At 44.6% G+C, this 57,671-nt stretch carries 55 protein-coding genes and 2 tRNA genes (1 of these 57 cut by a window edge); 37 read left to right on the top strand and 20 right to left on the bottom strand.

Going from position 1 to position 57,671, the window contains the following annotated elements:
- A protein-coding gene (locus B3S86_RS07555) for a reverse transcriptase-like protein (RefSeq protein ID WP_035407314.1) crosses the window boundary here: on the top strand, nt 1-31 show its final stretch. Its footprint begins 371 nt before the window's first position; the window shows 31 of its 402 coding nt (coding positions 372-402); the start codon falls outside the window, past its left edge; its stop codon occupies nt 29-31.
- A gap of 22 nt (nt 32-53) precedes the next feature.
- On the opposite strand, the gene B3S86_RS07550 is transcribed toward B3S86_RS07555, so the two are convergent.
- Complete coding sequence (locus B3S86_RS07550) at nt 54-1,358, bottom strand: hemolysin family protein (RefSeq protein WP_056062124.1); 1,305 nt, start codon at nt 1,356-1,358, stop codon at nt 54-56.
- A 115-nt stretch (nt 1,359-1,473) separates the two neighbouring features.
- Here B3S86_RS07550 and fumC point away from each other — a divergent pair, with 115 nt between their 5' ends.
- Both fumC and B3S86_RS07540 read left to right on the top strand, forming a co-directional pair.
- Nucleotides 1,474-2,868 (top strand): class II fumarate hydratase, encoded by a 1,395-nt coding sequence (gene fumC / locus B3S86_RS07545; protein WP_035407319.1) that lies wholly within the window; start codon nt 1,474-1,476, stop codon nt 2,866-2,868.
- An 81-nt stretch (nt 2,869-2,949) separates the two neighbouring features.
- On the top strand, nt 2,950-4,467 hold the full coding sequence (locus B3S86_RS07540) for a diguanylate cyclase (RefSeq protein WP_290751109.1): 1,518 nt from the start codon (nt 2,950-2,952) through the stop codon (nt 4,465-4,467).
- Nucleotides 4,468-4,513: 46 nt separating this feature from the next.
- Here B3S86_RS07540 and B3S86_RS07535 read toward each other — a convergent pair whose 3' ends face one another.
- The 3 genes from B3S86_RS07535 to B3S86_RS07525 are packed head-to-tail and all read right to left on the bottom strand — an operon-like array spanning nt 4,514 to nt 6,456.
- Nucleotides 4,514-4,996 carry a dihydrofolate reductase gene (locus B3S86_RS07535; RefSeq protein ID WP_035407327.1) on the bottom strand — a complete coding sequence of 161 codons (483 nt, stop codon included), beginning with the start codon at nt 4,994-4,996 and terminating at the stop codon, nt 4,514-4,516.
- Nucleotides 4,993-5,787, bottom strand: a complete 795-nt coding sequence (locus B3S86_RS07530) for a thymidylate synthase (protein WP_029341960.1) — start codon at nt 5,785-5,787, stop codon at nt 4,993-4,995. The genes B3S86_RS07535 and B3S86_RS07530 overlap by 4 nt, the downstream gene beginning before the upstream one ends.
- A gap of 51 nt (nt 5,788-5,838) precedes the next feature.
- Nucleotides 5,839-6,456, bottom strand: a complete 618-nt coding sequence (locus B3S86_RS07525; RefSeq protein ID WP_035407330.1) for a hypothetical protein — start codon at nt 6,454-6,456, stop codon at nt 5,839-5,841.
- Between the two features lie 225 nt (nt 6,457-6,681).
- On the opposite strand from B3S86_RS07525, the gene B3S86_RS07520 reads away from it, so the two are divergent.
- A complete protein-coding gene (locus tag B3S86_RS07520) occupies nt 6,682-8,352 on the top strand; it encodes a glycoside hydrolase family 13 protein (RefSeq protein WP_290751097.1) in 1,671 nt (556 codons plus the stop codon).
- Between the two features lie 52 nt (nt 8,353-8,404).
- Here the strand turns inward: B3S86_RS07520 and B3S86_RS07515 are convergent, their stop codons facing one another.
- The 3 genes from B3S86_RS07515 to B3S86_RS07505 all read right to left on the bottom strand — a co-directional run bounded on the left by B3S86_RS07515 (nt 8,405) and on the right by B3S86_RS07505 (nt 10,141).
- Nucleotides 8,405-8,776, bottom strand: a complete 372-nt coding sequence (locus tag B3S86_RS07515) for a PilZ domain-containing protein (RefSeq protein ID WP_035407335.1) — start codon at nt 8,774-8,776, stop codon at nt 8,405-8,407.
- A 57-nt stretch (nt 8,777-8,833) separates the two neighbouring features.
- On the bottom strand, nt 8,834-9,532 hold the full coding sequence (locus B3S86_RS07510; protein ID WP_035407338.1) for a queuosine precursor transporter: 699 nt from the start codon (nt 9,530-9,532) through the stop codon (nt 8,834-8,836).
- A 126-nt stretch (nt 9,533-9,658) separates the two neighbouring features.
- The gene (locus tag B3S86_RS07505) at nt 9,659-10,141 is read right to left on the bottom strand and encodes a GNAT family N-acetyltransferase (protein ID WP_035407341.1); all 483 of its coding nucleotides are present in this window, start codon (nt 10,139-10,141) and stop codon (nt 9,659-9,661) included.
- 202 nt (nt 10,142-10,343) lie between these two features.
- On the opposite strand from B3S86_RS07505, the gene B3S86_RS07500 reads away from it, so the two are divergent.
- Together B3S86_RS07500 and B3S86_RS07495 are read left to right on the top strand one after the other, a co-directional pair.
- Nucleotides 10,344-10,658, top strand: a complete 315-nt coding sequence (locus tag B3S86_RS07500; protein WP_023468579.1) for a hypothetical protein — start codon at nt 10,344-10,346, stop codon at nt 10,656-10,658.
- A 40-nt stretch (nt 10,659-10,698) separates the two neighbouring features.
- Nucleotides 10,699-11,490: a class I SAM-dependent methyltransferase gene (locus tag B3S86_RS07495; RefSeq protein ID WP_052018997.1), complete on the top strand. Its 792-nt coding sequence runs from the start codon at nt 10,699-10,701 to the stop codon at nt 11,488-11,490.
- Nucleotides 11,491-11,543: 53 nt separating this feature from the next.
- On the opposite strand, the gene putP is transcribed toward B3S86_RS07495, so the two are convergent.
- Together putP and B3S86_RS07485 are read right to left on the bottom strand one after the other, a co-directional pair.
- On the bottom strand, nt 11,544-13,016 hold the full coding sequence (gene putP / locus B3S86_RS07490; protein WP_290751086.1) for a sodium/proline symporter PutP: 1,473 nt from the start codon (nt 13,014-13,016) through the stop codon (nt 11,544-11,546).
- Between the two features lie 260 nt (nt 13,017-13,276).
- Nucleotides 13,277-14,452, bottom strand: a complete 1,176-nt coding sequence (locus B3S86_RS07485) for a MalY/PatB family protein (protein ID WP_290751083.1) — start codon at nt 14,450-14,452, stop codon at nt 13,277-13,279.
- Between the two features lie 156 nt (nt 14,453-14,608).
- On the opposite strand from B3S86_RS07485, the gene B3S86_RS07480 reads away from it, so the two are divergent.
- The 7 genes from B3S86_RS07480 (at nt 14,609) to B3S86_RS07450 (ending at nt 19,608) form a co-directional block, all read left to right on the top strand.
- On the top strand, nt 14,609-14,806 hold the full coding sequence (locus tag B3S86_RS07480) for a hypothetical protein (protein ID WP_035407347.1): 198 nt from the start codon (nt 14,609-14,611) through the stop codon (nt 14,804-14,806).
- Nucleotides 14,807-14,891: 85 nt separating this feature from the next.
- A tRNA-Thr gene (locus B3S86_RS07475) sits at nt 14,892-14,962 on the top strand.
- An 88-nt stretch (nt 14,963-15,050) separates the two neighbouring features.
- Nucleotides 15,051-15,938 carry a helix-turn-helix domain-containing protein gene (locus tag B3S86_RS07470; protein ID WP_290751079.1) on the top strand — a complete coding sequence of 296 codons (888 nt, stop codon included), beginning with the start codon at nt 15,051-15,053 and terminating at the stop codon, nt 15,936-15,938.
- Between the two features lie 7 nt (nt 15,939-15,945).
- Nucleotides 15,946-16,836, top strand: a complete 891-nt coding sequence (locus B3S86_RS07465; RefSeq protein ID WP_290751075.1) for a helix-turn-helix domain-containing protein — start codon at nt 15,946-15,948, stop codon at nt 16,834-16,836.
- Nucleotides 16,837-16,919: 83 nt separating this feature from the next.
- Entirely contained in the window at nt 16,920-17,801 is an 882-nt protein-coding gene (locus tag B3S86_RS07460) for a helix-turn-helix domain-containing protein (RefSeq protein ID WP_290751072.1), read from the top strand.
- Between the two features lie 36 nt (nt 17,802-17,837).
- Nucleotides 17,838-18,704 carry a helix-turn-helix domain-containing protein gene (locus tag B3S86_RS07455; protein ID WP_290751069.1) on the top strand — a complete coding sequence of 289 codons (867 nt, stop codon included), beginning with the start codon at nt 17,838-17,840 and terminating at the stop codon, nt 18,702-18,704.
- Nucleotides 18,705-18,732: 28 nt separating this feature from the next.
- A complete protein-coding gene (locus B3S86_RS07450) occupies nt 18,733-19,608 on the top strand; it encodes a helix-turn-helix domain-containing protein (RefSeq protein ID WP_290751066.1) in 876 nt (291 codons plus the stop codon).
- Here the strand turns inward: B3S86_RS07450 and B3S86_RS07445 are convergent.
- Nucleotides 19,605-20,234, bottom strand: a complete 630-nt coding sequence (locus tag B3S86_RS07445; protein WP_056062089.1) for an FMN-dependent NADH-azoreductase — start codon at nt 20,232-20,234, stop codon at nt 19,605-19,607. The genes B3S86_RS07450 and B3S86_RS07445 overlap by 4 nt on opposite strands.
- Nucleotides 20,235-20,379: 145 nt before the next feature.
- Here B3S86_RS07445 and B3S86_RS07440 point away from each other — a divergent pair, with 145 nt between their 5' ends.
- Complete coding sequence (locus B3S86_RS07440) at nt 20,380-22,221, top strand: putative bifunctional diguanylate cyclase/phosphodiesterase (protein WP_290751060.1); 1,842 nt, start codon at nt 20,380-20,382, stop codon at nt 22,219-22,221.
- Between the two features lie 83 nt (nt 22,222-22,304).
- Here the strand turns inward: B3S86_RS07440 and B3S86_RS07435 are convergent, their stop codons facing one another.
- Complete coding sequence (locus tag B3S86_RS07435) at nt 22,305-22,985, bottom strand: amino acid ABC transporter permease (protein WP_035407367.1); 681 nt, start codon at nt 22,983-22,985, stop codon at nt 22,305-22,307.
- The gene (locus B3S86_RS07430; RefSeq protein ID WP_035407369.1) at nt 22,985-23,827 is read right to left on the bottom strand and encodes a transporter substrate-binding domain-containing protein; all 843 of its coding nucleotides are present in this window, start codon (nt 23,825-23,827) and stop codon (nt 22,985-22,987) included. Before B3S86_RS07430 ends, B3S86_RS07435 begins: the two co-directional genes overlap by 1 nt.
- Nucleotides 23,828-24,121: 294 nt before the next feature.
- On the opposite strand from B3S86_RS07430, the gene gltB reads away from it, so the two are divergent.
- From gltB to B3S86_RS07320, 22 genes are all read left to right on the top strand, one after another.
- Nucleotides 24,122-28,594: a glutamate synthase large subunit gene (gltB, locus tag B3S86_RS07425; RefSeq protein ID WP_290751055.1), complete on the top strand. Its 4,473-nt coding sequence runs from the start codon at nt 24,122-24,124 to the stop codon at nt 28,592-28,594.
- Nucleotides 28,591-30,057, top strand: a complete 1,467-nt coding sequence (locus B3S86_RS07420) for a glutamate synthase subunit beta (RefSeq protein WP_290751051.1) — start codon at nt 28,591-28,593, stop codon at nt 30,055-30,057. The genes gltB and B3S86_RS07420 overlap by 4 nt, the downstream gene beginning before the upstream one ends.
- 158 nt (nt 30,058-30,215) lie before the next feature.
- Entirely contained in the window at nt 30,216-30,509 is a 294-nt protein-coding gene (locus B3S86_RS07415) for a hypothetical protein (RefSeq protein ID WP_290751047.1), read from the top strand.
- Entirely contained in the window at nt 30,502-32,514 is a 2,013-nt protein-coding gene (locus B3S86_RS07410; RefSeq protein ID WP_290751044.1) for a BglG family transcription antiterminator, read from the top strand. Before B3S86_RS07415 ends, B3S86_RS07410 begins: the two co-directional genes overlap by 8 nt.
- A 193-nt stretch (nt 32,515-32,707) precedes the next feature.
- Nucleotides 32,708-34,138, top strand: coding sequence for a PTS mannitol transporter subunit IICB (locus tag B3S86_RS07405; protein WP_035407382.1), 1,431 nt, complete (start codon nt 32,708-32,710; stop codon nt 34,136-34,138).
- 34 nt (nt 34,139-34,172) lie between these two features.
- The gene (locus tag B3S86_RS07400; protein WP_200934376.1) at nt 34,173-34,610 is read left to right on the top strand and encodes a PTS sugar transporter subunit IIA; all 438 of its coding nucleotides are present in this window, start codon (nt 34,173-34,175) and stop codon (nt 34,608-34,610) included.
- A 2-nt stretch (nt 34,611-34,612) separates the two neighbouring features.
- Nucleotides 34,613-35,755: a mannitol-1-phosphate 5-dehydrogenase gene (locus B3S86_RS07395; RefSeq protein WP_056062077.1), complete on the top strand. Its 1,143-nt coding sequence runs from the start codon at nt 34,613-34,615 to the stop codon at nt 35,753-35,755.
- Nucleotides 35,756-36,001: 246 nt separating this feature from the next.
- On the top strand, nt 36,002-36,799 hold the full coding sequence (locus B3S86_RS07390; protein ID WP_035407387.1) for a hypothetical protein: 798 nt from the start codon (nt 36,002-36,004) through the stop codon (nt 36,797-36,799).
- 68 nt (nt 36,800-36,867) lie between these two features.
- On the top strand, nt 36,868-37,392 hold the full coding sequence (locus tag B3S86_RS07385) for a TraR/DksA C4-type zinc finger protein (RefSeq protein WP_035407390.1): 525 nt from the start codon (nt 36,868-36,870) through the stop codon (nt 37,390-37,392).
- A gap of 195 nt (nt 37,393-37,587) precedes the next feature.
- Complete coding sequence (gene adh, locus B3S86_RS07380) at nt 37,588-39,108, top strand: aldehyde dehydrogenase (RefSeq protein WP_056062075.1); 1,521 nt, start codon at nt 37,588-37,590, stop codon at nt 39,106-39,108.
- A gap of 22 nt (nt 39,109-39,130) precedes the next feature.
- Complete coding sequence (locus B3S86_RS07375; RefSeq protein ID WP_023468555.1) at nt 39,131-39,493, top strand: DUF779 domain-containing protein; 363 nt, start codon at nt 39,131-39,133, stop codon at nt 39,491-39,493.
- 186 nt (nt 39,494-39,679) lie between these two features.
- The gene (locus B3S86_RS07370; protein WP_035407398.1) at nt 39,680-40,690 is read left to right on the top strand and encodes a S66 family peptidase; all 1,011 of its coding nucleotides are present in this window, start codon (nt 39,680-39,682) and stop codon (nt 40,688-40,690) included.
- 15 nt (nt 40,691-40,705) lie between these two features.
- Complete coding sequence (locus B3S86_RS07365; RefSeq protein ID WP_023468553.1) at nt 40,706-41,047, top strand: hypothetical protein; 342 nt, start codon at nt 40,706-40,708, stop codon at nt 41,045-41,047.
- Nucleotides 41,048-41,068: 21 nt separating this feature from the next.
- Complete coding sequence (locus tag B3S86_RS07360; protein ID WP_290751024.1) at nt 41,069-42,001, top strand: alpha/beta hydrolase; 933 nt, start codon at nt 41,069-41,071, stop codon at nt 41,999-42,001.
- 42 nt (nt 42,002-42,043) lie between these two features.
- Nucleotides 42,044-42,127: transfer RNA gene (locus B3S86_RS07355), tRNA-Leu, on the top strand.
- A 202-nt stretch (nt 42,128-42,329) separates the two neighbouring features.
- On the top strand, nt 42,330-43,097 hold the full coding sequence (locus B3S86_RS07350; RefSeq protein ID WP_035407400.1) for a transporter substrate-binding domain-containing protein: 768 nt from the start codon (nt 42,330-42,332) through the stop codon (nt 43,095-43,097).
- A 31-nt stretch (nt 43,098-43,128) separates the two neighbouring features.
- Nucleotides 43,129-43,773 (top strand): amino acid ABC transporter permease, encoded by a 645-nt coding sequence (locus tag B3S86_RS07345; RefSeq protein WP_035407403.1) that lies wholly within the window; start codon nt 43,129-43,131, stop codon nt 43,771-43,773.
- On the top strand, nt 43,770-44,498 hold the full coding sequence (locus B3S86_RS07340) for an amino acid ABC transporter ATP-binding protein (protein WP_035407405.1): 729 nt from the start codon (nt 43,770-43,772) through the stop codon (nt 44,496-44,498). The genes B3S86_RS07345 and B3S86_RS07340 overlap by 4 nt, the downstream gene beginning before the upstream one ends.
- A 313-nt stretch (nt 44,499-44,811) precedes the next feature.
- On the top strand, nt 44,812-47,652 hold the full coding sequence (locus B3S86_RS07335) for a 2-oxoglutarate dehydrogenase E1 component (RefSeq protein WP_290751014.1): 2,841 nt from the start codon (nt 44,812-44,814) through the stop codon (nt 47,650-47,652).
- Nucleotides 47,653-47,687: 35 nt separating this feature from the next.
- A complete protein-coding gene (odhB, locus tag B3S86_RS07330; RefSeq protein WP_035407413.1) occupies nt 47,688-48,944 on the top strand; it encodes a 2-oxoglutarate dehydrogenase complex dihydrolipoyllysine-residue succinyltransferase in 1,257 nt (418 codons plus the stop codon).
- Between the two features lie 156 nt (nt 48,945-49,100).
- Complete coding sequence (locus B3S86_RS07325) at nt 49,101-50,006, top strand: glycerophosphodiester phosphodiesterase (protein ID WP_375091863.1); 906 nt, start codon at nt 49,101-49,103, stop codon at nt 50,004-50,006.
- 221 nt (nt 50,007-50,227) lie between these two features.
- The gene (locus B3S86_RS07320) at nt 50,228-50,671 is read left to right on the top strand and encodes an Rrf2 family transcriptional regulator (protein ID WP_035407421.1); all 444 of its coding nucleotides are present in this window, start codon (nt 50,228-50,230) and stop codon (nt 50,669-50,671) included.
- 54 nt (nt 50,672-50,725) lie between these two features.
- Here the strand turns inward: B3S86_RS07320 and mnhG are convergent, their stop codons facing one another.
- Genes mnhG through B3S86_RS07285 form a run of 7 tightly spaced genes read right to left on the bottom strand, consistent with a single transcriptional unit; the run spans nt 50,726 to nt 56,513 of the window.
- Nucleotides 50,726-51,100 carry a monovalent cation/H(+) antiporter subunit G gene (mnhG, locus tag B3S86_RS07315; RefSeq protein ID WP_290751007.1) on the bottom strand — a complete coding sequence of 125 codons (375 nt, stop codon included), beginning with the start codon at nt 51,098-51,100 and terminating at the stop codon, nt 50,726-50,728.
- Nucleotides 51,084-51,320, bottom strand: coding sequence for a Na(+)/H(+) antiporter subunit F1 (locus B3S86_RS07310; RefSeq protein WP_369792030.1), 237 nt, complete (start codon nt 51,318-51,320; stop codon nt 51,084-51,086). The genes mnhG and B3S86_RS07310 overlap by 17 nt, the downstream gene beginning before the upstream one ends.
- A gap of 47 nt (nt 51,321-51,367) precedes the next feature.
- A complete protein-coding gene (locus tag B3S86_RS07305; RefSeq protein WP_290751004.1) occupies nt 51,368-51,844 on the bottom strand; it encodes a Na+/H+ antiporter subunit E in 477 nt (158 codons plus the stop codon).
- A gap of 3 nt (nt 51,845-51,847) precedes the next feature.
- On the bottom strand, nt 51,848-53,335 hold the full coding sequence (locus tag B3S86_RS07300; protein ID WP_290751000.1) for a Na+/H+ antiporter subunit D: 1,488 nt from the start codon (nt 53,333-53,335) through the stop codon (nt 51,848-51,850).
- Complete coding sequence (locus B3S86_RS07295) at nt 53,328-53,669, bottom strand: Na(+)/H(+) antiporter subunit C (RefSeq protein WP_023468540.1); 342 nt, start codon at nt 53,667-53,669, stop codon at nt 53,328-53,330. Before B3S86_RS07295 ends, B3S86_RS07300 begins: the two co-directional genes overlap by 8 nt.
- Before the next feature lies 1 nt (nt 53,670).
- On the bottom strand, nt 53,671-54,111 hold the full coding sequence (locus B3S86_RS07290; RefSeq protein WP_035407436.1) for a Na(+)/H(+) antiporter subunit B: 441 nt from the start codon (nt 54,109-54,111) through the stop codon (nt 53,671-53,673).
- Entirely contained in the window at nt 54,108-56,513 is a 2,406-nt protein-coding gene (locus B3S86_RS07285; protein WP_290750997.1) for a Na+/H+ antiporter subunit A, read from the bottom strand. Before B3S86_RS07285 ends, B3S86_RS07290 begins: the two co-directional genes overlap by 4 nt.
- A gap of 357 nt (nt 56,514-56,870) precedes the next feature.
- Here B3S86_RS07285 and B3S86_RS07280 point away from each other — a divergent pair, with 357 nt between their 5' ends.
- The gene (locus tag B3S86_RS07280) at nt 56,871-57,122 is read left to right on the top strand and encodes a hypothetical protein (protein WP_290750994.1); all 252 of its coding nucleotides are present in this window, start codon (nt 56,871-56,873) and stop codon (nt 57,120-57,122) included.
- A 39-nt stretch (nt 57,123-57,161) separates the two neighbouring features.
- Here the strand turns inward: B3S86_RS07280 and B3S86_RS07275 are convergent, their stop codons facing one another.
- The gene (locus B3S86_RS07275) at nt 57,162-57,455 is read right to left on the bottom strand and encodes a hypothetical protein (RefSeq protein ID WP_035407444.1); all 294 of its coding nucleotides are present in this window, start codon (nt 57,453-57,455) and stop codon (nt 57,162-57,164) included.
- Between the last annotated feature and the right edge of the window lie 216 nt (nt 57,456-57,671).

Here is a 57,671-nt window from a genome sequence, read left to right as displayed (position 1 = left end):
ACGCGAGGCATTACGATTATACGAAGCATAATTGAAGGCAAACACCCCTATCCTTATGGAAGGGGTGTTTGTTCATGTTCGATGCGCTCAATCAGGATTTGATCGACGCGACGTCCGTCTAAGTCAACGACTTCAAATCGGTATGATCCAATCACGACAGCACTTCCACGCGTTGGTACATCACCTAACATATACAGGATTAAACCGGCAACTGTATGATAGGCGTTTAACTGTTCACCGGGTAAGTCATCTGTATAGCCGAGCGTTCGTTTTAAATCATCGATGTGCAATAATCCGTCCGCTAGGAACGAACCGTCTTTCCGCATGACGAGTTCCGGTTCTTCCTCGACGCTTGAAATCTCGCCGACGAATGCTTCGAGAATATCGAACAAGGTGATCATGCCAAGAAAACCACCGTACTCGTCTAAAACGAATGCAATCGATACAGTTTCCTTCCGCATCCGTTCAAGTAAAACGGTTGCTTTCAGTTGGCGGGGAACAATCAGTGGAGATTGAATTAATCGTTCAAGTTCTTTGACAGGATGTTCCGTTGATAGTATTTCTTTTGCATCGATGAATCCGACAAAATGATCCAAATCCCCGTGACCGACCGGTAAGTTTCGGTGTCGCGCTTGTCGGAGCTCTTGTAGGATCGTGTCGGGTTCATCAGCTAAGTCAATCCACTCCGTAACCGTTCTGGGCTCCATCAGTTCATATGCATATAAATCATGAAAATCAAAGACACGAGAAACTTGCTCAGCTTCTGAACGATTAAATGTTCCCTCTTTCGTGCCACGAATTAGTAATTGCCGGACTTCGTCTTCCGTCTCGTCTTTCGTCTGCAATCGATCGAGGCCAATCAAGCGGAAGATGGAACTCGTCGATTTACTCAAAACCCAGATGAATGGTCGAAGAACGATCGAGAAGAAGCGCATAGGTGGGGCGAGCCACATCGTAACTCGTTCTGGACTGACAAGAGCAACACGTTTAGGAACGAGTTCACCGATGACGAGCGAAATATAGGTGATGATTGTCACGACAAGAATATAACCGATTGTACTGGCATAAGGAGCGATCCATTCAAATTGAGCGAGCCAATTGATGACAGGACCAGAGAGCGCGGCACCACCGAATGCACCATTGACGATTCCAATTAACGTGATGCCGACTTGAACAGTCGATAACAGGTCAGTCGGTCGATCCAGCAACTCTAATGCGACATGGGCTGATTTTTTACCATCATCCATTGCTTTTTCTAATTTCGATCGTTTGGAAGAGAGCAAAGCAAGTTCGGTCATCGCAAATATACCGTTCGCCAGAATCAATAATAAAACAATTATTAAATTTATTAACCACATGAAATCTTCACTCCTTTTCGATAATAAACTATTCCCCAAAACTGTCTCCCTCATTCCCATTCTGCGAGCTTTCCGGTAAACTAGAAGAGAAGTAATCAAAAGGGGGAATTTGTTTATGGAATACCGTGTAGAACGTGACACGATGGGGGAAATTCGTGTACCGGAAGCGCAGGAGTGGGGCGCACAAACACAACGTAGTCTAGAAAACTTTAAGATCGGAACGGAAAAAATGCCGATTGAAGTCATTCGTGCCTTTGCAGTCCTGAAAAAAGGAGCGGCGCTTGCGAACCGCGACTTAGGTGTGCTTGAGACAGAAAAAGCTGGTGCCATTGCTGAAGTATGTGACGAAATCATCGCGGGGAAATTCGATGATGAGTTTCCGCTTGTCGTTTGGCAAACGGGTTCAGGTACTCAGTCTAATATGAACGTTAACGAAGTGATCGCTCGGGTCGCGACACGCAAATTAAAGGAACAAGGCAGTGAAACGACGATTCATCCGAATGATGATGTCAATAAATCACAAAGTTCAAATGATACATATCCAACAGCGATGCATTTAGCGGCAAAAACAGTCTTATTGGAATCACTTTTCCCAGCTATCGATGCGCTGCATGCGACCCTTGATGAAAAAGCAAAGGCTTTTGCGGATATCGTTAAAATCGGACGAACACACTTGCAAGATGCTACACCAATCACACTTGGTCAAGAAATCAGCGGCTGGGTCCGGATGCTTGCGCTTTCGAAGCAAATGATCGAACGGACGCTTGATCCATTAACGGAACTAGCAATCGGCGGTACGGCAGTTGGTACGGGGATTAATGCGCATCCTGAGTTTGGTGATTTGGCAGCGAAGAAGATGAGTGAAGAGACGGGTTATGAATTCACGAGTGCGGAAAACAAATTCCACGCTTTAACAAGCCACGATCAACTCGTCTTCACACATGGTGCTGTCAAAGCACTAGCGATGGACGCGATGAAGATTGCAAATGACGTCCGCTGGCTTGCATCTGGTCCACGAGCAGGAATTGGTGAAATCACGATTCCAGAAAATGAACCAGGGAGCTCAATCATGCCAGGAAAAGTCAATCCGACTCAAAGTGAGGCATTGACGATGGTCGCTGCGCAAGTCCTTGGAAATGACGCAACGATTGGTTTTGCTGCAAGTCAAGGTAACTTTGAACTAAACGTCTTCAAGCCGGTCATCATGTATAACTTTATTCAATCCGTTCGTTTACTTACAGACGCCTTGCATTCGTTCAATGACCATTGTGCGATCGGCATTGAACCTGAGCAGTCCGTCATCGCTGAGAACGTCGAACGGTCACTGATGCTCGTAACAGCGCTCAATCCGCATATCGGATATGAGAATGCGGCAAAAATTGCGAAAGCGGCGCATCAGTCAGGGTCGACATTAAAAGAAGCGGCACTTGCGACAGGATTACTAACAGAAGAACAATATGATCAATGGATTGTACCAGCAGACATGGTTCGTCCGAACTTAAAAGCATGAGTTGAAAAAGCGGGGGATATTCCCTCGCTTTCTCTTTATCCGAGAAATGTTATTCGGATCTATAGAAAGAGAGGGAATTGCATGGAGCAAAATCGAAAGCGGGCAGAAAAACAATTACAGCAAACGATCAACATGGTAGAGACATTACTTCGGATGCCGGCTGTACCACGATCAGAATTGCTTGCATTGGCGAGCTGGATGGAAGGACTCGGCAGAGAGGAACTCTTTAAGGGACTCGCCGATCAAGTAAGCCATGAAAAAATTACTTGGGAACGAGTAGACGTTGTCATTGATCAGTCAAGCGTCAAAGAATTATTGCAACCTATCGTCGATCAGTTATCAGAGCGCTCACGTGCTAACCGGGTCCGAAAGGAATTAGTCGTCACTGTGACAAAACGTTTTCTTGAGAATATCAAATGGAAAAAGTCACTGGAACAAGCGCGCTATATGTCACGTTTTTTTAGCTCGGTAGAAGATACCTTATCAATGTCACACGACATTACGATGGACGCCGTCATCATCGATTATGCATGTATCACTGATTCAGTGGAAGTGTTCAAAAAGCTCATTAAGCAGATGGAATCCGCATTCGTTCCGATTATCATCGTCGGTCCGAGTCAATCAGAAGTCCGACAAAGTAGTTATGAGATGGGGGCCGATGATTATTGGGATGAAACTGTGAGGAATGAAGAACGTCATGTCCGCCTTGCGCGACTTTTACGAAAACTGAGAGTTGTATCGTCAACAATTTTGGTCGATGAATTGACAGGGGCTTATAATCGGAAATACCTTCAGAATGCATTTGATCGTCGCACAGCACGTTTAGAACGTGAACAACGAACATTTGGATTAGCGATTTTTGATCTTGATCACTTCAAACGAATCAATGACTTACATGGACATCCGACAGGAGACTTAGTCTTATCCGAACTAGCGACCGTCGTTCAACAAGCGGCTCGTCTCGACGATGAGTTCATTCGTTTCGGTGGTGAGGAATTCATTTTACTGTTTTCAGCAGAAACATTGCCTCAAGCAATCGCTAATATGAATAAAATACGTGAACGTATCGAACGACATGTTTTTGCGAATGGATTAAAAATTACTGTTTCGATTGGTCTATCCTTTTCATTTGATATACATACGACGCTTGCTCAAGCGACGGCGGAGGCAGATGAAGCGTTATATCAAGCAAAACGTAATGGGCGTAACCAAGTCCTTTCCTATTCTACGGCAATATCGATTGAAAAATTATCTGTGTCTATCCGTGTCGAGGAAAGATTGCTTAAACAAGTCCGTCAGTTGGATCTACCCGATCATCCCAAATACCACTTCGAAGTGGTTCCATTAGACGATCAGCAGACAACACAACTACAACTGGCGATTCTTTCGCTTGATCAATTAGCGATCGAGAACTTTCTGCGACTAGAAGAATGGAGAAAACAACGAGATTCAATCATTGATGTTTTGGTCGTGACAGAACAAGAAGATGATCGTCTTGCAGAAGCCTTATCTCGAGGTGCTACCGATTATGTGATGGTAACTCATGTAGATCAAGAAGTGGAAGAATGGATCACAGAGTGGATTATGCAAATACCGTAAAAAAACCAGCCTTTTCCTTCCGCTATTCGGATGGAAGAGGCTGGTTTTATAATGATCGATCATATTGACGAATGACAAAGGAGTAATCATTTCCTTCTACTGCATCATAATGCGTTTCAGACGTGATTTGAAAAGTAGACGGGATCTCGGGGTAATAGACATCTCCCTCAAGCGTCGCATCAATTTCTGTTACATAGATGCGCCGTACGAGAGGAAGCGTTTGAGCGAATAATTCTCCTCCACCAATCAAAAAGACTTCTTCCTCTGAATCAACATATGGGTGTAAGGTAGATAAATCATGCCAAATTGTCACGCCATCTATTACATAATTTTGATCACGCGTGATGACGATGTTCTCTCGACCAGGTAACGGGCGTCCAATTGATTCGAACGTCTTTCTCCCCATGATGATCGGTTTACCAAGCGTCGTACGCTTAAAGTGTGCTAAATCAGATGGAAGGTGCCACGGCATGGCATTATCGCGTCCGATGACATGATTTTTCGTGTACGCTACGATGTGTGTAATCATACAGCCACTACACCTTTAATATGCGGATCAGGATCATATCCTTCGATGATGATATCTTCGAAGCGGAAGTCTTCAATACGATCGACTGTTCGAGCGAAGCGCAGCGTCGGTAATTTTTTAGGGGTACGCGTCAACTGAAGATTGACTTGTTCCACATGGTTCGAATAGATGTGGGCATCTCCGAGCGTATGGACGAAGTCACCGACTTCGAGTCCACACACATGAGCAATCATATGTGTCAGTAAGGCATAGGATGCAATATTGAACGGTACGCCTAAAAAGACGTCGGCAGAACGTTGATACAGCTGACAGGACAGTTTTCCGTCAGCGACATAAAATTGGAACAAGAGATGACATGGAGGTAACGCCATCTCATCGACTTGTCCAGGATTCCAAGCGCTGACGATCAAACGACGGGAATCCGGATTCGTCTTGATTTGTTCGATGACTTGTGCGAGTTGATCGACCGTTGTTCCGTCAGGACGTGGAAAAGAACGCCATTGTGCCCCATACACAGGTCCTAAATCCCCATTCTCATCTGCCCATTCGTTCCAAATGCGCACTCCGTTTTCCTGCAAGTAACGAATATTCGTATCACCCGAAATAAACCAGATCAACTCATGGATGATTGACTTCATATGTAGCTTTTTCGTCGTGATAAGCGGAAAGCCATCTTGAAGGGAGAAGCGCATTTGGTGACCAAACACGCTCAGCGTTCCCGTTCCTGTCCGGTCTTCCTTTTTTGTTCCGTGTTCTAAAATGTGTTCGCAAAGTGCATGATATTGTTCCATCGGATGACAGCTCCTTTTAAAAAAATCCAATTTCCATTGTATCATAAACCATCACGATTTTGAGGAAGCTGGCAGATGTCTTGTGAACAGATAGCGGAATAGACCAAAAAGAGGAATGCCGTCTTGCCATTGCAATGATTGTTCATTTCGAAGACGAATGCGTCGTAATAAATAAATCTGAAGAATATAAAACAGTAATAAATCGACTGTCATCGTTCGAACAAATTGATTCGTCTCGAAATAAATACGGAAAATATTCCAATCGGCACGTGCGAGGGCAAGCCAAAGCAATAATGTCGTCACGACACTCAGTAAAGCGACGACAGTTGGAATCCAACCTCGACGCTGAAACGGTAAAAAGGTTTTCCTTGGAATAGCGAGTGCGACATAGGGCATTAAAACGAATGCACCTAAGAAGAACGACCCTATGCTTGCAACGAGCGGTCCTGGTCGCATGAATCGTTTTTCATCTAAAAATAATAAAAAGAAAGCAAATGGATAAATGCCAAGTAAAGCAAACAAACTTAATGCGGAAGTATCAAATTGACTTTGATCGAAACGTAAAAATGAAATTAAGAAACCTTCCGGAAAGACACGATTATTTCCAAATAACAAGATAAAGACAATGGCAATCGCCCAGACCAAGAAGAGCAAATACCGACGATACATTCGCCCACACTCCTTTCTCATACCGTTCTTTCCCATTATATTAGATGTGGTAAACGCCCCTATTTCATATTCCATGATATCAAATAAGTAAAAGTTCTCACTTGAGCACCCTCTTATGAACATGTTAAGATGACGTTGTGAGAATTGAAAGCGCTTTTACAAATTGATGCAATCGTTTGCTCAATATGTAGCACGACAGGTACATAAAAGAGGAGAGTGTAGAAGATGGAACGTAAATGGTGGCATGATAGTGTCGTTTATCAAATTTACCCTCGTAGTTACAAGGATTCGAATGGAGATGGAATCGGTGACTTAAACGGAATCGTTGAAAAATTGGATTATCTGAAGACACTTGGCATCGACGTCATCTGGTTAAGTCCAGTCTATGATTCACCGAATGACGACAATGGATATGATATCCGAGATTATGAAGCCATCATGAAGGAATTCGGAACAATGGATGATTTTGATCGTCTTCTAGATGAAGCGCATGCACGAGATATCAAAATTGTCATGGATCTCGTCATCAATCATTCGTCGGATGAACATCGGTGGTTTGCGGAATCGCGTCAAAGCAAGGACAATCCGTATCGGGATTATTACATGTGGCGTCCAGCAAATCCAGACGGTTCATTACCGAACAATTGGGGTTCGATTTTCTCTGGTCCTGCATGGGAATATGATGAGGCAACAAATGAGTATTACTTACATCTATTCTCGAAAAAACAGCCTGACTTGAATTGGGAAAATGAACAGATGCGTCAAGAGGTTTATGGGATGATCCGTCGTTGGTTAGATCGAGGAATCGATGGTTTCCGGATGGATGTCATCAACTTGATTTCAAAGACACCTGGATTACCCGATGCGACGGTCCATCCAGGAGCATTGTATGGAGATGGTGGAGAACACTATATCAATGGACCACGTGTCCATGAATTTCTACATGAGATGAACGAAGCATCGTTTGGAAAGTACGATGTCCTGACAGTCGGTGAGATGCCGGGAGCAACAACAGATGATGCCATTCTTTACACGGATCCGGCACGTAAAGAGGTCAACATGGTCTTTACGTTCGAACATATGGATCTTGATTCAGGTCCGAACGGAAAATGGGATGTCATTCCGTTTGATTTGCTTAAACTCAAGCAAAATTTCACCAAATGGCAAACAGCGTTGCATGAAACAGGCTGGAACTCCCTCTATTGGAACAACCACGATCAACCTCGAGTCGTCAGTCGATTTGGTAATGATACGACGTATCGCGTCGAGTCAGCTAAAATGCTCGCTACGCTCTTACACCTTCTAAAAGGAACGCCATATATCTATCAAGGCGAAGAAATCGGAATGACGAATGTCGCGTTTGAAGACATTACGGACTATGAAGATATCGAAATTCGGAACATGTGGAAAGAACGTACGGCACAAGGAGCATCACCGGCGGAACTACTACGTTCCATCCATATCAAAGGACGCGACAATGCGCGGACACCGATGCAGTGGGATGCGTCGGAGAACGCTGGTTTCTCGACGGGAACACCGTGGTTGAAGGTCAATCCGAATTATGCAGACATCAATGTGGAACAGGCGCTTGCCTATGAACAGTCCATCTTCTATTACTACCAGCAATTGATTCGACTACGACATGATCATGAACTCGTCGTATACGGTCGCTATGAACTCTTACTTGAAGATCATCCGGAAGTCTACGCGTATTCGCGGACGCTTGAAGGAGAAACGTGGTATATCTATTGTTCGTTTGCAGATCATGACATTCATGTACCAATTTCTCACGCGACAACGGATCGCGTGATTGGTAACTACGCTGACACCAATACATCGGATGGCTTGACATTACGACCATATGAATCTGTCGTTTTCCGAACGTTTGACGCTTAAATTTTCTGATTAAAAAATGGCATTGCCCTTACAAATGTAGGGCGATGCCATTTTAGTCTTTATGAAGTGACCGTTCTAATTGCACGATCTGTTTCACTTGTGAAATAATTTTTTCGCGATCAGTTATTGTCGAATTAAGATGGATACCGTACAACCGCTCAGGACCAGAAGGCTTCTCATGCAATAAAAATCCATCGATGCAGAGCGGCTCGTGCCCTTCGATTAACGAGAACTCAACAACGATTTTCATTGATTTTTGAAGAGGCAGTTTTAATGCAGTAGTGATTGCGATTCCATTTGGTGAGATGTTATGAATCTTCATCAAGCCTTTTGGTGTCCGTTGCTCATTTTTTAGCAAATAAAACTCGCCCGTTACGGGTGTTTTCAATGTATAGCGAAACGGTTCATTACGTTTAATCTTCATCTAGGCACCTCCATTCCCATTATCCGACAATTCGCAAAACTCTTCTAGTCTTTTTTATCAGGCTGCAGCATCTGTGGATCGTTTCGTCGGATGGATGCGCTTTGCTAAATACATGAATGGTGTCGCGAACCAGGCGACGACGAATTTTGCGAGATATGTCGTAATGAAGATTTGCCACCAAATAGAGAATGGCATATCGTGAAAGGCGATCGCACAAAATGTCAACGTATCGAGCAATTGGCTTAATACAGTTGATCCCGTCGTCCGTAACCAAAGTTTTCGTTCGCCTGTCTTTTGACGAATCTTCGAATAAATGAAGACATCAAACAATTGCGACACGAGATAAGCGGCAAGACTACCGACAGCAATCCATGGCAGGAGTCCGAATAGTAGATGTAAAGAATCAGATGTTTCGAGTGCTGCTTTATCGGCGAGGGGGGTATACAAGAGACTGAATTGCATGAGGACGGTCGTCGTGATCAAGGAAAAGAAACCCATATAAACACCTTTTCGAGCGACCTGTTTGCCATATTTCTCATTGAGAATATCCGTCGCTAAATAACAACTGCCATAAACGACATTTCCTAACGTGAAGACGAAACCAAAAATATCGACGGTTTGTGTGACTTGAATGTTTGCAATGATTGTTGCGATGGCAATCCACATCAACAATCCGGTCTTTCCAAATAGATAATAACTGAAAATCAATAATCCCATCGTTAATAAAATGGAAGGGATCCATAACCATTCGTTCATGAGGTAGACTCCTTTCTGTTCATACAGATGAAAATTGTACGCTGAAATCGATCGCCTGTCAAAGGTGAGTTACACATGTGACCAATATAAAAAAGACCATGAATCTCATGGTCTTTCAAATAGTGTTCAACCGAGTCGTTGTAAAGAATATCGACGTCGTCTCCCTTTGACGTAATAGTTCTCAATCGACGTAAAGTCATTTGCTTCTAAAATACGTTTCGCGTAAAAAGCGTGTGGTGATTGATCGAGAACACGCGCGCGTACTTCATGACGATCTAGTACTCCCGAATGCTTTAATGCTTCGGCAACTGCTTGAGTAGCTATACCACGTCGTGTATAAGGATCAAACACCATAAAGTCGAGTTGAAAATAGTGACCCATTTTCAAAAGTAGAACCCGCCCGACGATCGTATCTGCTTCAACGATATCAAAGTAGTAATCTTCAGGATAACTGTGCTCGACGGAATCAAAAGCTCGCTCTTCTCCAAGCTCATGGTCATACCCTTTGATTTCTTGCGGAGACAGCCCATATGCTTGCTCGCCATACTTCAAGAAATGGTCGTACTCAGCTTGATCGACATGACGTAATGCTCGACGTCTTAATTCCATCACAAAATCCTCCCTCATCCCAATTGATGCTTCGTTTACATTATAGCGATACCCTCCTTGCAATTGCAAAAATTAACTGGAACCGATCCGCAGGAAGAAATTTAAAAAAATCATTTTGTAATCATCTTGTGATTGTTTTAATTACCTCGAAATATGGTAAAGTAATGATGTAGACAACTGCATACTGGAAGGGGCTGGAAACGTGTTCACAGAACGTGACGGAATCAAATTGCGTTTAGAGCAAATCGAACGATTGTATTCGGACTTGAATCGTGAAGCGAAACAATTGACGGAACGCTTACGCCAATTAGATGAACAAGGGGATGAAGTACAACATGATCTTTCTCTTAACAAAGAAGATCGTGATCATTTGAAGTCAAGCATCGATGAGACACTTCAAGCTCTCATGAAACGGACTACGGTCGATGCAAAAGTCGAACAGGAAAAGCAAGAAGACCTGATTTCGAAAAAAGCATTGATCGAAGATATTGAAGGATTATTGAAGAAAAAGAAATGAGCTAGCTGCGGCTGGCTTATTTTTTATGGGGGAAATAAGTATGAAACCAACCATTGGACTGACGACGTGTCTTCGTCCGACTGACGTCGTGCATCATCGTGTGAAGCAGTTATTAGCGGATGAGACGATACACTTCGTCTATATCGCACGGCAAAAAAAAAGCATAGAACACCTACAACAGGAGACGAGATTGCCGGTATTAGTCGTCGATAAGAAACGACTAGATTTATACCCACTAGGCGAAACGACATCGTTCTTTTTCCATCCTTCAAGTGCGGTCTTTCGCATCAAACAAATTGATGCAGGTGGAAGAGATCCTCTCGTTGCGATGGGACGCCTATCAGAAGGGATGCATGTGTTAGATTGTACACTCGGTTTAGGTGCAGATGCGATTGTCATGAGTCATGCCATTGGAGAGCAGGGGCGGATCATCGGTCTAGAAAGCAAGACTGAGACAGCCTTTGTCGTCAAGGACGGATTAAAACGCTGGGAAGAATCTTACGAACCAATCAATCAGGCGATGCGACGAATCGAAGTAAAAGTCAGACACCATCTCGCATTTTTGAAAGAATGTCCGGATAATTGCTTTGATGTCATCTACTTTGACCCCATGTTTGAACAGACTGTTGAAGAATCGACACATCTAGACGCTTTACGAAAACTTGCGAATTATGAAGCCTTATCTGTTGAAGCGATGATTGAGGCGAAGCGTGTGGCACGTCAGCGCATCGTATTAAAAGCACATTATGAGAGCCCGCTGTTTGAGCGCTTTGGATTTGAACGATCCAAGCGTAAGACGTCGAAGTTGCATTATGGCGTGATTGAACTGTAAGTCAAAAAAGACCTCTGCCGATTTTGCGGCAGAGGTCTCACTGTTGATAGTGATTATTGAATAGCGTCTTTTAATTCGTCTTCCATCTCTTCGAACGTTTCCTGAACGGCACTGACCGGTTGTTTCGTCATCAAGCTGACGACGACCGTAAAGATCAAGCTGGTGAAGAATCCAGGTACCATTTCGTAAAGCGTCGTGCTAAGCCCGAGTTGCACCCAAATGATGACAGTCAAGGCACCTGAGATGATACCTGCTAATGCGCCTTGTTTCGTCATCCGTTTCCAATAGAGGGAAAGCAAGATGATCGGACCAAAGGCAGAACCGAATCCAGCCCAAGCGTAACCGACAAGTGCAAGAATTGTCGCTGACGGATTCCAAGCGAGGATACTCGCAACGATAGCTACGACAAGAACAGCAATTCGACCTGTTAAGACGAGTTGTTTATCTGTTGCATTCTTTTTCAAGAACGTCTTGTAAAAGTCTTCTGTCAACGCACTTGATGTGACAAGTAATTGTGAGGAAATCGTCGACATGATTGCCGCGAGAATCGCAGCCATCAAGAACCCTGTGATATACGGGTGGAATAGTACATCCGAGAAACGGATAAAGACTGTTTCCGGATCACCTAGTCCATTCCCTTGTCCTTCGAAATAGGCAATTCCAACTAGACCTGTCATCATGGCACCAATGATAGAGATGAACATCCATCCAATACCGATGCGACGAGCACTTTTTAAGTCCTTGACAGAGCGAATTGCCATAAAACGAACAATAATATGTGGTTGACCAAAGTAACCAAGTCCCCAAGCAAGGAATCCGATGATTCCAAGAACTGTTGTCCCTTTAAATGGATCAAACAACGAAGGGTCTAATTTTTCAGCATAGTTGAATGCACCATCGACTCCGCCGACGTCGGTCAATGCAACGACAGGAACGAGCACGAGTGCAATGAACATGATACAGCCCTGGACGAAGTCGGTCCAACTAACTGCGAGAAAACCGCCGAATAAGGTGTAGGCGATTACGACCGCAATCGTCAAGAGCATACCATAGTGGTAATCAAATCCGAATGAGCTGACAAATAATTTTCCGCCTGAAACGATACCAGCTGATGTGTAGAACGTGAAGAAGATGATGATGACGAGTGCTGACACAGTACGAAGCACGCGTGATTTGTCTTCAAAACGATTCTCTAAGAAATCAGGAATTGTAATCGAGTCATTTGCCATTTCCGTATAGAGTCGGAAACGTGGAGCGAGTACTAAATAGTTTACGTAACATCCAATCAATAATCCGAGTGCGAGCCAGAGTGCTGAAACACCTGTCGCGTACATGGCGCCGGGAAGTCCCATGAGCATCCATCCACTCATATCCGATGCACCAGCAGAAAGTGCTGTAACACCAGGACCGAGATCGCGTCCGCCTAACATGTAATCCTCTGTGTTCGTCGTTCGTTTGTAGGCAAAATAACCGATTGCCAACATGAGAACAAGATACAGAATGATTGAAATCCATTCTTGCGTCATAAAGTTAAATCCTCCAAATACAATAGTTTTTTTACGATCAAGCATACATTGACCTGTTCGCCAAATGATATGTTCCCCACCTTACAGAGGATAAAACGACTTTGCAAGCCACTTCATTTTCAGGAAAAGTGCCACCATGCCTAGTGCCTCAAGAGATTGAAACGGTTTTAGTCCCTATTAAAGTTCTTCTAATCAAAATATTCCGAATAATTCACTGCATTAAAAAATGACCTTAATGATTTAAGGTCATTCGAGTCAAATTAATTGCTCCAAAATCGTTCGTACGCAGCGCTTAAGCGGTCTAGAGCTTGATCGAGCTGTGCGCGAGGGCAACCGATATTTAAGCGTTCAAACGTTTCTCCATGGGAACCGAATGAAGAACCGTGTGTCAAAGCGAGTTTTGCTTCCTTAACGAGCCAATCGGCGCGCGTTTTGCTATCGAGATTAAGTGCTTTGAAATCAATCCACAACAAGAATGTAGATTCTGGAATGATGACATTTAATTTCGGCATTTCTTGACGAATACGACGGACGGCATGGTCACGATTGTCTTCCAAATAAACAAGGAGTTGCGCTAACCATTGCTCACTCGCATGATCTCCGTACGCCGCCGAAATAGCAGTTGAAGCCAATGCGTTTGGATGAACAAAATGACGTTGCTGGACACGCTCGATCCGTTGACGAATCGAAGTGTCTGGTACGACCAAATAAGACGCGTAAAGTCCAGGAATATTGAATGTTTTGGATGGTGCGCTGACCAAAATGATTTTTTCATAATCTAAGGCAAGAATTGGTGTGTGCACAGAACCCTTATAGACGAGATCCGCATGAATTTCATCGGATACAAGGTAGATATCGTGTTGTTTCGCGAGTGCTACGATGCGCTGTAATTCCTCTTTAGGAAAGACTTTTCCGCTTGGATTATGAGGACTACACAGAATCATCATCTGCGCAGTCTGCATTTGTTGTTCGAGAAGCGAGAAATCCGTCCGGTACGTCTCTTCTTCTAAAAGAAGTGGATTCTCAACGATCTGCCGTTGGTTAGACTGGATGATCTGATGAAATGGTGGATAGACAGGTGTCTGGATGATGATTGAATCACCAGGTTCAGTTAGCGCTAGAACTGTATGGGCAAGTCCTGGAACAACACCGTTCGAATAAAGAATGGAATCGGTAGTGATCGTTACGTCATATCGCTTCAGAAACCAATGCTGAATCGCTTGTTTTGCTTCCTCTTCAAACATCGAGTAACCGAAATGACCTGTAGCAGCACGTCTTGTCAACCGTTCTGTGAGATGATGCGGTGGACGGACATCCATGTCGGCGACCCACATCGGAATCAGCTCATCGGATCCATAAAGTGAATGAAGTCCGTCCCATTTGACGGACCCTGTATTTCGTTTCTCAATCGTTTCATCGAAATTAATCTGTTCCATCAGACTTCACTTCCTATTCTTTTTAAGTTAAACTGCTCCATTTCACCATAGCGGATAAAGAGAGGAAGGAGCAAGTCGGAAAATAAAAGGTTTAACATTTATTCGATCAGGCAATTATTTAACTCGAACCTACCATAACAGAACGGAGTGATGATCATGTTACATTCTAAAGTAGTTGTCGGGCGAACGCCTGAAGAATTAGAAGAACGATTGAACGAATTTTTTGAGAACAATGGTGTTGGATCAAACGCCATCATCACGTTGAAGTTTTCAACATTCGTCGCGTCTAAAGCGGATGAACATTATTCGGTTTTAGTCGTCTATGATAATTCATTGACAAAAACGACACTGTAAAAAAGTAACAAGGAGTTGCGTGGAAATCACGTCGACTTCTTGTCTTGTCTTTTTTTATAAGTTATACTAGAAACAGATTTTACAAGCTTCCGTAGGTTAATGGCAGACCTCAGCAATGGTAATGCTGCAGTGCGAGTTCGATTCTCGCCGGAAGCATACACGCGTCTTTCGTCTCAAGTGATATATACTTGAAACGAAAGACTTTTTTTATGATGGATTCATCTTTGATTGAGGAGTGAACTTCATGCATCCAGTCATTCATTCTGTTGGCGATAAGATCAAGCAAGAACGAAAAAAACAAGGAATGACACAAAAAGCACTTTGTGAAGGAATTTGTAGTCAGGCTGAGATCAGCAAAATCGAAAATGGTCGAAATTCTCCGACGATTGATTTACTACAGCAAATTTGTCGAAGACTGCGCATTCCGATTTCATTGTTTTTTGAAGATGAAATCGTGTCACATAAGTTAAACGAAATTGATCAACGAATGATTCGTCATTTACGCGAAAAAACATATTCAGATATGGCAAAGGACTTAATATTATATGAAAAATCAAAAAACGCTGTCGAAACTCAAATTTTAATTCGTTATCATCAAGAATTACTTGAATATGAAAGAGGAAATGTTGATTTTCGGACCTGTATTGCGTCCTTGTTGCAAGTTGTCAGTGAGGAACGGGTGGAAGAAAAATCATTTTTACTTTATACACGAATTCAGATGGTGATAGCGGTACTTTATACGAACCATGAAGAATATAATCGTGCTCATCAAATCTACAAGGCATTATTAGAGTTACCTTATCAAACGAGAGAATATAAAAAAATTCGAATGAAGATCATGTATAATTTCATTCGTAACTTAGTAGAGTTTGAACGATTCGAAGAAGGGTTGCAGAAAGTTGAGCAGGTAATTAAAGAAACGAAACAATTGCAAGATTTAACGTATCTTGGACAGTTTTATTTTCAAAAAGGCATTTTGTTAGAGGCGTTAAAAGCATCGGAACGAGATACAACGGAAGCCTATACGACCGCCTATTCCTTTTTTGTTGCGACTCAGAATCACTCTTATTTAAAAATCCTTGAAACGTATTTTTCCGAACATCTCTTATTTCCGCTTAATGAAAGTGAGTGAGTAAACGATGGAGATCACTGCACTAACTTCATCGATTGGTACAAAAATCAAACAACTGCGAATTGAGAAGCAGATGACACAAAATGAACTATGTGAAGATATTTGTAGCCAAGCTGAAATCAGTAAAATCGAAAACGGCTTAAATTCACCGACTGTTGATTTGTTGCAACAAATTGCCAAAAGGTTAAAGGTGCCCATTTCTTTATTATTTCAAGAATTTACGGATGAAGAACAATTTTTTCAAATTGATCAATTCTTATCCGATTTGCTTCGAGAAGAGAAGTACGAAGAAGCAATGGAGCGAATTAATCAGCAAGAAAAAAATATGATCACTGAAGTCGATATTTTAAAAAATTACATTAAAACGATCATTGATCTAAAACAAAATCGGATTGACTTTCGAACAGCTGCTAGCCTACTCAGTAACTTGTTGAATGAAAAAGAAGTGTGGTCGCATTCCATTCAATTGTTCATTCGAATCAAAATGGCGATTGCGAATATGTATTCAGAACAGGATCTATTTCATTTAACAGAATCCGTATACCAGGAATTAGAAAAAGAAATTGAAGCGCTCCAGTCGACTGCTCATCTGAATGCGTTACTGAAAATTTATTTTAATCATTGTCAGATTCTTGAATACCAAGAAAAGTCTGAGGATAGTATCGTCATCGCTAAGAAAGGATACGAACTATGTTTGATGCATAACCATACATTTTTATTTGGACATTTTTATTATCAACTCGCGCACTACCACGAACAATCGGGTGAAGATGAAATGTCACTTCAAAAACAGTATTCCATCGCATATGTGTTGTTTCATGCGTTTGAGCATGATGTTCGAAAACAGATGATTCTTCGCATGAAGGAAAAGTATATGTTATTTACCTTTGAGAAGTGATAAATAGGATGCGTAACCTTCTTGCCAAACAGGAAGGTTTTTTTATTAAAAGTGCAATCAAATGAGTAGTGAGAGGTGATAAGATGAAAAACGTACATCCAATTGGGGAGACACTGAAATTTTATCGACGTTTGAACAACGTATCACAAAAAGACATTAGTACAGGGATCTGTAGTCAGGCTGAAATTAGTAAAATTGAAAACGGTAAGGTGATGCCGACCGTTGAATTATTACGGCAACTTGCTATAAAACTTTGTGTGCCTATATCCGAACTCGTTAAAGATGGTGCTGAACATCGTTTGGAACAAGCTCGTATTCTTGACCAAGCACTTCGTAAGCTAGTACGAGAAAATAAATTTGATAAATGCCTTCGTGTAATGAAACAAGTCTCATCCAGTCGATCTTCTGACGAAGTAAGGCGAATAGTGAGATACTATGAAATCGTGATCGCCTATCGGCAACAGCACGTTGATTATCGAACGACCTCTGTCTTATTTGCACGATTGATCGATCAAGAAGGTTTACAGGTGCAGGATCCGATTCTTTACTTTCGAGTCAAGATGGCACTATCCATTTTATATGCGGAGTGCGAACAGTATCAACAAGCAGAAAAAATATATACTGACGTATTACAGTTCACGACAGAAATTAGCGGTTTAAAAGAAGAACGACTTAAGATTCTTTATAATTATGCGAAATTATTATATAAAGTTAATCAGTCAGAAAAGGGACTTCGTATCATCGAGGAAGGGATACTGCTCAGTCGAAAATTGAAACAGACATCCTATTTAGCGCACTTCTATTATCAACGTGGTGAATTTCATGAGCGAATGGGTGTAGATATCTTGCAGACGAAACATGATTATACGATGGCCTACGAATTATTCTCTGCCTTTCAGATGAAACAATATGCTGACATCGTTCTAGAGGTGAAACGTTCTTTTTTGCAGTCTATGCCTGAATGAGGTCATTGCTTAACAAACGAGAAAAGAGGAGAAACGTTGCGTATTGAATCATTTGGTAAACAGATCAAACAACTACGGATCGAGAGGAAGTTGACACAAAAAGAATTAGCGAAGGATGTATGCAGTCAAGCTGAATTAAGTAAGATTGAAAACGGGAAGACTATACCAACAATTGATCTTGTTCAGCGTTTGTCTCAAAAGTTACATATTTCAATGGATCAGATTTTCATCGATTCAAATGAAGTAAAACTATTTCAGCGCTATGAGGTACAACTAGCGGACTTTTCTAGACAACGTCGTTATGATGAAATGCTTGATTTCATGAGATGTTTACCAACTAGTCTTCCTCCTTCTGTTCAGTTATTGATTCGTTATTTTGAATGGGTCGCTCGCGAAGGGAACAAAGATATCGATTATCGAACATGTATCTCACAGTTGCTTCGGTTATCGGATGAACAACAAATGGAAACAGAGTACCCTGTTCTTTATTTACGTATCCGGATGTCTGTTGCAAACTATTATTATTTAAACAGTCAGTATCCGTACGCGAGAAAAATTTATCAAGAATTACTAACCTATGATTACTCGACGGATACGCTGAAAAAGTTACAATGTAAAATTTTATATAATCATGCGCAACAGCTCTATTTTCAAAATGATTTTGTAACAGGGTTAGAGATTACTGAAAAAGGAATCGCCTTATCCGTTGAGCGAAAAGATACAGCGATGTTAGGACACTTCTTTTATCAAAAGGGATGTTTCTATGAAGAATTGAGTTACGCAGAACGTGATATTCGTGACGCGTTTACCTACGCTTATTCTCTTTTTACTGCTTTTGGTAATGAAAATCATGCCGCGCTAGTATTAAAAGGAAAAAACCAGTTTCTCTACTTTCAAATGTAATCATGGAAGTAAAAGAAAGGAGTATAATTTGAATCATTTACCCGTCTCCATTGGCTATGAAATCAAGCGACTTCGAAAAGAAAAAAAGATCACACAAGCAGAATTATGTGAAGGCATCTGTAGCCAAGCTGAAATTAGTAAAGTCGAAAACGGTAAAAATTCACCTACCATTGATTTACTCCAACAAGTGGCAAAACGGCTGAAAGTACCATTATCGATGTTGTTTCAAGATCATTTACGAAGTGATGTCTTTCAATCATATGATGAACAATTAGCGGACTTGTTACGTACTAATCAATATGTAGATGCTCTGAAATTGAGCGAACACGTACTGTCTACAACTGAATATGAACAGGTACGTAATTTAGCAAGATATTATCAAGTCATCGTGCAGGAAAGAAGTGGTCAAATTCATTACTTAAAAGCTGTTCAATCGCTCGAACGGTTACTAAATAAAGAACAACTCTGGTTTGAATCAGCTACCTTGTATCTACGGATTCAGATGGGGATGGCGAATCTGTATGTCGAACACGGTGACTTTGAATTAGCGGATGATCTTTTTCAGAATTTGATTCAAGCAAAATACGAAACGATCGAATTAAAAAAAGTTCGAATCAAGATTTTATATAACTATGGACAACAGCTTTCACTGCAAAAAAAATACCTTGCCGGTCTAAAAATCACCGAACAAGGTATTCAGGAGAGTCTTCAGTTGGAAGACGGTCATTTCTTAGGTCACTTTTACTTTCAAAGTGGATACTTTAAGCAGCAATTAAATGGTGATCTCTCAGATATCCAGCGTGATTTTACGATGGCCTATTCCTTATTTTGTGCATTTGATATGCCGATTCATGAAAAACGTCTTCTGGAAGAATATGCAGAGTATGTTCTATTCCCAATTTAAAACGAACGACCGAATTGTCGGCACTCTTGAAGCGCTTGTTCGATCAATTCAGATGCACGATCTGGGTATTGCTGATGTCCTTCTAAAATGACAGTTGATACATCATTGATCCCAAAGAATGCTAACAAGTCCAACATATAGCGAACCGCGTGTTCACTTGGGGCTTTCTCTTTTGTCGAGTAATCACCACCGCGTGAATGAATCAACAGCACTTGTTTGTCTTCAACAAGTCCGATCGAACCTTCGGCTGTATAACGAAACGTTTGACCAGCCTGGGCGAGATAATCCATGTAATTGTGAAGCGGTGCCGGAACCGTTAAGTTCCACATCGGAAATGAAAAGACAACTTTATCGGCATCTAAGAATCCGTTTAAATATTCTTGAAGCCGTTGTGCATGAGTTGCATCATCTCCAGTTAATTCTTCCCCTTTAAATAGCCGCCCTGCCGCGTTCGCAAGTTTTAGATCAAAGAAGGGAAGACGTTCCTCGAATAAATTCAAAACCGTAATTTTGTCCTCAGGATGATTTTCACGATAAGCATTCAGAAAGGCATCGTTTAATTCAGAACTAATGCCTTTTTTTTGATGCGTGCTATCGTTTGCTTCGATGAATAGTAAATGAGACATAGTGATCGCTCCTTTCTATACCTATCTATTCCCATTTTACTTAAAATCATGACTTCCCATTATTTTATTATTTTTAGAAAATTCAAGTTTTATTTTGGTTCTGATAAGGAAAATAAACGACAGGAACTTGAAAGAGGGGATGGCGATGAATGCACAGCGACGTTCTTCCAATAGTCAGCAATATCATCGAGAAATTCGGGCAAATTATCAATTGTTCGGGATGATCATTTTTATTTTGACGAGTTGTGGTGCCGTTTTATATATCGTTGCCAATACATTTAGTAGTTATGGTTTGAAAGGGGAAGATTGGATACGTGCACTTGTCATTGCGAGTGCTGGGAGTGTTCAATACTTCATCGGTAAAAGTACATTATCAGACCGACTAAAGCCACATATGATGTCTAGCGTTTTTTTATTGATTCCATATATTTATCATCCATTCATCGGTAGGGGAGTCCAGACAGTTTGGGCATGTGCCCTTCTATTCATATTAGCTTCCTTAGTCGTCATCAACCGAACGATGCTACTGTACGCAACAAGCATCACGACGGTTTCTCTTCTTTATATTTGGTATCAAACTCCATCACTTGAAAACACTTCGATGTTTGTATCCGATCACATCGCGCGTATTGGACTTATCTTGATTACGACGATAATTAGTTTACTGATCCATAATCAATATGTTACCCGTCTTGAACGAAATATTGAATACTTAGCCCGTTTACAGGAACAAGCATTTACGGATCCCGTGACAGGTTTACCAAACCGCTCTTCGTTTGTCATTGAAGTAGATAAGAAAAAACAAGATGGCGATATGATTTGTCTCGTGGATTTGGATGATTTTAAAACAGTAAATGATGCATTCGGTTACCGAACTGGTGACCGTTCATTACACATCATTGGTCGACGATTGATGAATCGTTTTTCAGATTGTACGATTGCGAAAGCGAGCGGTAGTGCTTTTTTACTTCATGCGCCTTATCATCATGATGCACGAGTCCTCTGTGACGATATTTTATCAAGTGTATCAGAACGTGTACAAATTGACTTTAAGCAAATCAATGTTACTGCGAGTATTGGTGTTTCCTATATTAATGATGAATCGACGGACCATGTCATCAATGACGCGGAGATTGCATTATTTACAGCCAAAGCAAATCGAAAGAACACGTATGCGATCACAGACTTAGCAACACAAAATGAACGGAAGCGAGCACTCCAGTTAACGCGCGATTTATATGATGCAGAATTGGATCGAGACTTCTTTATTTTATTTCAACCTCAAGTCAATGCGAGAACGCGTCAAATTACAGGTGTAGAGGCTTTAATTCGTTGGAATCATCCGGAATACGGTCTTGTTCCACCAGTTGAGTTCATTCCACTCGCGGAAAGAACACGATTTATTGAGACATTAGGGCGATGGGTCATGCGTCAAGCCTGTCTTCAAGGAAAAGCTTGGTTGGAGGAAGGGAAGGAACCTCTGACGATTTCGGTTAATGTTTCACCGTGGGAATTACGACAAGCTGATTTTACGAATCGAGTGCTCACTATATTAAAGCAAACAGGTTTTCCTCCATCCCTACTTGAAATCGAGATGACAGAACATATCTTTATCGAAGGAACCGAGCAAATTATCGAAACATTAAACGCACTCCATTTGTATGGCATTCGAATCGCTCTTGATGATTTTGGAACTGGATTCTCATCCATGCAACCACTCGTGGAACTACCGTTCGATCAATTAAAAATTCCAAAAGAAATCGTTCAAGAAGCGATTCATTCTGAAAGGAAACGAGCAATGATCGAGACGATCATTCAGTTAGGAAAACGATTAAATATGACAATCGTAGCAGAAGGAATCGAACTTGAAGAAGAGGCAACATTGCTCGAACAGATGGGGTGTCATACGTTGCAAGGATATCTATTCTATCGACCGCTACAGCCGCAACAATTAGAACATTTTTTAGCGATGTATCGAGAAGGCTAAACAGATATCAAACAATTGAAAATACAAACAGGCGAAGGATCATGTCCATCGCCTGTTTGTATTACCATATAGGAGATAATAAATCAGAGATACCGGGCAAAACGACGCTCGAGAATCTCTTGGATGACTGCGATACATGAACATATACCCCAGTAAATGAACGCAACGACAAAATAGACGGTCATATAGTCGAATTCACGCCCACCAACGATTTTTGCCTTTTGAAAAATTTCAGGGACAGTAATCATGGCAGCAAGCGACGAAGCTTTAACAAGATCTAGCAAGACGTTCGAAAGCGGTGGGATGGCAATTCGAATCGCTTGCGGCAAAATGATGCCAACAAACGTCCGATACCTAGATAAACCGAGGGACGCCGCTGCCTCTTCCTGCCCACGATCAATCGAGAGTAAGGAAGAACGAATGATTTCTGCCATGTATGCCGCACTATTTAAACTAAAACCAGTAATCGCAGCAGTCAACGCGTTCAGTTGAATATTGATGACTGGCAGCCCGAAATACAACATGAACAATAGCACAAGGATGGGTACACCACGCATAAATGAGATGTAGGCGCTCGCTCCAATACGCAATACTCGAAAATGAGAGAGACGACAAAGCGCAAGAATTAACCCAATTCCAAGACCAATCGCCATGCTGAGCAAAGAAATCCATAATGTTTGTCCAAGTCCACTTAAAATATATGGAAACGAATCAACCGCCAATTCAGGATTGAAGACGGACCGCCAATCAATCGATGACATCATTAGTTCACATCGACAATCGTCGTTTTGACGTCAGGCATTTGGGAAACATTCTTTCCGGCATAAAATTGCTTCGAAATGTCTTTTAATGTACCGTCTTCCTTCATTTTATCGAGTTGTTCGTTAATGTTGGATTGAAGTTCTTTATTGTCTAAATCCATGATTAAACCGACTTGGCTCGGGTTATAGGCGATGTCCGGATGAATCGTGATATCGAAGTCTTTGAAGAAATCGACAGCCAGTGTTTGCAAGTAATAATCATTCAAGATGACGTCTGTGCGACCATTTGAGACATCTCGTAGATATTGATCGTTCGTCGCATTATCGTAAGTGACTTCTTTTGCACCGTATTTTTTAGCAATCTGCATATATGTCGTTGTTGCTTCTCCGGCAGCTTTTTTTCCTTTTAGATCTTCTAGAGACTTGATGCCTGACAAATCACTTTTACGGACGATTGCCGTACCATACGTATATTTATATGGTTTTGAGAAAGCGAATTTTTCTTTACGGTCATCGGTGATCGTAATGTCGTTAGCCGCAAGGTCAACCTGACCTGTATTAACGCTTGTCAACATACCGTCGAAAGACATCTCTTTGAACTTTACTTTCAAATCAAGCCGTTTGGCTACTTCTTTGACGACTTCAACGTCAAACCCCGTCAATTTATTACTTTTTTCATCATGATAGGACGTCGGGTAAAGTGTACCTGCTGTTGCGACGACGATTGTGCCTTCTTTTTGGATTTTATCGTATGCGGTTGCTTTCTCGTCTTGTTGACCGCATGCGCTTAATAGAATCGAGCTTCCTGCAATCAAGAGTCCCGTCCATTGCATTGTTTTTTTCATCGTATTATTCCTCTCTTTATTTCCGTAATCAGTAACGCTGTTCCTACTTAAAAATACCACGGAATCACATGTTCGGGCAAAGCAATACGCGCATAAAGTGTTGGATTTAATTAAAAAAAATATTGAATGAATATCCAAGTGTATGTAAGCGTTATCAATGTTGATATATGGTAATTCTACCTCCTGAGGGTGGACAAGATGGTGATTATGCATAGTAGCGAATAAACATAAAAGGGTGTAAAGTATAACTTAACTGAATATACAGAAAATTAAGAAGGCAAGGAGAGTGCTACTATGACATTTCATAAATACCCTGAACAGCAGGGCTTATACGACCCTCGTATGGAACATGATGCGTGTGGGATCGGGGTTTACGCACATCAAACAGGACGAGCGAGTCATGAAATCGTTGAACATGCATTGGCCATGCTTTGTCAAATGGAACACCGTGGTGGACAAGGGAGTGATGCGAAGACTGGAGACGGGGCGGGTATTTTAACGCAATTACCAGATCGGTTGTTTCGTGAAACGGTTCGGCACATTTCCTTCCCTAAAAAAGGGGATTATGGCGTTTTCATGATGTTCTTGCCACGTGAGGAACGGGAACGGATGCGACTCGAACGAACGTTAGAGTCAATCATTTTGACAGAAGGACAAGACGTATTAGGGTGGCGGACCGTACCTGTTCGGTCCGAAGTGCTTGGATCAGGTGCACGTCGTACGGAGCCAGTCATTCGTCAATGCTTCATTGGTGCACAGGCGATGGAAGGATTGACATTTGAACGAACACTTTTTTTGATTCGACGAGCGTTTGAACGTGAATCGGAGCAACTTGGTCTCGAACAATACGTCTTGAGTAGCTCGAGTGAAACAATCGTGTATAAAGGACTCGTGACGACGGATCAACTACGTGCGTACTTTGATGATTTACGAGACGAACGCTATCAGTCAGGCTTTGGTATTGTACATTCACGTTTTAGTACGAACACGTTCCCAAGTTGGAAACGTGCCCATCCAAACCGTTATTTGATTCACAATGGCGAAATCAATACGTTGCAAGGAAACATTCGGGCAATGCGCGGTCGAGAACGTCGACTTGCTGAGACGACGTACGGTAATCGGGCAGAGGAAGTGTTACCGATATTGGATGAGACAGGTAGCGACTCATCAATGCTTGATAATGCGTTTGAGTTTCTTCATCTGTCAGGTCTTTCTCTCGCTGAGACAGCACTGATGCTCGTGCCGGAACCATTCGAACATGCCGAAATCAGACCGGCGAAGCGCGCGTACTATGAGTATCACAGTAGCATGATGGAACCGTGGGATGGTCCGTCTGCCATCGTCTTCACGAACGGAAAACAGATTGGTGCGACGCTTGACCGAAATGGTTTGCGCCCGGCGCGATATGTATTGTTACGCGATGGTCACTTCATGTTGTCGTCAGAAGCAGGAGTACTCCCTCTTCGTGAACAAGACATTTTGTACAAAAAACGATTAGCACCGGGTGAACTCCTTTTACTCGATTTTGCGTCCGGTCAGTTAATCGCAGATGAAGAGATCAAGCGGGAGTTAGCGACACGTCACCCTTACGCGGAGTGGCTCGCTCAAGAAGTCGTTTCCCTCTCAAGTAACGACTTCAAGGAAACACTCATTGAAATTGGAACGAAACAACGGCATTTTGGATACACGCGTGAAGAAATCGATCAATACTTGATTCCACTCGTCGAAGAACAAAAGGATCCGTTAGGCGCGATGGGAACGGACATACCGCTAGCGGTCTTAAGTGAACGTCCTCAATCCTTGTTCCGTTATTTCAAACAGCTATTCGCACAAGTCACGAATCCACCGATCGATGCGTTACGCGAAGAGATCGTCACCTCGACGCTAACATGGCTTGGTCGACAAGGGGAGCTGCTGACGCCGAACCGTGCGAACTGTCGTCGTGTTCGCTTAGAGACGCCGATCCTGCGACCAGATGAAGCCCATGCGCTTAAACAAAGTGGACTTAAGCAAAAAACGATTTCGACGACGTTCACCGACTCGCTTGCAGAAGCGCTCGACATGATCGTTGATGAGGCTGTGACCGCTGCACGAAACGGGTATGAATTATTGACATTATCGGATCGTCTCGTACGCCCCGGCACATTGCCGATGCCAATCCTCTTAGTGACGAGTGCGATTCATCATGCGCTGATCCGTAAGGGATTACGTACAAATCTCAGCTTGATCGTTGAAGGTGGAGAGATTCGTGAAGTCCACCATGTCGCGACGTTGCTCGGATATGGTGCGGATGCGATTTATCCGTACCTGGCATATGCGACGCTTGAAGAAGCGGTAGGGGATCGTTTTACGGATGTAGACAAACGTTACCAAAAAGCAGTCACCGAAGGCGTCGTCAAAGTCATGTCGAAGATGGGCATTTCGACGGTCTTCAGCTACCGTGGTGCGCAAATCTTTGAAGCAGTCGGAATCGATCGCTCCGTCATCGATGAGCACTTCACTGGTACGGTCTCTCAATTGAGCGGGATGACGCTTGAACTGATGGAAGAAGAAGTCCGACGAGCACAACAGGTTGCAGATGAACGGATTCATTTAGAGTCCGGTAGTGTCTTCCGGTACCGTCAAGCGGGAGAACATCATGCCTTTAACCCAGCAACGATTCATTTATTGCAACACGCATGCCGTACGAATGATTACCGGCTCTATCAAAAGTACGCTCAACGCATTCAGGAGGAACCGGCAACGGTGCTACGACATCTGTTGACGTTCAAGGAGACGACGGCGATCCCAATCGAAGAAGTTGAGCCTGTCAGCGAAATCGTCAAATACTTCAAGACGGGTGCGATGTCATATGGCTCGTTATCAAAAGAAGCGCACGAGACGCTTGCGATCGCGATGAACCGCTTAGGCGGAAAGAGTAACAGTGGTGAAGGTGGGGAGGAAGAAGAACGATACGAACGGGATGAAAATGGTGACTTCCGGATGAGCCGAATCAAACAAATCGCCTCTGGTCGTTTTGGAGTGACGAGTCATTATCTGGTACATGCCGATGAATTACAAATCAAGGTGGCACAAGGTGCGAAGCCCGGAGAAGGTGGTCAATTGCCTGGTGAAAAAGTCTATCCGTGGATCGCACGGGTGCGTGCATCGACACCGGGTGTTGGATTGATCTCACCACCTCCACACCATGATATCTATTCAATTGAAGATTTAGCCCAGTTGATTCATGACTTAAAACGTGCCAACGATCAAGCCCGGATTAGCGTCAAACTCGTCGCCAAAGGAGGCGTTGGAACGATTGCTGCTGGCGTTGCGAAGGGGTTAGCAGATGTTATCGTCATCAGTGGTCATGACGGCGGAACGGGCGCCTCACCTAAGACGAGTATTCAACATGCCGGACTGCCATGGGAACTTGGTCTTGCTGAAACACATCAAACGTTGACATTAAACGGGTTACGCGAGCGTGTCGTTCTCGAGACGGACGGAAAGCTATTGACCGGTCGTGATGTCATCCTCGCAGCAATGCTCGGAGCGAATGAATATGGGTTTGCGACAGCACCACTTATCGCTGTCGGCTGTATCATGATGCGTGCTTGTCATCTCGATACGTGTCCTGTTGGTGTCGCGACACAGGATCCAGAGCTCCGCAAGAAATTTACCGGATCTGCCGATGACGTCGTCCATTTCATGACATTTATCGCTGAGGAAGTACGAGAACATTTAGCAAAGCTCGGTGTGAGACGGTTGCAAGATCTCGTAGGGCGTACGGATTTACTCGAACCATCGGAACGACAACGAACGCATTGGAAGGCGAAAAGTCTTGATTTCTCTCGTCTCCTCGTTCATGTGTCACACGGTCCGGCTGAACAACAACAGCATCACGTCGAGCGTTCCTTTGACGCCCGTGAAGTCGCACCGTATTTAGAGTCGGCAGATTTCAGTCAACCACAGACACTACGTTTAACGATTCAAAATACAGACCGTGCGATTGGCACGCAGACCGGTGCGATGCTGACCAGACGATTTGGGGCACTTGGTCTTCCGACGGATCGATTGAAACTTGAACTGCAGGGATCTGCTGGGCAAAGTTTAGGTGCGTATCTCCCACGTGGGATGACGCTTGATGTCACGGGAGAAGCGAATGATTATGTAGGGAAAGGGTTGTCCGGGGGTATCATCGCCGTTCATCCTCCACGTTCGATTTCGTTCGTCTCGTCCGATCAATCGATCATCGGTAATGTCGCACTTTACGGAGCGACAAGTGGAGAACTTTATGTCAACGGTCAGGCAGGTGAGCGATTTGCGGTTCGAAACAGTGGAGCCGTCGCCGTCGTCGAAGGAATCGGCAATCATGGACTCGAGTATATGACCGGTGGATCTGTCGTTGTCCTTGGCGATATCGGAAAAAACTTTGCAGCCGGTATGTCAGGCGGTGTCGCTTATGTCTTACCGCGTAATCCCGAACAATTTTTACAACGTGTCAACCGCGAACTCGTCTCGACTGGACCCGTCACGCATGCCGAAGAGATCACGCGACTGAAGACGTTCATCGAGCGGCACGTCGAACGGACCGGAAGTGAGCAGGGCGATGCGATTCTAGCGAACTGGGATCATGTCATCCATTCGTTCATCCGCGTCATTCCATCGACGTACGAGAAAGTGACAACATTGATGGCTGATTTCGCAAAACAAGGACATAACACTGAAGAAGCGATGTTACTCGCATTCGAGACACATCTTGGTCGAAGAACAGGAGGAGTACGATGAAACGACGCGATCAATTCATGACAGTTGCTCGTTCAAGCGGAGCGGAACGACACCCAAGCGAACGGGTGGGGGATTTTAGTGAATACAAGACGGCTTTGACGGAAGCGGAAGCGAGTCAACAAGCAAGTCGATGTATGGATTGTGGCACCCCGTTTTGCCATGTAGGGGAAGTATTTGATCAAGTGAAGATCGGTTGTCCAGTCTATAACTTAATTCCAGAATGGAATTTACTTGTAGAAGAAGGACGTTTTCAAGAGGCCCTCGATCGACTGCTTGAGACGAACAATTTTCCTGAATTCACGGGTCGCGTCTGCCCAGCGCCGTGCGAAGGATCGTGTACGTTATCAATTCATGAACCTGCAGTTGCAATCAAGGATATTGAACGATTGATCATTGATATCGGGTTTGAAAAAGGATGGGTCGTGCCTCGAATTCCAATGATACGTTCGTCGCATTCTATTGCCATCGTCGGATCTGGTCCTGCCGGTCTTGCAGCTGCTGATCAGCTGAATCAAGCAGGGCACCAGGTCACCGTCTTTGAACGAGAGGACCGTGTCGGCGGGCTTTTGACATACGGTATACCAGCGATGAAACTCGATAAAGAGGTCGTACAGCGTCGTGTTGATTTGCTTGAAGCAGAAGGAATCCACTTTCGGACGAATGTTACGATCGGCGCAGATATCACGCTCGAGACACTTGAAGCAGAGTATGATGCTGTAATCTTGTGTGTCGGTGCGACGGAACCACGAAAATTGACAGAAGCACCAACGCAAGGAGTCGGTTATGCGATGGATTATCTGACTGGAGTGACACGCCACGTGCTCTCGAAAGAACCGTTGTCTCCTGATCACGATGCGAGAGATAAGGATATTCTTGTCATTGGTGGCGGCGATACAGGAGCGGACTGTGTAGCGACGGCGCTCCGTCAACGCTGCCGCTCCGTCGTCCAATTCGGCAAGCATGAACAACCAGGTACGACACGTGCAACAGGAAACATGTGGCCGGATACACCTTTGCTTTATTCGATCGATTATGGATATGCGGAAGCATTCCAACAATTCGGTCGAGATCCCCGTGAATACTTGATCGCCATCAAGCGATTCACGACAAGTGAATCGGGTCAAGTCACCGGTGTCTGGACGATTCAGACGACGAAAACAAAAAATGAATCGGGTGCGGTGATCTTTGAGGAAATCGAAGGGAGCGATCGTTACTTCCCGGTCGATCAAGTCTGGATCGCTATCGGATTCAGCGGTGTGGAAGAGAGTATACTCGAGCATTTAGCGGTTGCATCGGAACGCGGAAAAATCAAGACGATTCGTTATGCGACGAACCGTTCAGGTGTATTTGCCGCAGGTGACGCACGACGTGGTCAATCGCTCATTGTCTGGGCAATTCGAGAAGGTCGTGAAGTGGCGGAAGCCGTCGGTCAATATTTAAGAACAATGCAACAAACTGGCTAAATCACGCAGTCTGGATTTTCTGGCATCTTCAGAAATCCAGGCTTTTTTGTGTTTGGCAAGGAAATCTGCCAGTTCAAAAATAACTATTGATTTTGTTTCAAGGTAAAACCCCGAAACTATTTCTGATATTCTTATAAAATGAAGGGGAGGAATGACGGATGAATCCAGAAATCATCTATTTCGTATGCGAGAGTGGAATGGCAAGTAGTGTCATAGCGGCTACGATTTTTAGAAAACGCTTACTTGAATGTGGGATTACGACAGACGTCAAGACATGTCGAATCGTAGATCTTCCTGATCAGGCATCTTTTATCGTCGGAGAAGCACAACTTATCCATCGACACGTCTGGAAAGCGTATTGTTCTGTTCATCCAGTCGATCGGATTCTGGATCCGACTGCATATGACGTCATCCTCGAATCTTGGCGGAAAAGAGTGAGGCTACATGACTGAATTCACACCACGGGAACACGATATCTTATTTTTCCTCTTATCACGTGAGGAACCTGTTCAAATACAAGAAATCGCGGAAACGCTCGAGACATCGGAACGAACGATTCAGCGTGAACGGGATCGTCTTGCCCAGTCTTTAGAAGACCATGAGTTACGTTTGACATATGTCCGCGGTAGAGGTCTGTTGATTGAGGGAACGGATGAAGCCAAACACGTACTACGGGACCAATTATTGTTATCACACAAACAATTACCGACTGCTGAGGATCGCCAAGTCGAGTTAGCGTATCGGCTACTGCAAGAAGACGGGATGGTCAAATTACAGGCGATCGCCCATGCGATGTACGTGGCACCGAGTACGATCAGCCAGGATTTAGAGCGGATTGATGAGTGGTTTATGCAATATGACCTTGAAATCAAGCGCAAAAAAGGCATTGGTGCCGAAGTCATCGGCGAAGAGATCAACAAACGACGCTTATTGATCTCATTGATCTTTACACAATGGGATGTTCTTGCTTTCTATCGGTTGTTGCAAGGAGATGTCGATCAGTTACCCCATCTGTTACAAATGAACCGAACATCATGGCTTGAGATGATCAATCAAGCGTATGCAGTCATTGCACCGTTGACGAAAGAAGGACGTCTCAATGACCGACAAATCATGCGTGCCACACTCAGCTTAGCTTTACAAGCGTTGCGCAAAGATCAGTTTCCGATGCGTTACGAGTTAAAAGCGTACCCAGTCGAAATTCTCAAATGGGTGGAACGCGTCGAAGAGCGATTACCTGACACATTGTCGATTGCCGAACGTCAATGGTTATCAGAAGAGTTGCGCGCGTTTTTTCAATCGGACGCAGGAGATACGGAAGAACTCGTCACACGCCTCCGTGTGAAACGATTGATTGAACACGTCTCTTTATTATATGGAACGAACTTTACGAAAGATTATGCTTTGGAGCGAGGGCTCGTGTCGCATATACAATCCTATACGCGTCAAAATAGCGTCAATCCGTCCTATGTCATCAAACAAATTGAACGGGAATATCCACGTCTGTTCGATGCGGTCAAACAAGCAGCGCTGTCGATCTTCACAGATGCGACATTTGAAGACGTGGATTTAGCATTTTGGGTCATGCATTTCGGGGCTGTTCTCAGCAAACCGACACCTAAACTACCATATCGCGTTTTAGTCGTCTGCTCTGCTGGACTCGGCTCTTCAAAGTTATTGATGAATCGGTTACGGCAAGAATTTACTGAACTCGAACATATCGATAACTCGTCGCTGTTTGGCATTGAACGGTTACCGATTGAATCGTATGACTTCGTTTTATCGACCGTTCCGTTGCCTGACATCCGCCCACCACATCTTCTTGTCAACCCGTTGCTCCCTCAGGATGAGGTCGAACGGATCCGAAAATTGATTCTTGCCTTACCAAAATCCTTCCAACCAGAACCACGGCAGACGAAAACAGAATGGCTCGATCTCGAGCAATTGCATCGGCTCGTTGCATCGTCGATACAAGTGTCGAACGGATTTCAAATGGAACGGTTGGAGCGTGTGGACGATGGGATTGAATCGTTATTATTTGAGATCAGCACACGAATGGTCGATCAAGGATTAGCAAAATCAGCTGTTTCACTCTCGGCGCAATTGTTGCGTCGTCATGAGATGTCGGGTCTTGGTATTCCAGGAACACGGCTTGCTTTATTCCACGGACGTGATGCGACAATTCAAAGAGGAGGATTTCTCATTTTTGAATTGCCTGAACCAATCGACTTACTCGGGATGGATCAACAGTTGCAATCCGTCGAAAGGCTTCTTGTCCTTGTCGCACCGGAAGAGACCTCGAACGAACTGCTTGAATTACTCAGTTCGATTAGTGCCGCAATCATTGAAAGTCCCGAACAAATGGATCAATTTGAGTTCGGAGAGGAAAATGCAATTCGTCTGCTTTTAAATCGAACGTTTCGAACGGTAATTGATCAATTCCTAGGCAATACTTGAAAAACCCCTGTCACTTGATCTTTGAAGTGGCAGGGTTTTTTCTTGGATCAGGCAGGCTTCTTTCCAGTCTGTCCAACTTCTTGGACAAAGACTGAACTAGGAAAGATTGAGTAAGCGCTTGCAATGGTCTTACAATAAGGGCATAGCAAAGCAATCATCTTATCAACTCATACACGAAATGGAGGCTAACGCAATGGCGACAGCTCAAAATGGAGCACGGGGTATCCGTGTACAAGTTCAACGGTTCGGTAGCTTTTTAAGCGGTATGGTCATGCCGAACATCGGTGCATTCATCGCTTGGGGGATCATCACGGCACTCTTCATCCCGACTGGATGGGCACCGAATAAGGAACTCGGTGAACTTGTCGGTCCGACAATCACTTATCTCTTACCGTTGCTGATTGGATACACGGGCGGGAAATTAATGCATGACGTCAGGGGAGGCGTTGTCGGGACGCTTGCGACGATGGGGGTTATCGTCGGAACAGAGATTCCGATGTTCCTCGGTGCCATGATCATGGGACCACTTGGTGGATACGTCATCAAAAAGTTCGATCAGTTGATTGAAGGAAAAGTCAAACCAGGTCTCGAGATGCTCGTCAATAACTTCTCAGTCGGAATCATCGGTGGTTTGTTGATGCTCGGTGGATTCAAAGTGTTCGGACCACTCATGACAGGTCTTGACGACATCATGGCCGCAGCAGTTGGTGCGATCGTCAGCGCACATTTGCTACCATTAGCGAGTTTGTTCATCGAACCGGCAAAAATCTTGTTCTTAAATAATGCGATCAACCACGGTATTTTAAGCCCGCTTGGTCTCGACCAAGTAAACGAGGCGGGTAAATCAGTTCTCTTCTTACTCGAAGCCAACCCAGGTCCAGGTCTTGGATTGTTACTTGCTTACTCGTTCTTCGGTTCTGGTGCAGCGAAGAAGACAGCACCCGGTGCAGCATTTATCCAATTCATCGGTGGAATTCACGAAATCTATTTCCCATACGTCTTGATGAAGCCAGTCTTGTTGCTTGCGATGATTGCAGGTGGCATGAGTGGTATCCTCACTTTCGTCCTGTTTGATGTCGGATTAGTCGCACCCGCTTCACCAGGTAGTATCATCGCGGTCCTCGCAATGGCATCACGCGGTTCTTACGTCGGATTGATTGCAGGTGTACTTGTTTCAGCATCTGTGACATTTGTTGTCTCGACTGTCCTGCTAAAAACTAGCAAGGCAAAAGAAACGTCGCTTGAAGAGGCGAGCGCGAACGTCAGTGCGATGAAAGGAAAACAATCGATTGCCTCGACACTCGTTTCAGCTGATGCCAAACCACTTGCGGAAGTCGAACATATCATCTTCGCTTGTGACGCTGGTATGGGATCGAGTGCGATGGGAGCATCCGTCCTTCGCAATAAGATCAATAAAGCGGGCTTACCCATCAAAGTGACGAATACGTCGATCAGTCAATTGCCGCAAAACGCCGAACTGATCATCACGCATCGTGATTTGACGGAGCGGGCGAAGGAACAGGTACCAACGGCAGAACACCGATCAGTCGATAATTTCTTAAATGCCGGATATTATGATCAACTCGTCCACGAGATCGAAACAGCAAGAAATAAGATTTCTTAAAGATAAAGATAGAGACACTCAAGGAGGAATAAACATGACAACGACAATGAACCTTTCACCGGAACTTGTATTACTTGATCAACAATTCGCAGACGAGACGGCAGCCATTACGGCTGCCGGTCAACTCCTCGTCGATCACGGATATGTCGAAGCGGGGTATATCGATTCAATGCAGGAACGTCATGCCTTATCAACGGTCTACATTGGTAACCATGTCGCGATTCCACACGGAACAGAGTCGGCTAAATCACAAGTCAAGAAAACGGGGCTATCGATTCTACAAGTACCGCAAGGCGTAGCGTTCGGAACGGAACAAGCACGACTCGTCATCGGTATCGCTGGCGTCGGTGATGAACATCTCGAGTTGTTATCAAATATCGCAGTCATTTGCTCCGATGAGGAGAACGTCGAGCGTATCGTGGCAGCGACATCAAAAGAAGAAATCATCGCGTTATTGACAGCGGAGGTGTAACCATGAAAGCCATCCATTTTGGTGCCGGTAACATCGGACGAGGATTCATTGGCTTACAACTCGTAAAGACGGGTTACGAAGTCTGTTTCGTAGATGTCAATACGACGGTCGTCGATGCATTAAAAGCACGACATACCTATGAGGTGGGTTATGCCTCTGAAAGAGGAGGGCGTGAACGGGTCGACGGCGTGACGGCACTTAACAGTTTATCTGAACCAGATCAGGTCATTGCAGCGATTCGTGAAGCAGATGTAATCACGACAGCTGTCGGACCGAGCTTGTTGTCGAAAGTAGCTCCTTTGATCGCGGAAGGGTTACGTCAACGGGATCAACAGACACCTGTCTACGTCATTGCGTGTGAAAACATGATTGGTGGGTCAAAACACTTACAAACAGAGGTGGCGAAACATCAACCGGTAGCGGAGAATTGGTATTTCCCGAATGCAGCAGTTGATCGGATCGTTCCACTTCAGCATCACGAAGATCCGTTGTACGTCGAAGTGGAAGAATTCTTCGAATGGGTGATCGAAACGACTGGACTACCGGAAGCCTATCCACGGATCGACGGCGTCACCTATGTCGAGAACATCGAACCGTTCATCGAGCGGAAGCTGTTCACTGTCAACACGGGACATGCAATTGCTTCATACCTCGGAGCACTATTTCATAAAGAGACGATCGCTGAAAGTTTAACGGATCCACGCATCCGTCGGGGTGTCCAGACGGCACTTTACGAAACAGGGTGGTTGTTACTTGAAAAGTACGGCTTTAATCCGGTCGATCATAGTGCGTACATCCAAAAGAATATGAAACGCTTTGAAAACCCGCGAATTCATGATGAAATCATTCGTGTCGCCCGTTCACCGATTCGTAAATTGAGTCCAAGTGACCGACTTGTCAAACCAGCGAAGGAATTGATGGAGCGTGGGATCGAAGCAGATGGATTAGCACGTGGGATCGCAGCAGCCCTAACCTATTTCGATCCAAATGATTCAGAATCTTCAGAATTAAATGCATATATTACGAAACATGGAATCGAAGATGCGCTGAACGCATATCTACAACTGTCAGCAACGGATCCACTTGGATCTCGGATCGTTGAGCATTATGAAGCGATGCAACAACAAGTCAATTCGATTGCTTAAGAATGAATAACTCTGTAAGCCGAACACCTTTCACATCTGTGGAGGGTGTTTTTAGTTTACGATTTAAATATGTCATGGTATCGACAAAATAAGCAGTTTCTAAAAATCTTATTATCACAATTTGATTACAATTTGTATATTAAATTTGGAATATTCGAAAACGAATATTTAGCGATTAAAATACATTGTACGCTATATGAACGGAACATCTCTATTCCGATTTTTCAGGTAAGAGAAGGTGATCATATGTTGAATTATAAAGTGAATGTATATAGATTAAACGGAGCACGACCAAAAGCAACAAAAGGAACCGGACCGAAGCATTTGATTTATTCGAGTCAGTTTTCTTCACGTACACCAGTCCATTTATTGCATCAACTCATCTTGAATCGATTGTTGGTTGAGCAAGAAAAAAACCTGGATTTAACGTATACGATCGAAGTAAATGCGGTACTTGATCAATTCGTGATCGACGTCCGTGTCTTTTCAACAGATACGGTCAGCATCCAAGTCGAGCGTGACTTGATTGAAATCATTGAACGTGAAGAAGTTCGTCATATCCCAGCGCTTGAAATCGGAAAACCGGATTTCGCAGAATTCGCTCACATCGTCTTAAAGGTTAAGGAAGGTGGACCACGTCTTTCACAAGAGGATACGCAACGAATTTTCAATGAGTCTGGTGTTCGAGGACGAATTATCCTGCACAAGGAGCGAATCGATAGTCATGAACCCTCCCATTCGATTCAGTTGTTGATTGGTGGGGCCGAGAAGTGTTTGTACAGTCTCTCGCAATATCAGCTTGATCCACTCTTCCGTAAACATGGTTTGACGATTCAATCCTTGAATCTGTTACCGTTTGATTTATTCATGATTCGCGACAAAATCGCGATGCTGTCTTCAGCAGATGCTTCGCAACTGTGGATTGATGACATCACGACATCCAAGAATGGACGATCACATCAGATTTGTTTTAACGATGGGAATGAATGTATGACGGTTATCTGTGATCTTCACGGATCAATTCGGTCTTATAAGTGTTCGTGATGGTTTAATTCTTCTTCGAATAGGCTACATTCTTAACAGAGGTTCTAACGAAGGGGAGTCGAACAATCATGTTATCTAAACAACAGACGGAAGAATTCAAGCAACGGTTATTGAAGGAAAAAGAAAAGACGACATCAAACATCGAACAACGCGATACCGATTACGATGAAGGTGAATTGTCGAGTTACGATAATCATCCTGCCGATTCTGGCGATGAATTGTTCTTGCGGGAACGTGATCAAGCAATCACGGATATGCAAGAGGATATGCTATCAGATGTGGATCGCGCATTAAAAGCGATCGAGGACGGAACGTATGGCATTTGCGAAGTCTGTGGAAAAGAGATTGAAATCGAACGCCTTGATATCATTCCAGAAACCCTATTATGCATTGAGCATGCAAAAGAAGAAGCAGAACAAAACGAGAACGATCCGAATTCGCGACCAAGCGAAGAAGATGTACTAGATCCATCTGTCACAGCTCGCGGGAAAGACATCGACGGTGATACGGACGGATTCTCGAAAGTCAGTGACTTTGGTAGTTCTGATACACCGTCTGATCAAGAAGATGGAATCGATCCGACACGGTCTTGACCGGCAAAACATCTCCCGAAAATGGAGATGTTTTTTTTCGAAAAATATCACAGGTATTTACCAGAATTTTTTGACTTTTCATATAATTTTGGTACGATGGTATCGAGAGGACTGTTTTAGCCTATATTAAAATGTAAGCGCATACAAGCATCCGTCTCACTGCTTGACCATTTTAGTTGAGGGAGGATATAACGCATGATTTATGACATTCCGAACAAGCAAGGGTCAAAAGTACAGTACAAGGAACGGTATGAAAACTACATTAATGGAAAATGGACGGCACCAGTCGGGGGAGAATATTTTGATAATGTGACACCTGTTACTGGTAAGGTGTTGTGCCAAGTCGCTCGTTCTACAAAGGAAGATATCGAACTCGCTCTTGACGCAGCACATGCGGCAAAAGAAGCATGGGGAAAAACATCTGTAACCGAACGTTCGAATATTTTAAATAAGATCGCCAATCGAATGGAAGAAAATCTCGAGATGCTCGCTTATGCGGAAACACTTGAGAACGGAAAAGCCGTTCGTGAGACACTTAACGCCGATTTACCGCTCGCGATCGACCACTTCCGTTATTTCGCTGGGGTCATTCGTGCACAAGAAGGTTCAGTCGGCGAACTCGATCAAGATACGGTTGCGTATCACTTCCATGAGCCACTTGGCGTCGTCGGTCAAATCATTCCGTGGAACTTCCCGCTCCTGATGGCTGTCTGGAAATTAGCACCAGCTCTCGCAGCAGGAAACTGTGTTGTCTTAAAACCAGCAGAACAAACACCAGCGAGCATCATGGTACTCGTTGAGATCATCGAAGATTTACTTCCACCAGGTGTGCTCAACATCGTCAATGGATTCGGTCTTGAGGCAGGGAAACCGCTCGCCTCAAGCAAACGAATCGCCAAAATCGCCTTTACGGGTGAGACGACGACAGGACGTTTGATCATGCAGTATGCTTCGCAGAACTTGATCCCGGTCACACTCGAACTCGGTGGGAAATCACCGAACATTTTCTTTGAAGATATCATGCAGGCAGACGATGCATTCTTTGATAAAGCAATCGAAGGATTATTGATGTTTGCGTTGAACCAAGGGGAAGTCTGTACGTGTCCGTCGCGTGCCTTGATTCAAGAATCGATTTACGAACCGTTCATGGAACGTGTTTTAGAGCGCGTCAAAGCCATCAAAATCGGAAATCCTCTTGATGCCGACGTCATGATGGGTGCTCAAGCTTCGAACGAACAGATGGAGAAAATCCTTTCGTATCTTGAAATCGGTAAGTCGGAAGGCGCAGAGTGTCTAATCGGTGGAGAGCGCAACATGCTCGAAGGAGATCTCGCAGAAGGATATTACATTCAACCAACGATCTTTAAAGGACACAATAAGATGCGCATCTTCCAGGAAGAAATTTTCGGACCGGTTCTATCGGTCACGACATTCAAGACGGAAGAAGAAGCACTCGAAATTGCGAATGATACGTTATATGGTCTTGGTGCCGGCGTCTGGACACGTGACATGAACCGTGCTTATCGGTTTGGTCGTGCGATCGAAGCAGGGCGCGTCTGGACGAACTGTTATCACCAATATCCAGCTCACGCGGCGTTTGGTGGTTACAAAATGTCAGGGATCGGACGCGAGAACCATAAGATGATGCTCAACCATTACCAACGGACGAAAAACCTACTCGTTAGCTATAACCCGAATAAACTCGGTTTCTTCTAAGTCGGAAAGGACGTGGATGCAAATGGTTGAACGTGTTCAGGCGACAGCAGCTTGTCTTGAGTTGATCGACCAGTTGAGAGAAAAACACGGTCCGTTGATGTTTCATCAATCTGGTGGTTGTTGCGATGGCAGTTCCCCGATGTGTTTTGCGCAGGGCGATTTATTCCTGGGAGATCAGGATAAAAAACTAGGAGAGATCGGTGGTTGCCCGTTTTATATTCATGAAGATCAATATGAGTACTGGAAACATACCCAACTCATCATTGATGTCGTGGATGGTCGAGGCGGAATGTTCTCTCTTGAGGGTGTCGAAGGAAAACGTTTTTTGACACGCTCCCGTGCGTTCACGCAAGAGGAATACGCTGAACTATCAGCATCAAGTTAATGAAGGATATAAACGCGATTTTGTCTAGGCGACTTGTTCATTCAGGTCGCTTGTACAGAATCGTGTTTTTGTTCGTATTACAGCGTTCTAACAGGATAAAAGTTGGTAATGCGGCATAAGAACGGTATAATGAACTCATATTTTGACGAGAAGATTTTTTCATACTATGACATTTAGGGGGTCACCATGAAATATCCATTTTTAGGTTGGACAGGTCACACGATCGGAGTGACGGCGCCCTCCTCCGGATTACGTGAACAGCAACAGGAATGGGTCGAACGAGCAGTTGAACAGGTACAAGCACGGCAAATGAACGTCCGTTTAGGTGAAACGATTTGGTCGCATCAACTTGCTGAGAGTGCACCGGTCAAACAACGCGCCGAAGAATTCAATCACATGATGACGGATGAGACGATTGATGCTGTTATCCCGCCATTTGGTGGGGAACGCGCCATTGATCTTTTACCCGAGTTGACACCAACTGCTTACCAAACAAAATGGTTGCTTGGCTATTCCGATATCAGTACGTTATTGCTCAGTTTGACGCTTCAGACGGGAATTGCGACAGCACATGGTCCGAACTTCGTTGAGCTTCGGAGTAAAGAATGGGACGAGACGACAAGTGCCTGGCGACGGGTTCTCGCGACGCCATCTGGAGAAACCGTCACACAGTGGGCTTCCGATCGTTATCAAACCGCGTGGACAGACGAAGAACGTCCAGCAGGTTCGTTATTTCAGCTGACGGAAGCGACAGAATGGAAAGCACTTGATGAGCGAACAGAAGTGACCGGACGGTTACTTGGGGGTTGTCTGGAGACGATTCGCCATCTGATTGGGACACCGTACGGAGATGTGAAGCGCTTCCAACATGAAGAGATCAACGGAGAACCGATTCTCTGGTACTTCGAGGTGTCTGAAGCGAGTTCTGCCGAGGTGCATCGGACGCTTCGACAAATGGCGTATGCTGGGTGGTTCGACCATGCGGCTGGCTTTTTATTTGGCCGTACGTCTGCAAGGATTACAGAAGATCTGACATGGCTAGACGTGTATCACTATCTAGCCGATGAAACGGGCTTACCAGTCTTATATGATCTTGACATCGGTCATCAGCCACCACAGTTAACGTTAATCAATGGAGCGACGGGTACGGTTCGTATTCAAGGAAAAGATTCACGAATCGATCTTACGTTCAACTAAAAAGGAGAGCACGCAATGGCACGTCGTAAGTTTCAAGCATTAGGCGTTTATAAACGCGTCCATATTAACCCGGAAACACGTCGAATGACGTTACCGGAACCGTTTTACGATGCACTTCGTCTAGAAGATGAATTGCTGATTGCACAAGTCGGAGATGTTCTCGTCATGCGTCGTCCGGGGGAAGTCGTCGAGACAGAAACGGATTTATTGAGTGAACTCGTAGAAGATGGATTCACGGGTACAGAGCTTGTCCAAGAGTTTGCCTACCGGCGTCAGCAACAGGAACAACGATTACGTCAACAAGTCTTGCAGGATGAAGAGGATGACCATGCTGCTCAACTGAAGATCGAGCTATAACGGAAAGAAGGAGTGGGGCAGATGCGTCGCAGAACAAAAATTGGAATCGGAGTCATCGGATTCGGATTAGTAGCAGCGAGTTATTATTTTTATGAGATGGCAATCGCTACGAATCCGAAGCCGTTCTTATCGAATAATCGGGATTTGAGTGATGAGATGGTCCGGTTGATGCAACCTGGACAGACATGGATCAAGGAGCAGCCGCTCGAGCGGATCGAGATTGAAGCAAAAGATGGTTTAACGTTACGCGGACATTTCCTCCCGTCTCCTGTTCCGTCAGACCGGATTGTCATTCTCGTGCATGGATACGGAGGCGTCGGAACGGATTTAGCCGGATTCGCCTATCTGTACCATCAGGCCGGTTTCCATGTCATGATGCCCGATAATCGAGGACACGGAATGAGTGACGGTCATTATATCGGATTCGGATGGCATGATCGTGAAGATTGTCTCAGTTGGTCGAACTATCTGATTGAACGGATTGGACAGGATGCGAAACTGTTCTTACATGGTGTGTCGATGGGAGGGGCGACCGTATTGATGACGAGTGGCGAACAACTTCCACCACAAATCAAAGGAATCATTTCTGATTGTGCCTATACGTCCGTCAATGCTGTTCTTGCGTATCAGATGAAGCGGATGTATCGACTACCACACTTCCCGTTTTTAGGGATGACGAGCGTATTGACGAAGCTAAAGGCAGGTTATACGTTCCGTGAAGCATCAGCGCTGAAACAGGTCAAAAAGGCACAGGTTCCGATTCTCTTCATTCATGGTGGTGCGGATACGTTCGTACCGACAGATATGGTGTATGAGCTGTACGAAGCCTGTCCAACGGAAAAGGAACTGGTCGTCATTCCGAATGCCGCACACGCTATGGCATATTTCGAGGATCCGGCATTATATGATGACGTCGTTGAGAAGTTCGTCCGGAACATCTTGCGAAATGATTGACAACTCAGTTCGTTACCCGCTATATTAATATCATAAATCAACGTCGTCGTGGCGGAACTGGTAGACGCGCTAGACTCAGAATCTAGTGGTGGCAACACCGTGGAGGTTCAAGTCCTCTCGGCGGCATAAATGATTGAAGGAGGCAATCCCATCAAGGGGTTGCCTCCTTTTTTGATAATGAATAGAAAACGGTTGCATCGAATAAAAATTCAGAAATGTTTATCTTTTTAGAACTTTTCTGGTAAAATACGTTTTAAAGAGGGTACTCTTCAGGGAAAGTACTAAGTGGAGTCGACAATCTTTAACACATAGGAGAGGGGAAACAAACATGAAAAAAGGAAGTATTTTGCTAGCGCTCTTGATGAGCTGTATTCTCGTACTTGGTGCATGTAGTATCGGTTCGAAGGATGAAGGGTCTTCAGAAGGAAAGACGTATAAAGTTGGTATCGACGTCACGTATCCACCATTTGAGTACAAAGACGGGGACACGTACAAAGGAATCGACATCGATCTTATGAAAGCAATCGCTAAGGATCAAAACTTCAAGATTAAATTTGAAGCAATGGATTTCAGCGGTATCATTCCAGCACTTCAAGCAAATCAATTGGACGTTGCCATTGCCGGTATGAGTATTACACCAGAACGGAAAAAAGTCGTCACATTCTCAGACCCATATTTCAAAGCTGGTCTTATTTTAGTCGTCAAAAAAGATGAGAATGGTATTAAATCCGTTAACGATCTTAAAGGGAAAAAAGTAGCCGTCAAAAAGGGAACGACGGGTGCAAAATATGCAACGGACAACGCGGATAAACTTGGCTTCACTGTTACACAGTTCAATGACAGTCCAGCGATGTTCCAAGAAGTAAAGAACGGTAACGCAGCTGCCTTGATTGAAGATTATCCGGTCATCTCATATGCAAACAAACAACAAAATCTTGGATTGAAACTTGTCGGTGATCGTCTCAACGGTGATAACTACGGGATCGCTGTCTTAAAAGGTGAGAATAAGGATCTGCTGAAGAAAATCAACAAAGGACTTGCGAATCTGAAAGAAAACGGTGAATACGATAAAATCGTTGACACGTATCTGAAATAAGTCGCAAGGCGATAAGGGAGTGGGATAGCCAATGGAAGTGGTCAAAACCGCATTTCCATTTTTCTTGGAAGGGCTTCAAGTCACATTGTATATTTTCATCATTGCGGTCATCGTCGGCTTTCTGATTGGCTTAGTCGTCGCATTGATGCGGTTGTCACCGTTAAAGATTTTGAACGCAATCGCGATCATCTATATCGATGTCATTCGTGGTACACCGTTCATCGTTCAGCTTTTCTTCATCTACTTTGGACTCAACTCGCTTGAGTGGTTATCGATGGACCGGATGTATGCAGGGATACTGACGGTCGCGATCAATGCTGGTGCTTATTTCGCGGAAATTATTCGAGCAGGTATCCAGTCGATTGATAAAGGACAAACAGAAGCCGCACGTTCACTCGGTATGACAGGACGTCAAACGATGGTTCAAATCATTTTACCGCAAGCATTCCGACGGATGTTACCAACGATTACGAATCAATCGATCATTAGCTTAAAAGATACATCGTTGTTATCGATCATCGGCATCGCTGATTTGACGCAACAAGGTCAAGTTCAGCAATCGACGACGTTTGAGCCATTCATCGTTTGGTCTGTCGTCGGATTGATGTACTTCGTCATCATTTATCTCTTGTCATTAGTGGCGAAGTTCTTGGAACGGAGGTTTACATTACGATGAGTATCATTGAAGTGAAGAATCTAAAGAAATCATTCGGCTCGAACGAAGTCTTAAAAGACATTAACGTCTCGATAGCCGAAAAAGAAGTTGTGTGTGTCATCGGTCCGTCGGGATCTGGGAAAAGTACGTTTTTACGCTGTTTGAATCGACTGGAAGAGATTACGGGTGGAACGGTCATCATCGATGATTTCGACATCACAAATCCGAAGGTCGATATCAACAAAGTTCGGGAGGAGGTCGGAATGGTCTTTCAGCATTTTAATCTCTTCCCGCATAAGACCGTGCTTGAGAACGTCACGCTCGCACCGATCAAAGTACGTAAATCGGATAAGGACCAGGCGAAAAAGCGAGCTTTGGAACTACTCGATAAAGTTGGGTTACGGGAAAAAGCGAATAATTATCCAGGCGAATTATCCGGGGGTCAAAAGCAACGGGTCGCAATTGCCCGAGCGCTCGCGATGAATCCGAAAATCATGTTGTTTGACGAGCCAACGTCAGCGCTTGACCCGGAAATGGTCGGGGACGTGCTTGCCGTCATGAAACAACTTGCTCTCGAAGGGATGACGATGGTCGTCGTGACCCATGAGATGGGATTTGCTCGTGAAGTCGGAGACCGCGTGTTGTTTATGGATGGTGGGTATGTCGTCGAAGAGAATGTGCCACAAGCGCTCTTTGATTCTCCACAGCATGAACGGACGCAATCGTTCCTCAGTAAAGTGTTATGATTAAACCGGCGTATCTAAATGCAGATACGCCGGTTTTTTGCTTATTCATAAATTACTGGCTAAGCGCTCATAAGAAAAACTTATACATTTAAGCGTGAGAATTTGGGAATTCGAAATGCACACGCAGGAAAAGAGTAGTAATATAGTAACGAAGGCACTTTCATGGAAGAATGGCACGTTCGTTCCTTCTCATGACGTTTTAGCGCATCATTCATGCAATTTCTTTTGAAAGCGCTAACAGGTAGAGGGCTGGAAACACATTTAGCCGATGCTAAATGTGAGGGGAGAAATATAGAAACGGGGGGAACCGTACATGGCAGGCCACGAGCAAGATCAACAAGCATTTTATGGACCAAACCTTGGCTACATCATTGAATTGTACGAGCGTTTTTTAGAAGACAAAACATCCGTCGATGAGGAGACACGTACTTATTTCGAAGAGCATGGTGCACCTGTGACGGAACCAGTAGTACCGATGCAAGTCGAGACGGGAGATTTCGAAAAATATCTTGCGGCGAATCGTTTAGCGGAACAAATTCGTGCAAAAGGACATCTTGCGGCGGATATCTATCCGCTGAAGGACCATCCGCGAGAAACAGGATTATTCGAACTAAATCAGTTTGGACTGACAGAGGCAGATCTTCGGAAAATGCCGGTTTCACTCGTCTGTCCTGAGCCGCCAGAGGGTGTTCAAGATGCATTTGAAGGCATCGAGCACTTGAAAGCGCAATACACGGGAGCAGCGGCTGTTGAGTTCCAGCATGTTGATGACTTAGAGGAAAAGAAATGGCTCCGTCAAAAAATCGAACAAGGTGCTTTGACGGCGACGCTTGATGCTGAGCAAAAGAAACAATTGTTCAAACGCTTGGCTGAAACGGACCTTTTCGAAAAATATCTGCACAAAACATATGTCGGTCAAAAACGATTCTCGATCGAAGGGCTCGATGCGATGGTGCCATTGCTCGATACGATCGTCGGACACCTCATTTCGAACGGCTCGGAGACGATCAATATCGGAATGGCGCACCGTGGACGATTAAATGTTTTAGCTCATGTACTCGGTAAACCATATGAAATGATCTTTGCTGAGTTCCAGCATGCACCAAATCATGATCTCGTACCGTCTGAAGGATCAATCGGTATCACATACGGTTGGACGGGCGACGTGAAGTATCACCTCGGACTAAACCGGAAACTCGAGCAAAAGACACGTGACATCCGGATGACGCTCGCGAACAATCCGTCGCACTTAGAGTTCGTCGACCCAGTCGTCGAGGGCTTCACGCGTGCGGCACAAGATGACCGGACCCAAAAAGGCGCACCACGTCAAGAGCAGGCAGCCGCTGCTGCGATCCTGATTCACGGGGATGCAGCGTTCCCAGGTCAAGGAATCGTTGCTGAAACCTTGAATTTAGCAAATCTCAAAGGATATAACACAGGCGGAACGATTCACATCATCGCGAACAATACGATCGGCTTCACGACGGAACCGACAGATTCGCGTTCGACGCGTTACTCGAGTGACCTGGCTAAAGGGTATGAGATTCCAGTTTTCCACGTCAACGCCGATGAACCTGAAAGCTGTCTCGCTGTTGCGCTACTCGCGAGCGAGTACCGTGCAACATTCAAGAAAGACGTCATGATCGATTTAATCGGATATCGTCGTTTTGGACACAACGAAATGGATGAACCGATGAATACAAACCCGGTCTTATACGATTTGATCCATAAGCATGATCCGATTCGTGTCTTGTACGGAAAGACGCTTGTCGCGAACGGGGATGCGACAGCTGAGGAAATTCAATCGATTGAGACGTCAATCAATGATCACATGAAGGCGGCTCGAGAAAAAGTCCCAAATGTAGAGAAAGAGTATGGTGGGGTCATGCCGGACGTCGTCTTTAAAGGCGTTCCGACGATCGAAACAGGAGTAGCGATCGAAACATTAACTGCATACAATGAAGAATTGTTGCAGTGGCCAGATGGCTTCCAAGTGTTCCATAAACTTGAGAAAGTCCTGAAGCGCCGGACAGATGCATTCTCGACGAAGAACGGGATTGACTGGGGACACGCCGAAACATTGGCATTCGCTTCAATTCTCTCGGATGGAACACCAATCCGATTAAGCGGGCAAGATTCTGAACGGGGAACGTTTGCACAACGGAATATCAATCTTCATGATGTGAAAACGGGAGAAGGATTCTCGCCACTTCATGCTTTATCAACGGCAACAGCTTCGTTCTCGGTCTATAACAGTCCACTCTCTGAGGCGGGTGTTCTTGGCTTTGAATACGGCTATAATGTCTTTGCACCAGAAACGCTTGTCTTATGGGAAGCGCAATACGGAGACTTCGCAAACTCAGGTCAAGTCATCTTTGACCAGTTTATTTCTGCGAGCCGAGCCAAATGGGGACAAACGTCAGGTCTCGTTATGTTGCTTCCGCACGGTTATGAAGGACAAGGACCAGAACACTCGAGTGGTCGTTTAGAGCGCTTCTTGACGTTATCCGGTGAGAAGAACTGGACAGTTGCGAACGTATCGAGTGCTGCGCAGTACTTCCATTTGTTGCGTCGACAAGCAGCAATCCTCGGAAAAGAGGAAGTTAGACCGCTCGTGGTCATGACACCGAAGAGTCTCTTGCGTCATCCGCTTGCGACATCTGACGTCTCTGAATTGACGGAGGGTAGTTTCCGTCGTGTCATTGAACAAGCGGGACTTGGAGAAGCACCAGATCGTGTCAAACGTCTTGTGTTCTGTTCTGGTAAGATGGCAATTGATTTAGCGGAAGCGGTCTCGAAATCAGAGGAGAATCTCGACTGGTTACAAATCGTCCGGGTTGAGGAACTGTATCCGTTCCCAGCGAAAGCCTTACAAGAAGTCATTGCGCGCTATGAATCCGTCGAAGAGATGGTCTGGGTGCAAGAAGAACCGAAAAACATGGGGGCGTGGTCCTTTATGGAACCACGGCTTGAAACAGTCGCACCGAACGGAATTCAAAATGTTCGTTACATTGGTCGTCGTCGCCGTTCAAGTACAGCAGAAGGTGACCCGGCAGGTCATAAAGTAGAGCAAGCACGTATAATCAATGATGCGCTCACAGCAACGGCTTCTACACCAACAGCACCATCACACGTATCGAATCACACATCATAACGTAAGATAGAAACGAGTCATAGGGGGAGAATACGATGGAAATCAAAGTACCAGAACTTGCCGAATCAATTACTGAAGGAACGGTGGCATCTTGGTTAAAACAACCAGGTGATCACGTGGAAAAAGGGGAAGCCATCGTTGAGCTCGAGACAGATAAGGTCAACATCGAAGTACCGTCAGATGAAGCGGGTACGTTAACGGAAGTAATGGCTGCTGAGGGAGATACAGTCCGCGTCGGGGAAACGATTGCTGTCATCTCTGCTGGTGGCGAAGCTTCAAAACCGGCTGCAACAGAAACAGCACAAGAAACTCCAAAAGAGACACCAAAAGCAGAAGAAAAAGCGGAACAACCAGTGGCTGCAGCAGCGACGGAAAGTACATCCGTTGCAGATCGTCCGATTGCTTCACCTGCTGCCCGTAAATTGGCTCGTGAAAAAGGAATTGATTTAGCACAAGTGGCGACGCAAGATCCACTTGGTCGGATCCGTGTCCAAGATGTCGCGACGTTTGAAGTAGCGCCACGTGAACAAGCAAAACCTGCTCCTACGAAGCCTGCTGCGCCGACACCAGCTCAAGCGGCTGCTCCTGGGAAACCAGAAGAGCGAATCAAGATGTCACGTCGCCGGAAGACGATTGCGAATCGCCTTGTTGAAGTTCAACAAACGGCAGCGATGTTGACGACATTCAATGAAATCGATATGTCTGCTGTCATGGCGCTCCGTAAACGCCGTCAAGAAAAGTTCGTGAAGGAAAACGAAGTTAAACTCGGCTTCATGTCATTCTTTACGAAAGCAGCAGTCGCAGCACTCAAAAAGATGCCATACCTGAATGCTGAGATTCAAGGCGATGAAATCGTCCTGAAGAAATTCTATGATATCGGCATTGCCGTCTCAGCACCAGACGGTCTCGTTGTTCCAGTCGTTCGTGATGCGGACAAAAAGAACTTCGCTGAAATTGAAAAGGACATCATTCAATTAGCGGTCAAAGCGCGTGATAATAAACTTGGTCTATCTGACTTAACGGGTGGTACGTTCACAATCACGAATGGTGGTACGTTCGGTTCACTCATGTCGACGCCGATCTTAAACGGTCCACAAGTCGCGATTCTCGGCATGCACGCAATCAACCTGCGCCCTATTGCCATTGATGCAGAACGCATGGAAAATCGTCCGATGATGTATGTTGCTCTCTCTTACGATCACCGGATTGTGGATGGAAAAGAAGCTGTTACGTTCCTGAAACACATTAAAGATCTTCTTGAAGATCCAGAGTCATTGATTTTCGAAGCGTAATCATTAAAAGACCCGTTTTAGATGCGGGTCTTTTTTCTATGGAATGATATCGTTTTGTCATCAAATCAAGAAATGACGTTAACAGCTTCTCTATATCATCTTCATACAAACAATTTAAGATAAGTGTTGTAAGAATATTTCAAGGGGGAATAGATGATGCTGAAACAAATCGGATTGACGATGGTAGCGGGAGCCGTATTAAGTACAGGACTTCCGACAGAAGATGTCGGTGCACAATCAAAAGGCAAATCGTTACTCGATTCAAATCGAATCATTAACGTTGCTCATCGTGGAGCTTCAGGTTATGCGCCGGAGCATACGATGCCAGCTTACGAAATGGGACATAAGAAATTTAAAGCAGATTACATCGAAATTGATTTACAGATGACAAAAGACGGTCATTTAATTGCGATGCATGACGAAACCGTCGATCGGACGACGAACGGAACGGGTGCTGTCAAAGAGAAGACATTAGCTCAAATCAAGAAACTTGATGCGGGTAGTTGGTTTAATGAAGCAAATCCAACACTCGCTAAAAAATCATATGTAGGATTAAAAGTCCCGACACTCCAAGAAGTCGTGAATAAGTACGGGAAACATGCGAATTACTACATTGAGACGAAGTCCCCTGAAGTATATCCAGGAATGGAAAAGAAATTACTCGATTTATTGAAACGGAACGGATTGTCTAGTGATCGTGTGAAATCAGGACAAGTCTTGATTCAGTCGTTTAGTGCAGAAAGTCTTCAAAAAGTCAGATCCATCGATTCAAAAGTCCCGTTGATTCAATTGATGGAAGCAAAGGAGGTGTCTTCCTTAACCAGTACGAAATTAAAGGAAATCCGTAAATATGCAGTTGGAGTCGGTCCTTCATATAAAGCATTGACACGTGAAAATGTTAAAGCAATTCGTCAACAGGGCTTGCTGTTGCATCCGTATACAGTAAATGAAAAAGTCGAAATGGTTCGCTTGCTTGACTATGGTGTTACAGGTGTCTTCACGAACTACGCGGATCGCTTTAATGCAGTCATTAAAGAATCGTCCAAAAAAATTTCAAAATAATTCAAAGAGTGATTCCTCGTTTCGAATGCGAAATAAGGAATTGCTCTTTTTTTGATGAAATCTCGTATTTTAAATCCAATATTTCCTTCCTTACGTAATCTGTGTAGAGCATGATGACAAATTCGAATTATGAGATGAATAGTGAGACAAAACTATGTAGTCGTTAGAGTGTTTCATGTTACGATAACAGTGCAGTTTTGGGAAGGAATGGAGTGAGGATTGTGAGAATTACACAGTATACGGATTATGGTTTACGCGTGTTGATGTATCTCGGTGTGCACCGGGATGTTATCACACCAATGCCGCAGATTGCCCAGCATTATGGCATCTCATCCAACCATTTAATGAAAGTGACACAACAGTTAGCGAAACTTGGATATGTCGAATCAACGAGAGGTCGCTCAGGGGGACTCCGTTTGATTCGTGATCCAAAGGACATTAACATCGGAAAAGTCGTTCGTGAAATGGAACCGATGGATATCGTTGAATGCTTCGGAAGCAACGGTCATTGTGTCATCGAACCTGGGTGTCGATTAAAAGGTGTGCTTGGGCGAGCATTGCGAGCCTTTATCCGAGAACTGGAACAGCATACACTAGAAGAGTTGCTTGATAATCGTGATGAGTTGGCGCTCTTATTTGCTGCTTCACCCTTACAGCGTTCCTAATCAAAAACCCTCGTTTCCGTAAGCGGAAGCGAGGGTTTTGTCATGTCGATATACTCACATGTCATCTTGGCGTTTCTTCGGTTCCACATGTTCTTTATTCTTAGACAGGTCGTCACGGACAGACGATTTCCATAATGGCACGTCGCTATAGTAAGCAGCACGCGCAATTAAATGTCCACCAATCGGTGCCGTGATGAGTACGAATAGGATACCAAGCACGACACGAGAGGAGAAAAATCCATCTTCAGTGACGAAATAAATAATGACGCCGATCAAAATCGACATGACGCCTAATGTCGCACTTTTAGATGCGGCATGCGCACGCGTATAGACATCGGGTAAGCGGATCAAACCGAGCGCGGTAACGAGACTAAATCCCATACCGAGCAAGGCGAAGACCGCGACGACCCATTCATTGATTGCGATCACGTTCGATGATCTCTCCTTTCTCGATATATTTTGAAAAGGCAACCGTACCGATGAAGGCGAGTATACCAATCAAAAGAATGACTTCGAGGTAGTCGCTCGTCCGTAAGATGATTGAGACAAGACCAACGATTGAAATCAAGCTGATACCAATCGAATCTAAGGCGATAACACGATCCGCAACACTTGGACCTTTAATGACACGGTAGAATAGACCGAGCATCGAGAGGAAGACACCCCCGAGTGCGATATAGATTAAAATATCGAACATCACCGACTCACCTCCAGAATGGCTTTCTCAAAACTATCGCGAATCGATGCGACGGCTTCGTCGACTTCCGGCATATGAAGCGCATGAATATAGAGAATCTTATTATCGTCCGAGATATCGACGACAAGTGTTCCAGGTGTCAAGGTAATCAGCATCGATAACAATGTGACTTGCCACGGTTGATCGAGTTCCGTCTCATAGGCAAAGATACCAGGCTGAATATCTAACTTCGGCTTTAAAATGATTTTTAGGACATCGATGTTCGCTACGACAAGTTCATAGAGAAAGCGGAAAAACAACAAGACGAGTGCGACGACAGGTCCGAGATAAAAACGACCCTTAAAGCCGCGACGGAAAGCGAACATCGCAATCAGACCTAATGCATAGCCGATGGCGAAACCGGAGGCCGAGAAATTATTCGCAAGAAACATCCACAAGAAAGCAAGAAATAAGTTGAGCAAGACTTGAAATGCCATGAATTAACGACCTCCTTTGAGTACGGCATCGATATAGAGCGTTGGATTCGTCAGAGGTTCAACGGCTTGTTGAATCAGTGGACGCATCGCCTCAGCGCCTACGCCATAGAGGATGCTAAGCGCAACTAAGGCAATCGCAGGTGCAAGCAGTCGAGAAACGAGCGCTTGCTTCTCACCTGAGTACGGTTTGGGTATCCCCCAAAAAGCACGCATGAACAGTTGGACGACCGAATACAAGACGAGCAGACTGGATAGTAGAACGATGATCGGTCCGACCAATTCACCAGCTTCAATGCCGCCACGAACAATCAAGAACTTCCCGATGAACCCACTAAGCGGTGGAATGCCGGCAAGCGATAACGCTGCAATGAAGAATGTCCAACCCAGCACCGGAAAGGCTTTGATCATGCCACCCATATCCTTTAGTTTAGTTGATCCGGCAATTCCGACCATGATGCCGACGAGCAGGAACAATGCAGCCTTGATCACCATATCGTGAAGCAGGTAGAAAATCGCACCTTCTAGTGCTTGCGGTGTCATAAGGGAAACCCCATACAAGATGACCCCGACTGCGACGATGATGTTGTAAATGATGATCTGTTTCGCATCCCGTGTCGCTAATGCGCCAATCACACCGATGATGATCGTGCTGAGGGCAAGGACACTTAAGATTTGATGAATCGTTCCGATCTCGTTTGAGAAGAACAAGCTATACGTCCGTAAAATTCCGTATACCCCGACCTTCGTCAACAAGGCACCGAACAAGGCAAGAACAGGTGTCGGTGGTACTTGATAAGAACCAGGTAACCAGAAGTAGAGTGGGAAAATCGCGCCTTTTAATCCGAAAACGATCAGGAACAACAAGGCGATGACGTTTAGAATCGCTGGTTGTCCAATCTCTGTGATCTTCTGACTGATGTCCGCCATGCTGAGTGAACCGATGATCCCGTACAAGAAGGCAACCGTCATGACGAATAATGCGGACGAGATGACGTTAATCAAAAGATACTTCAGCGATTCTCGTAACTGTGCCGGTTTCCCGCCGAGAACGATCAAGACATAAGACGAAATCAGGAAAACTTCGAAGAAGACGAACATGTTAAAGATATCACCTGTCGTAAAGGCACCATTGACACCAACGAGCAGGAATTGAACGGCAATGAAATAGTAGTACCGTTGATAGGAAACGCTCAAGTAGACAATGGCATACCAGATGATACAAAGAACAAGAATGCTCGTCGTCGTGACGAGTAAAGCGGATAGCATGTCAGAGACAAGCGTAATCCCGAAAGGTGCTGGCCAGCTACCGAGTGTGACGGTTAAAATGCCATTCAAACGGACAGTCAGAACGAGGTAGATGGAAGCACAGACAGTTAAAATCGTCGAAATGATGGAAACGATCCGTTGTCCTTTGAGGTATCGCGGGAAAAACATCAAGATGACACCGGTCAACAAAGGAATGATGATCGGTAATAGCGGTAAGTTAATCATTCGAATCGGTTCCTTTCATCTCTTCGATATTATCGGTCCCGAGCTCTTGATAAGCGCGATACGCAAGCACCAAGAAGAAGGCAGTGACACCAAAGCTAATGACGATGGCAGTCAGGACGAGTGCCTGCGGCAGTGGATCCGTATAGGAAGTCACGCCGTCCTTTAAAACCGGAGCCGCGCCTCGTTTTAATCCACCCATCGTCATGACGAGTAGATGGGCAGCGTGGCTGAGCAACCCTGTTCCGATGATAATGCGAAGAATGCTTTTCGAAAGAATGAGATAAATGGCACACATCGTCAGGATGCCTGCGGCGATCGCCATGATGATTTCCATATTAATCACTCTCCCCAATCGTTTGAATAATCGTCATCGTCACACCGACGACGACAAGATAAACACCAAGATCAAACAACATCGCCGTATGAAGTGATGTCTTACCGAATAACGGTAGGTTGAAATAGTCATGGGCATGTGTGAAGAACGGGACGTTAAAGACAAGCGCTCCTGAAGCCGTCAGTACGGCAATCAACATGCCAAGCGCCGTGATCCATTTGTAGTCGAATGGCAAAATCCGGCGTAACGTCTTGATGTCGTAAGCGAGTAAGATCAAGACAAGAGCAGACGCCGTCACGAGACCACCAATGAAACCGCCACCTGGTGTATAGTGCCCGGCAAAGAACAAGTAGACAGCAAACAGGAAGATGATGAACGTAATGAAGGAAGTCGCGGACTCTAAGATGACGTCATTCGTATGCTTTTTTGCCTGCTTTTTCATTTATCCATCCCTCCTGTTCGTCTGAATTTAATCATCGTGTAAATACCGATTCCGGCAAGTGCGAGAACGGCAATCTCAAACAACGTATCAAAGCCACGGAAGTCAACGAGTATGACGTTGACCATGTTCCCACCGGCGGCAAGATCTGCGACATTGTCAATGTAGTACTTGGCAATCGAAGCAAACGATCGCTGACTGAGCGAAGCAAGGGCAACAAGGGTCACTGTCAATCCGACGAGTGCCGAAATCAAGGCGTTGCCGAGCTTGAACGGAATGCGCTCTTCTTTCCGGCTGATTTCCGGTAAACGATAGAAAACGAGCAGGAACAGAGCGACCGATACCGTCTCGATGACGAGTTGCGTCAAGGCGAGGTCTGGCGCTCGAAATAACACGAAGAACAGGGCAACTGTATAACCTGTCACACCGAGTAAGATGATCGATGTCAGTCGTGATCGTGCAAAAGTGATTGAGAGAGCACTTGAGACAAGAACGAGAGCGAGAATGATCTCATAAGCATGAATCGAGCTAATCGGATCTACCGCGAAGCGGAAAGCGTCGAACCCGTATAGTGCTGTCAAAATCAAGATGACGACGAATCCGAAGATGTAGACGAGATACGACCGCATATACCCCGTCATGACCGTATCGTGAATACGTGTCGATGTCTGTTCACCACGACGTAACAAGGCGTCATATTGATGATTCAGTGAGACGGCACGTGGCATCCGGTGGTAAAGCGATTGCCAGCGTGGGAGTGTTTTATACAAGATTACGCCAGCACTGATGATCACGAGTGTCAGAAATAACTCGGTATTGAATCCGTGCCACATTGAAATATGGACATCAATCTTGCCACCGGCATTAACGACTTGCGGTAAGATCGCTTCGACTGCTGGTCGAATCAACGTATTCGACAATATATTCGGGAAAAGTCCGATGATGACGACGAGCGAGACAAGGACGAGTGGTGGGATCAACATACCAATCGGTGCCTCGTGTGGTGTTTTCGGCAACTGGTCGTCTTGGCGTTTACCGAAGAAGGTTCTCCGGACGATCAAGAGACTGTAGACGAATGTAAAAATGCTTCCGACGACGGCGAGAACAGGAATGATCCATCCGTAAGACGGTAAGTGGAACAAGTCTGATCCTGATACTTGAAGAACACCCGTCAAGAACATCTCTTTACTTAAGAAACCATTGAACGGCGGAATTCCCGCCATCGAAAGGGTCCCGATCATTGCGATCGTCATCGAGATCGGCATCAATTGCGCAAGACCACCGAGCTTCCGAATGTCGCGAGTACCAGTCTCGTGATCGACGATTCCCGCCATCATGAAGAGACTGCCTTTAAACGTCGCGTGGTTGATCAGGTGGAAGATTGCAGCAACTGTTGCAATCGTGTACAGTCCATCGTCTAACGCGTCGACGTGCAGGGCGGCGGCCCCGAGTCCAAGTAAGGACATGATCAATCCAAGCTGAGAAATCGTCGAGTAGGCGAGAATCCCTTTTAAATCATGTTGTTTCACCGCATTGAGTGAACCCCAGAATAAGGTGAATATTCCGACAGATGAGACGAGATAAAACCAAAGCGACTCACCTGCGAAAATCGGACTGAAGCGAGCGACAAGATACAATCCTGCCTTGACCATCGTTGCCGAGTGCAAGTAGGCACTAACGGGGGTCGGTGCTTCCATCGCATCCGGAAGCCAGATGTGAAACGGAAACTGAGCCGATTTTGTGAATGCCGCTAGCAAGAATAAAACAAGGGCGACTGTAAAGAAAGGTTCACTTTGAATCGACTCAAGCGACGCATAGGTCTCACGAATACTAAACGATCCGCTAAGTGTTGAGAGAATCGCAATTCCCCCAAGCATCGCTAGTCCACCGAAGACGGTGATCAGCATCGATTTTTGAGCGCCGTAACGAGAACGTTCTCGCTCGTACCAGTAGGCGATCAATAAGAATGACGAAATCGATGTTAATTCCCAAAACAGATAGAGGACGATCATGTTGTCTGACAAAACGACCCCAAGCATGGCGGTCATGAACATCAATAAATAGACATAAAATGTACCGAGTGCTTCTTTTTTCGCATCTAAATAAAAAATGGAATAGAGAACGACGAGTGTGCCGATTCCTGTGATCAATAATGCGAACAATAAGCCGAGTCCGTCAAGATACGTGACGAAATCGATTCCAAGCGATGGTATCCACGGCATGCGTGCCGTAAAGGTCTTACCTGACATCGTACCAGGGAGAAAGCGGCTAAAATACGAAACGAGCAGTACAGGTACGACGAGTACAAACCAACCGGTATGAATGTTCGGAAGGCGCTTCGCTAAAAGCGGGATGAAAAGACTGATCAATATGGGCAGTAGGATCGCCCCATGCATCACGGACACGAAATTCCCTCCTTTGTGACATCGACGACCAAAAATGAAAAAAGGGACGCGAACGCAAGCTGTTGAAGCTCGGAACTGTCCAGTAGAAGACACGATTCATTTTGTTCGTCGAAGATGTTTCTGAATCAAGTATAGCGTATCTTTTTCCTTCATGCATGACGTGAAGCGTTGAAGCATAAGGGATGGAGCCGTTTCTTCATTTGCTTGTTAAATATGTAGGAACACGGTAAAAAAGAGCAAAAATTTTTTAAAAATTTTTTTGAAAATCAAGCGATTTCAGATGAAAAGGATTTGAAATCAATGAACATGGGTACAGTTATCAAGAGTATACGTATCGATCACAGAGGGGGAAAATTCATGCGAGCAACATTTAAGACAGGTGTCGTTTTAGGTGGTCTAGCGGCGATTGCAACGATCGCTTATCAACAATACCAACAGCGAAAAACGACTTCTAACGATATTGATCATCGACCAAGTGTTGATGCAAAGCGTGATCCGGCAGAGGTAGGGTTGACGCAACTCGATTCCATTCATCGCGCAGACTGGCAAGCGAATGGATTTCCACAAACCCATGCTGAACTCGAACGCTTAGAACGAGAAGAGAACTAAAAAACACGTCTCTCGCACGAGAGGCGTGTTTTATAATCATCAAGCACTCGTTGTGACAAGGGCACGTGTCCGTTCACTGTGTGCTGTATAAGAAGAGAGGTGTTCGAACTGATAAAGCGTTAAGGTTGCTGTACGACGTTGCCCAGTGCTGGATTCGAGCATTAGATAAGCCTCATTAAAATCAGTGCCACCACCGTCATAGCGGATATGTGCCGTAATCGTCCGTCCGTCTGTCGTCTGCATATAAATATCGTAACCTCCGAAATCAACACGCTTGAAACGGGTCGCCTCGCTTACGATGTGCTTAAATGTTTCAATCAAAGAATATGTCATCTTTCGTTCCTCCCTTTATTTCTTCCAAAACAAGATAAGTTATAATTAACTCCGAATATTACTTTTCCCATTAAATTGAAGAAATAAACATCAAAAATGAATCTTTTTTAATCTTGTTATGAAACGCGTTTCATACTTTATGATGATGACAGACGGTGCGTAACCGATTGCGGGCGTTAGCCGATACAGAAACTGTATAATCAAAAAGACAAGAGG

It is taken from the genome of Exiguobacterium sp. UBA3968 (assembly GCF_002385115.1).
GTDB lineage: Bacteria > Bacillota > Bacilli > Exiguobacteriales > Exiguobacteriaceae > Exiguobacterium_A.
Note: the sequence above shows the minus strand (reverse complement) of the source record. Positions and strands in the feature narration are given on the sequence as shown.

What these genes read in the sequence shown, in the direction of transcription:
- B3S86_RS07390 (WP_035407387.1), top strand. Translation starts at nt 36,002, where the DNA reads ATGTTGAATTATAAAGTGAATGTATATAGATTAAACGGAGCACGACCA.
- B3S86_RS07540 (WP_290751109.1), top strand. Translation starts at nt 2,950, where the DNA reads ATGGAGCAAAATCGAAAGCGGGCAGAAAAACAATTACAGCAAACGATC.
- B3S86_RS07510 (WP_035407338.1), bottom strand. Translation starts at nt 9,532, where the DNA reads ATGAACGAATGGTTATGGATCCCTTCCATTTTATTAACGATGGGATTA.
- B3S86_RS07550 (WP_056062124.1), bottom strand. Translation starts at nt 1,358, where the DNA reads ATGTGGTTAATAAATTTAATAATTGTTTTATTATTGATTCTGGCGAAC.
- B3S86_RS07345 (WP_035407403.1), top strand. Translation starts at nt 43,129, where the DNA reads ATGGAAGTGGTCAAAACCGCATTTCCATTTTTCTTGGAAGGGCTTCAA.
- odhB (WP_035407413.1), top strand. Translation starts at nt 47,688, where the DNA reads ATGGAAATCAAAGTACCAGAACTTGCCGAATCAATTACTGAAGGAACG.
- B3S86_RS07505 (WP_035407341.1), bottom strand. Translation starts at nt 10,141, where the DNA reads ATGGAATTAAGACGTCGAGCATTACGTCATGTCGATCAAGCTGAGTAC.
- B3S86_RS07410 (WP_290751044.1), top strand. Translation starts at nt 30,502, where the DNA reads ATGACTGAATTCACACCACGGGAACACGATATCTTATTTTTCCTCTTA.
- B3S86_RS07335 (WP_290751014.1), top strand. Translation starts at nt 44,812, where the DNA reads ATGGCAGGCCACGAGCAAGATCAACAAGCATTTTATGGACCAAACCTT.
- B3S86_RS07340 (WP_035407405.1), top strand. Translation starts at nt 43,770, where the DNA reads ATGAGTATCATTGAAGTGAAGAATCTAAAGAAATCATTCGGCTCGAAC.
- B3S86_RS07430 (WP_035407369.1), bottom strand. Translation starts at nt 23,827, where the DNA reads ATGAAAAAAACAATGCAATGGACGGGACTCTTGATTGCAGGAAGCTCG.
- B3S86_RS07310 (WP_369792030.1), bottom strand. Translation starts at nt 51,320, where the DNA reads ATGCTCGGTCTATTCTACCGTGTCATTAAAGGTCCAAGTGTTGCGGAT.
- B3S86_RS07305 (WP_290751004.1), bottom strand. Translation starts at nt 51,844, where the DNA reads ATGGCATTTCAAGTCTTGCTCAACTTATTTCTTGCTTTCTTGTGGATG.
- B3S86_RS07480 (WP_035407347.1), top strand. Translation starts at nt 14,609, where the DNA reads ATGTTACATTCTAAAGTAGTTGTCGGGCGAACGCCTGAAGAATTAGAA.
- B3S86_RS07375 (WP_023468555.1), top strand. Translation starts at nt 39,131, where the DNA reads ATGGTTGAACGTGTTCAGGCGACAGCAGCTTGTCTTGAGTTGATCGAC.
- putP (WP_290751086.1), bottom strand. Translation starts at nt 13,016, where the DNA reads ATGACGCAAGAATGGATTTCAATCATTCTGTATCTTGTTCTCATGTTG.
- B3S86_RS07300 (WP_290751000.1), bottom strand. Translation starts at nt 53,335, where the DNA reads ATGATTAACTTACCGCTATTACCGATCATCATTCCTTTGTTGACCGGT.
- B3S86_RS07525 (WP_035407330.1), bottom strand. Translation starts at nt 6,456, where the DNA reads ATGTATCGTCGGTATTTGCTCTTCTTGGTCTGGGCGATTGCCATTGTC.
- B3S86_RS07275 (WP_035407444.1), bottom strand. Translation starts at nt 57,455, where the DNA reads ATGACATATTCTTTGATTGAAACATTTAAGCACATCGTAAGCGAGGCG.
- B3S86_RS07495 (WP_052018997.1), top strand. Translation starts at nt 10,699, where the DNA reads ATGAAACCAACCATTGGACTGACGACGTGTCTTCGTCCGACTGACGTC.
- fumC (WP_035407319.1), top strand. Translation starts at nt 1,474, where the DNA reads ATGGAATACCGTGTAGAACGTGACACGATGGGGGAAATTCGTGTACCG.
- B3S86_RS07360 (WP_290751024.1), top strand. Translation starts at nt 41,069, where the DNA reads ATGCGTCGCAGAACAAAAATTGGAATCGGAGTCATCGGATTCGGATTA.
- B3S86_RS07465 (WP_290751075.1), top strand. Translation starts at nt 15,946, where the DNA reads ATGGAGATCACTGCACTAACTTCATCGATTGGTACAAAAATCAAACAA.
- B3S86_RS07440 (WP_290751060.1), top strand. Translation starts at nt 20,380, where the DNA reads ATGAATGCACAGCGACGTTCTTCCAATAGTCAGCAATATCATCGAGAA.
- B3S86_RS07415 (WP_290751047.1), top strand. Translation starts at nt 30,216, where the DNA reads ATGAATCCAGAAATCATCTATTTCGTATGCGAGAGTGGAATGGCAAGT.
- adh (WP_056062075.1), top strand. Translation starts at nt 37,588, where the DNA reads ATGATTTATGACATTCCGAACAAGCAAGGGTCAAAAGTACAGTACAAG.
- B3S86_RS07530 (WP_029341960.1), bottom strand. Translation starts at nt 5,787, where the DNA reads ATGGAACAATATCATGCACTTTGCGAACACATTTTAGAACACGGAACA.
- B3S86_RS07420 (WP_290751051.1), top strand. Translation starts at nt 28,591, where the DNA reads ATGAAACGACGCGATCAATTCATGACAGTTGCTCGTTCAAGCGGAGCG.
- B3S86_RS07280 (WP_290750994.1), top strand. Translation starts at nt 56,871, where the DNA reads ATGCGAGCAACATTTAAGACAGGTGTCGTTTTAGGTGGTCTAGCGGCG.
- B3S86_RS07515 (WP_035407335.1), bottom strand. Translation starts at nt 8,776, where the DNA reads ATGAAGATTAAACGTAATGAACCGTTTCGCTATACATTGAAAACACCC.
- B3S86_RS07485 (WP_290751083.1), bottom strand. Translation starts at nt 14,452, where the DNA reads ATGGAACAGATTAATTTCGATGAAACGATTGAGAAACGAAATACAGGG.
- B3S86_RS07435 (WP_035407367.1), bottom strand. Translation starts at nt 22,985, where the DNA reads ATGATGTCATCGATTGATTGGCGGTCCGTCTTCAATCCTGAATTGGCG.
- B3S86_RS07445 (WP_056062089.1), bottom strand. Translation starts at nt 20,234, where the DNA reads ATGTCTCATTTACTATTCATCGAAGCAAACGATAGCACGCATCAAAAA.
- B3S86_RS07290 (WP_035407436.1), bottom strand. Translation starts at nt 54,111, where the DNA reads ATGAAAAAGCAGGCAAAAAAGCATACGAATGACGTCATCTTAGAGTCC.
- B3S86_RS07365 (WP_023468553.1), top strand. Translation starts at nt 40,706, where the DNA reads ATGGCACGTCGTAAGTTTCAAGCATTAGGCGTTTATAAACGCGTCCAT.
- B3S86_RS07385 (WP_035407390.1), top strand. Translation starts at nt 36,868, where the DNA reads ATGTTATCTAAACAACAGACGGAAGAATTCAAGCAACGGTTATTGAAG.
- B3S86_RS07295 (WP_023468540.1), bottom strand. Translation starts at nt 53,669, where the DNA reads ATGGAAATCATCATGGCGATCGCCGCAGGCATCCTGACGATGTGTGCC.
- B3S86_RS07405 (WP_035407382.1), top strand. Translation starts at nt 32,708, where the DNA reads ATGGCGACAGCTCAAAATGGAGCACGGGGTATCCGTGTACAAGTTCAA.
- B3S86_RS07325 (WP_375091863.1), top strand. Translation starts at nt 49,101, where the DNA reads ATGCTGAAACAAATCGGATTGACGATGGTAGCGGGAGCCGTATTAAGT.
- B3S86_RS07400 (WP_200934376.1), top strand. Translation starts at nt 34,173, where the DNA reads ATGACAACGACAATGAACCTTTCACCGGAACTTGTATTACTTGATCAA.
- B3S86_RS07470 (WP_290751079.1), top strand. Translation starts at nt 15,051, where the DNA reads ATGCATCCAGTCATTCATTCTGTTGGCGATAAGATCAAGCAAGAACGA.
- B3S86_RS07370 (WP_035407398.1), top strand. Translation starts at nt 39,680, where the DNA reads ATGAAATATCCATTTTTAGGTTGGACAGGTCACACGATCGGAGTGACG.
- B3S86_RS07350 (WP_035407400.1), top strand. Translation starts at nt 42,330, where the DNA reads ATGAAAAAAGGAAGTATTTTGCTAGCGCTCTTGATGAGCTGTATTCTC.
- B3S86_RS07395 (WP_056062077.1), top strand. Translation starts at nt 34,613, where the DNA reads ATGAAAGCCATCCATTTTGGTGCCGGTAACATCGGACGAGGATTCATT.
- B3S86_RS07535 (WP_035407327.1), bottom strand. Translation starts at nt 4,996, where the DNA reads ATGATTACACACATCGTAGCGTACACGAAAAATCATGTCATCGGACGC.
- gltB (WP_290751055.1), top strand. Translation starts at nt 24,122, where the DNA reads ATGACATTTCATAAATACCCTGAACAGCAGGGCTTATACGACCCTCGT.
- B3S86_RS07460 (WP_290751072.1), top strand. Translation starts at nt 16,920, where the DNA reads ATGAAAAACGTACATCCAATTGGGGAGACACTGAAATTTTATCGACGT.
- B3S86_RS07520 (WP_290751097.1), top strand. Translation starts at nt 6,682, where the DNA reads ATGGAACGTAAATGGTGGCATGATAGTGTCGTTTATCAAATTTACCCT.